The organism is Azospirillum sp. TSH64, assembly GCF_003116035.1.
Taxonomy (GTDB): domain Bacteria; phylum Pseudomonadota; class Alphaproteobacteria; order Azospirillales; family Azospirillaceae; genus Azospirillum.
Genome location: NZ_LGQW01000015.1, coordinates 7,237,980 through 7,295,650 on the forward strand (window position 1 = coordinate 7,237,980; position 57,671 = coordinate 7,295,650).

A 57,671-nucleotide genomic window follows, 5' to 3' on the forward strand; every position below is an offset into this window, starting at 1 on the left:
TGGGTCGGAAACGCTGACGATCACCATCAGCGGCATCCCGGCTGGAGCAACGCTCGCCAACACGCTGAACGGGACGCTGACGGTCAGCAACGGCTCGATCACGCTGAACCCCAATCAGCTTGCCGGCCTCAAGATCACGCCGCCGCTGAACAGCGACGATGACTTCACCCTGACCGTCACCGCGACGGCCAAGGATGGCGTCGCCGCTCCGGTCAGTGTCAACGCGCCGCTGGTGGTCACCGTCAATCCGGTGTCGGACACCCCGACCCTGTCCGTGTCCGCCGCCCGTGGCGACGAAGACACCGCCATTCCGCTGACGATCAACCCGGCGCTGACCGACACAGACGGGTCGGAGACGCTGACCATCCGGATTTCCGGCGTTCCGGCGGGAGCGACGCTCAGTGCCGGCAGCTCGGTCACGGAAAGCAACGGCACCACCACCTGGACGCTGACGCCCCAGCAGCTTGCCGGGTTGAAGATCACACCGCCGCACAATAGCGACGTCGATTTCGACCTGACGGTCACCGCGATTGCCAAGGATGGCACGGCACCGGTCGCGACGACGAGCCAGACGCTGCATGTCACGGTCGATCCGATCACCGACACGCCGACTCTGAGCGTCACGGCGGCGACGGGCAACGAAGACACGGCGATTGCGCTGGCGATCACTCCGGCGCTGACCGACACCGACGGGTCGGAGACGCTGACGATCACGATCAGCGGCATTCCGGCCGGTGCGATCCTCGCCAACACGCTGAACGGCACGCTCACCGTCACCAACGGGTCGATCACGCTGACCCCCAATCAGCTTGCCGGGCTGAAGATCACGCCGCCGTCGAACAGCGACGACGACTTCACCCTGACCGTCACCGCGACTGCCAAGGACGGCGTCGCCGACGCGGTCAGCGTGACCCAGACCCTGCCGGTTACCGTCAACCCGGTGTCCGACACGCCGACGCTGAGCGTCACCGCCGTCACCGGCAACGAAGACACCGCCATTCCGCTGACGATCAGCCCGGCGCTGACCGACACCGACGGGTCGGAGGTGCTGACGATCCGCATCACCGGCATTCCGGCCGGTGCGACGCTGGTCAACACGCTGAACGGCACGCTGACGGTCACCAACGGCTCGATCACGCTCAATCCCGACCAGTTGGCCGGGCTGAAGATCACACCGCCGCTGAACAGCGACGACGACTTCACCCTGTCGGTGACCGCGGTCTCCAAGGACCGCGGCGCGGCCGAGGCGACCACGACCCTGCCGCTGGTGGTCACCGTCAACCCGGTGACCGACACCCCGACGCTGTCGGTCACCGCGGCGAGCGGCAACGAAGACACCGCCATCGCGCTGGACATCAGGTCGGCCCTGACCGATCTCGACGGATCGGAGAGCTTGAGCATCAAGATCACCGGCGTTCCGGCCGGGGCGACGCTCAGCGCCGGCACTTTCGTCACGGAAAGCAACGGCACCACCAGCTGGACCCTGACCCAGGCGCAGCTGGCCAACCTGAAGATCACGCCCAAGGCCGACAGCGACGTCGATTTCACCCTGACCGTCACCGCCACGGCGACGGACCGCGGCCTGTCCCCGGTCTCGGTGCAGACGACCCTGGCCGTCACCGTCATCGCCGTGGCCGACAAGCCGACCGTTTCCGTCACGCCGATCACCTACGATCTGGCGGTCGGACAGAACGACACGCTGACCGGCACCGCCGGCAACGACACGCTGTCGGGCGGTGCGGGCAACGACACCATCCTGGGCGGCGCCGGCGACGACGTGATCTATGGCGACGGCAGCGGCACCTTCACCGTCGCCCTGTCGATCACCCCCGCCGTGACCGACCGAGACGGGTCGGAATCCATCTCCAAGGTGACGATCTCCGGCGTCCCGGCCGGGGCGACGCTCAGCGCCGGCACCCTCAACGCCGACGGCACCTGGACCCTGACCGAGGCCCAGCTGTCCGGGCTGAAGCTGACCGCGCAGGAAGGCGACACCAGCCATCCCATCACCCTCACCGTCGTCTCGACCTCCAGGGAGCAGGAGAACGGCAGCACCGCCGACAGCGACCCGCGGACGCTGACCATCAGCTTCGCCAACACGCCGAAGGGCAACGACAGCCTGGACGGCGGCGACGGCAACGACACCATCTTCGGCGGGGCCGGCAACGACACCCTGATCGGCGGGCTGGGCGACGACAGCCTGGACGGCGGCGCCGACAACGACCTGCTGGCCGGCGGCCCCGGCAACGACACCATCGACGGCGGTGCCGGCAACGACACCGTCACCTATGCCGGCTCGGCGACCGCGGTGAACGCCAACCTCGCGACCGGGGTCGGCACCGGCGAAGGCACCGACGTTCTGCGCAATCTGGAGAACGTCACCGGCTCGGCCTTCGACGACGTCATCACCGGCGACGGCGGCGCCAACATCCTGCTCGGCGGCGGCGGCAACGACACCATCACCGGCGGGGCCGGGACCGACACCATCCATGGCGGGGCGGGCGACGACCTGTCGATCTTCACCGTCGGAACCGACGGCGGAACCGCGTCGGTTCCGGAACTGCAGGATGGCGATGCCGGCATCGACACCTTCCGGGTGATGCTGACGTCCGCCCAGATGTCCAACCCGGCGATCCTGGCCGACCTGCGCACCCTGCGCGACCTGATCGAGGCGGCGGCGGCCGATCCCAACGCCGCGACCAAGGACACCGATGTCGCCAACGCCGTCACCCTGACGGCGCTGGGCATCAAGGTCGCGGATTTCGAGAAGCTCGAAATCTACGTCGACGGCCAGCCGGTCAATGTGCGCGAGGTGCTGAACTACACCCCGACGGCCACCGCCGCCGCCGCCACCACCTCCACCACCGAGGACAATGCGGTCAGCAGCCGCCTCGTCGCCACCGACCAGGACACCCTCAACGGCCGCACCGACGACAGCCTGACCTTCAAGGGGCCGGGCGCCGACGGCCAGCCGGTGCGGCTGGCGCACGGCACGCTGGTGGTGAACGCCGACGGCACCTTCATCTACACGCCGGACGCCGATTTCAGCGGCACGGAAACCTTCTCCTTCACCGTCACCGACGCCTATGGCGGCACCTCCACCGCCACGCAGACCATCAAGGTGGCGCCGGTCGCCGACTCCATCACGCTGACCACGCTGAACACGCGCGGCAACGAGGATGCGGCCGGCGGCATCGCCATTGCCCCCACCATCACGCTGAGCGACGTCGATGCCGCCAGCGCGGAGGCGGTGGAGACGGTCACGCTGACCATGTCGGCCTCGCAGCTGGATGTCGCCGGCGCCAAGCTGTACCTGAACGGCACGGAACTGACGCGCAGCGGCAGCGGGACCTACAGCTGGACGATCCCGACCAGCGCCCTGGTGGCCGGCGGAGCGGCCGGAACCTGGACGGTGTCCGGCCTGAAGATCGTCACCACCCGCAACTCCGATGCCGATCTGACCTACACCCTGACGGTCGGGACCATCGACAGCACCAGCGCCGGCACGGTGCGCGGCAGCAAGTCGGCGACCGGTACCATCACCGTCGATGCGGTGGCCGATGCGCCGACCGTGACCGCCGCCGCCGCGGCGACGGACGAGGACACCTCGGTCGCGCTGAAGATCACCCCGGCGCTGACCGACACCGACGGGTCGGAGAGCATCGGCTATGTCACCGTTTCCGGCGTGCCGGCCGGGGCGAGCCTCAATCTCGGCACGGTCCTGAGCACCCAGGGCGACGGCAGCACCAGCTGGAAGGTCAATGCGGCCGATCTGGCGAGCCTGCGCCTGACCCCGCCGCACGACTTCTCCGGCACCATCACCCTCCGGGTCGTCGCCACCTCGGTGGAGCGCGAGAACGGTTCGACCGCCGATTCCGCGCCGGCGACCTTGACGGTGACCGTCACCGGCGTGGCCGACGCCCCCATCGTCATCCCCGTGGCGGCGACGGGCAATGAGGATACCGCCATTCCGCTGTCCATCGACGCCCACCTGTCCGACGTGACGGGCGAGACGCTGGACCACATCACCATCACCAACCTGCCGGAAGGGGCGACGCTGTCCGCCGGCATCCACAACGCCGACGGCAGCTGGACACTGACCCCGGCGCAGCTGACCGGCCTGACCTTCACGCCGCCGCCGAACTATTCCGGCACGCTGACGCTGAAGATCACCGCCACCTCGGTGGAAGGGGCGACCACCGCAACCTCGGCACAGCAGTCGCTGACGGTGACCGTCACCGCCGTCGCCGACACGCCGGTCCTGTCGGCCTCCGATGCGGTGGGGCGCGAGGACACCGCCATCCCGCTGTCGGTGGTCGCAGCATTGACCGACCGCGACGGGTCGGAAAGCCTCAGCATCCTCGTCGGCGGCGTGCCGGCGGGCGCCACGCTGAACCACGGCCATTACGACGCGACGCTGGGCAAATGGGTGCTGACCCAGGCCGACCTGTCCGGCCTGACCATCACCCCGCCGGCCAACTCCAACACCGGCTTCAACCTGACCTTCACCGCGCGGGCGACGGAAGGCTCCAACGGCGCCTTCGCCGACGCGGCGGCGGTGTCCGTCCATGTCGAGGTGCAGGGCGTTGCCGACGTGGTGACGCCGAACGGCACGCTGACCGCGCGCGGCGACGAGGACACGGCGATCAACCTGAAGCTCGGCGATCTGGTGATGACCGACAATGACGGGTCGGAGCGCCTGTCGCTGGTCGTCAGCAACCTGCCGTCGGGCTCCTGGCTGTCGCTGGCGGCCGGGCACGACAGCGGCCTGGTCTATCTCGGCAACGGCCGCTGGTCGGTCGATGCGGAGTACCGCAACGAACTGACGCTGACGACGAAGAAGGACTTCTCCGGCACCATCACGCTGAAGGTGGACGTCATCACCACCGACAGCAACGGCGCGCCGATCATCACCGTGAACGGCGTGACCTCCGGCGGGATGCTGAAGGACACCCGCGACCTGACGGTCACCGTCGACCCCAAGGCGGACGAGCCGGTCGTCTCGATCGGCGCCAGCGGGCTGGAGGATGCCGTCGGCGGCATCCCGCTGACCATCTCCGCCCTGACCGGCGACAGCGACGGGTCGGAGCACATCTCCTCCATCGTCATCTCCGGCCTGCCGGCCGGGGTGACGCTGACCAGCTCGGACGCCGGCGCGCTGACCGCCAATGCCAACGGCAGCTGGACGGTCGATCCGGCGAAGCTCGGCAACCTGCGCCTGATCGTGCCGGCCAACAACGCCGACGACTTCACCATCACCGTCAAGGTGACGGCGATGGACGGCACCGACACGTTGACCAGGACCTACACCCCGACCGTCACCATCACCGCGGTGGCCGACGCGCCGGTGTCGCATGCTGCCGACGGTTCGGCGGTGCCCTACCATGTCGACGACCAGTCGACGACCGGCGTGCCGGATGGGCTGGTGCTGAACCTGAACGCCTTCCTGGCCGACACCGACGGGTCGGAAAAGCTGGCGGTCACCATCGGCGGCGTGCCGAAGGGCACGGTGCTGTCGCGCGGCATCGACAACGGCAACGGCACCTGGACGCTGACCGCGGAGGACTACACCGCGGCGCTGGCCGAGGGCGGCCTGAAGCTGACCGTCAAGGATGCCAACGCCACCGGCATCACCCACAGTGTGTCCGGCAGCGTCGACACCGCCAGCGTCACGCTGACGGTCAACCCCTACAGCATCGAGAGCGAGGGCGACCGCAACACCAGCGTGTCCGACAGCTTCGTGCTGAGCTGGACCACCACCGCCTCCTCGGGCGGCGGCTCGACCGATCCGGGCAACGGCGGCAACACTGGCGGCGGCACCAGCCCGCCTCCTCCTCCGCCGCCCCCTCCGCCCCCTCCGCCGCCGCCCCCGGTGCTGGATCCCAGCGTCGGCAGCGACCGGCCGCATGCCGTGACCACCGCCGAGGATACGTCGGTGGCACTCGGCCTGAAGGACGGGCTGGCGAACTGGCAGGACGTCTCCACGGTCACCCTGTCGGGCATCCCGACCGGCGCCAGCCTGAGCAACACGGCCGGCGACACGCTGACCGTCACCGGCGGTTCGATCACGCTGACCAAGGCGCAGCTGGACGGGTTGAGGCTGACGCCGCCATCGAACAGCGATGCCGATTTCACGCTTTCCATCGACGTGGTGTCGGGCAGCAGCAACGCCCACACCACGCTGACCCAGGCCGTGACCGTCACCGCCGTGGCCGACAGCCCGCTGCTGACCGTGCAGACGGCGTCCGGCAACGAGGACACCGCCATCGCGCTGGACATCACCGCCGCGCTGGCCGACACCGACGGGTCGGAAACGCTCGCCAGCATCGTCATCGACGGGGTACCGGCCGGTGCCTCGCTGTCTGCCGGCTATCTCGACTCCACCACCGGGCGCTGGGTGCTGACGCCGGGCCAGCTGGCCGGGCTGAAATTCACCCCGCCGCACGATGCCAGCGGCACCTTCCAACTGACGGTGACGGCGGTCTCGCGCGAGACCAGCAACGCCGACCGGGCGACCACGACCAGGACGCTGACCGTCGAGGTGGCGCCGGTCAGCGACGCCCCCGCCATTTCCGTCAGCGCCGCCACGGCGCTGGAGGATCATGCCGCCAACCTGTCCATCGACGCCGCGGTCACCGATCTGGTCGGCACCTCCGAGGTGATCACCGCCCTGCGGGTGACGGTGCCGGCCGGCTTCACCCTGTCGGGCGGCACGTCGCTCGGCAACGGCGTCTACGATCTGACCGGCCTGTCGGCCAGCGACCGCGCGGCCCTGAAGCTGACGCCGCCCGCCAACTATGCCGGCACGGTGACGCTGACGGTGGACGCTGCCGCCCAGGACGGCACGGCGGCCCCCGCCTGGTCGAGCAGGAGCTTCTCGGTCACCTACACCGCGGTCGCCGACGCGCCGAACGTCACGGTGCATGACACGACGGGGGCGGAGGACACCGCCATCGCCCTGAACCTGTCGGCCAGCCTTGTCGACACCGACGGGTCGGAGACGATGGCGGTCATCCTGTCGGGCCTGCCGGCCGGTGCCGTGCTGAACCATGGCTCCAACAACGGCGACGGGTCCTGGACCCTGAAGCCGTCGGAGCTGGCCGGCCTGACCGTCACGCCGCCGCGCAACTATTCGGGCGGCATGGACCTGACGCTGACCGCCACCAGCCTGGAAAGCTCCAACAAGGACACGGCGAGCACCACCGCCACCATCCATGTGACCGTCACTGCGGTCGCCGACGCGCCGACCGTCATCGTCGCCAACGCCTCGGGCAGCGAGGACACCGCCATCGCGCTGAACCTGACGGCGGCGCTGGTCGATACCGACGGGTCGGAGACGATGGCCCTGGTGCTGTCCGGCCTGCCGGCCGGTGCGGTGCTGATCGATGCCAACGGCACCATTCTGACGCCGACCGCCGGCTCGGTCGCGCTGACCGCCGCCCAGCTGTCCGGGCTGAAGCTGATGCCGCCGGCCAATGCCGGCACCGACTTCAACCTGACCCTGACCGCGACGACGACGGAGGCTTCCACCGGGGCCACCGCCACCACCAGCCAGCTGTTCCGGGTCAGCGTCGATCCGGTCGCCGACCAGCCGATCATCACCTGGGCACCGCTTTCCGGCACCGAGGACACGGCCGTGCCGCTGAACCTCTCGGTGGCGCTGTACGACACCGACGGGTCGGAGAGGCTGGGGCTGCTGACGATTGCCGGCGTGCCGACGGGCGCGCTGCTGTCGGCCGGGACGAAGAATGCCGACGGCAGCTGGACCCTGACGCCGGCCCAGCTGACCGGCCTGACCCTGACCCCGCCCGCCAACAGCGATGCGGCGATCGCCCTGACCGTCACCGCCGTCAGCATCGAGTCCAACGGCAGCACGGCGACCAGGACCGTCACCGTGCCGATCACCCTGGCCGCGGTGTCCGATACCCCGACGCTCAGCGTGTCCGCCGCGACCGGCAACGAGGACACGGCCATCGCGCTGACCATCAACCCGGCGCTGACCGACACCGACGGCTCGGAGACGCTGACGATCACCATCAGCGGCATCCCGGCCGGCGCCAGCCTGAGCAACAGCGCCGGCAATGTCCTGACGATCAGCAACGGGTCGATCACCCTGACCCCGGCCCAGCTTGCCGGGCTGAAGATCACGCCGCCGTCGAACAGCGATGCCGACTTCACCCTGACCGTCACGGCTATCTCCACTGACGGTACGGCGGCACCGGCCAGCACCAGCGCGCCGCTGCCGGTCACGGTCAACCCGGTCACCGACACGCCGACCCTGAGCGTCGCGCCCGCGACCGGCAATGAAGATACACCCATCGCGCTGACCATCACCCCGGCCCTGACCGATCTGGACGGTTCGGAGACGCTGACGATCACCATCAGCGGCATTCCCACCGGCGCCACCCTGAGCAACAGCGCCGGCAACACCCTGACGGTCAGCAACGGCTCGATCACGCTGACCCCGGACAAGCTCGCCGGGCTGGCGATCAAGCCGCCATCGAACAGCGATGCCGATTTCAACCTGACGGTGACCGCCACCGCCAAGGACGGCAGCGCCGCTGCGGTGTCGGTGTCCTCGACCCTTGCGGTGACGGTCAACCCGGTGTCCGACACCCCGACGCTCAGCGTGTCCGCCGCGACGGGCAACGAAGACACGGCGATTGCGCTGACGATCAATCCGGCGCTGACCGACACCGACGGGTCGGAAACGCTGACGGTCACCATCAGCGGCATCCCGGCCGGCGCCAGCTTGAGCAACACGGCCGGCAATGTCCTGACCATCAGCAACGGCTCGATCACCCTGACGCCGGCCCAGCTTGCCGGGCTGAAGATCACGCCGCCCTCGAACAGCGACGCCGACTTCACCCTGACCGTCACCGCCACCGCCACCGACGGCAGCGCCGCCCCGGCCAGCACCAGCGCGTCGCTGCCGGTCACGGTGAACCCGGTCTCCGACACGCCGACCCTGAGCGTGTCGCCAGCGACCGGCAACGAAGACACGGCGATTGCGTTGGCCATCACCCCGGCGCTGACCGACACGGATGGCTCGGAAACGCTGACGATCACCATCAGCGGCATCCCGACCGGCGCCACGCTGAGCAACAGCGCCGGCAACACGCTGACGGTCAGCAACGGCTCGATCACCCTGACGCCGGCCCAGCTGGCCGGGCTGGCGATCACGCCGCCGTCGAACAGCGATGCCGATTTCAACCTGACGGTGACCGCCACCGCCAAGGACGGCAGCGCCGCTGCGGTCTCGGTGTCCTCGACGCTCGCGGTGACGGTCAACCCGGTGTCGGATGCCCCGACCCTGACCGTGTCGGCGGCGAGCGGCAACGAGGACACGGCGATCCCGCTGTCCATCACCTCGGCCCTGACCGACACGTCGGAAGTGCTGAGCATCACCATCAGCGGCATCCCGGCCGGGTCCAAGCTGACCAACAGTGCCGGCAACACGCTGACGATCAGCAACGGCTCAATCACTCTGACCCCGGCCCAGTTGACCGGGCTGAAGATCAAGCCGCCGTCGAACGACGACGCCGACTTCACCCTGACCGTCACCGCGACCTCGACCGACGGCAGCGCCGCTCCGGCCTCCACCGTTGCGCAGCTGGCGGTCACGGTCCTGCCGGTTTCCGACACGCCCACCCTGGCGGTCAATCCGGCGACGGTCGCGGAGGATGGCACGGTCGCCCTGTCGATCACCCCGGCCCTGACCGACCCGTCGGAGACGCTGAGCGTCACCATCGCCAACATCCCGACCGGTGCCCACCTGTCGAACAGCGCGGGCGACACGCTGACCATCAGCAACGGCTCGATTACCCTGACGCCGGCCCAGCTGGCCGGCCTGTCGATCACGCCGCCCCATGACAGCGGCACCAGCTTCAGCCTGTCGGTCACCGCGACCTCGACCGACGGCACCGCAACGCCGGCCAGCCTGTCGCGCTCGCTCGCGGTGACGGTGACGCCGGTCGCCGACACCCCGACGCTGACCACCCCGGCCGTCCATGGGCCGGAGGACACCGCGATTCCGCTGACCATCACCGCCGCCTCCACCGACACCGACGGGTCGGAAACGGTGACGGTGCGGATCACCGGCATGCCGGCGGGCGCCAGCCTGAACCACGGCACCCACAACAGCGACGGCAGCTGGACCCTCAGCACCTCGGATCTGACCGGCCTGACCTATACCCCGCCGGCCGACGCCAACGGCACCGTCACCCTGTCGGTCACCGCGACCGCCCAGGACGGGGCCAGCACCGCGGCGGTCACCCAGACCCTGGCGGTGACCGTCGATCCGGTGAACGACAAGCCGGTGCTGGCCGCCGCCCACACCACCACCGTGATCGCCGCCGATGCGACCGACCACCCGGCCGTGATTTCCGACGCGACGATCACCGATGTGGACAGCAGCGTCATGTCCGGCATGTCGATCCGCATCGCCGCCGGCTCGCAGACCGGCGACACGCTGAATCTCGACAGCCTGACCATCGCGACCGATCCGTCGACCGGACGCAAGACGGTGGCCGGCACCGGGATCGAGGTCAGCTGGGACGATGCCAACCACCAGCTGTCGCTGTCCGGCACCGCCTCCACCGCGACCTACACCGACATCCTCCACCATCTGGCCCTGACGCCCAATGGCAGCGGCGCCCGGACGCTGGAGGTGATGGTCAGCGACGATCAAGGGCTGTCCAGCGACCCGATGGCCGTGCAGGTGCTGGTCTCGAACAGTGCGACGATGACCGGCAGCGCCGGTGCGGACATCCTGCATGCCGGCAGCACCACCACCAGCATGTCCGGCGGGGCCGGGGACGATCTGTTCATCTTCGCCCCGCGCGGTGGCGACCTGACCATCAATGGCGGGGCGGGCTGGACCGACGTGGTGGAGGTCGGCGCCTTCGTCGCCAATGCCGGCACCAACTGGATGCAGCAGCTGGACGGGCATGCCTACACGGTCGATCCGTCAGGTCACGGCCTGACCTTCACCCAGGAGACGACCGTCACGCTGGAGGACCAGAACCATCACCAGCTGGTGCTGCAGAACATCGAACGGCTGACGTTCTGACGGGGTGGGTGACGCGGTGGGGCAGAGGCAGAGGGGGGAGCGGCAGGCAGGGTCAGGCGTCCGGCGTGCCGTCCGCCTTCTCCCCTCCGGCTTCACCGTCGCCGCTGTCGGTCTGCATGTGGGTTATGATCCGCTTCATCAGCCGGCCCAGCATCGCCCGTTCGTTCGCCGCCATGGCGGCGATGGGCGGGCTGAGCGACTGGCGCAGGGGGTCGCGGTCCAGAAGGAGCCTGCCGTCGTCGGTCAGGTCGAACAGCCAGCCGCGCTTGAATCCCGGATGCTGCCGACGGGTCAGCAGCCCCTTGTCCACCAGGGTGGAGACGGTGCGCGACACCGGTGCCAGGTGGATTTTCTGAAATCGCGCCAGCGCGGTCAGGGTGCGCGCCGGCTCCGGCGCGTCATGGAAGTAACGCAACGCCACCCATTGGGCCGGGAAAAGCCCATCGGTGAAGCTGATGCCATAGACAAGCCGGCTGACCTGGTCCAGCAAGGTGACCAGATCGTCGTCGGTCGACGGGTTGTCGCCATCCTCCGGCCTTTCCGACACGCGCTTCTCTCCCTCCCGACACTGCACCGAACCAACCGGCGGCAAGCTTGGCGGTGGACTGTAGCGAAGTCAACGCGCCAGCGGAAGCGGCAGTCTTCGCGTCTGCGTGGTGAAAGTGCCGTCAGGATTCGCGTGGATTATCGTTGAGGGAAATCCATCGCTTCCGTACCAAAGCCTTGGCGAAAGCAGCCGGCCCGCCCCATTTGTGGTCCAACCATCACAAACCGCGGATACTGGACATGACCGGCACCCCCCGTCTGACCAACGCCTTTCTGTTCGACCTCGACGGCACGCTGACCGACACGGTCTACCAGCACGTGCTGGCCTGGAAGGAGGCATTGGACGAGGAGGGCATCGCCCTGTCGGTCTGGCGCATCCACCGCAAGATCGGCATGAGCGGCGGGCTGTTCACCAACATGCTGCTGCGCGAGACCGGTCTCGGCGCCGACCAGGCTCTTCTCGACCGGCTGCGCCAGCGCCATGCGCAGGCCTACAGGCGGCTGGCCCCCGGCGTGGTTCCGCTGCCGGGCGCCCGCGAGCTGCTGGACACGCTGACGGAGCTGAACATCCCCTGGGCCATCGCCACCAGCGGCCGGATGGAGACGGCGCGGCCGGCGCTGGAGAAGCTGGGCGTCGATCCTTCGAGGGCCGCCGTCATCACCCGCGACGAGGTCGAATATGCCAAGCCCGACCCCGACCTGTTCCTGGCCGCCGCCGCGCGCATCGGCGTGGACATCGCCAGCGCCTTCGTCGTCGGCGACAGCATCTGGGACATGATCGCCGCCAAGCGGGCACGGGCGCTGGGAATCGGCCTGCTGTCCGGCGGCTATGGCCGGGAGGAGCTGGAACGCTCCGGCGCGCTGCGCGTCTATGAGGACCCGGCCGACATGCTGGATCACCTGGACGAAGTCGGCGGGCGCCGCGGGCTGGCGCAGTAAAAGCGGGAGTGCCGGAAACCATCCGATCCGCCGTTTCGGTCGGAGCGGTGCGAGGTGCCGTCTCCGGTCTCCATGACTGCCATCGACAGCCAGTCCTTCCTGTTCAACTGAAGGCCGTCTCCAGACCAGCCAAAAAAAAGCCGCCGGAAACACCGGCGGCTTTTAAGTCCGAGAGGAACGTCCAACAAGTTGTGCCGGGTCAACCCACGGCGCATCCAGCGGTACGGGACTAATATATTAATATCTCATCCGTCTGGCAAGCGGCTTTCCTTCCTTCGGCCGGATTTTTTATCCAGTGGTGCCTGACCGCAGATATGACGGCGCCCAAACGCAGAACGCCCCCCGGCGGTGAGCCGGAGGGCGTCTCTATCACAGTTAAGCGGCGTTTCAGGGACGGGCGGGCCGTCAGTCGGCGCCGGCCGTGGCGTTCGGGACGGCGGCGGCGGATTTCGGACCGCGCTGGCCCAGCACCAGGGCGATGATGGCGAAGGCGGCGAGGTCGAACACGGTCAGGCAGGCGAACAGCGGCTCGTACCCGATGGTGGTGGCGAGCTGGCCGATCATCAGCGAGAAGATCATGCCGCCCATGTAGCCGGCCATGCCGCCGAAACCGGTCGCCGTGGCGACGTCCTGCTTTTCGAAGGTGTCGGTGACCAGGGCATAGAGCAGGCTCGACAGCATCTGGTGGGCGAAGGCGCCGAGGGAGAACAGGAAGATCGCGGTGATCGGGCTGGCGGCGAAGCTGATCAGCGCCGGGCCGACCATGCAGACCGCACCCACGCCGACGCCGGCGATGCGGGAGTTGACCAGCGACATCCGGAAGCGTTTCACGAAGAAGGGCGACAGGTAACCGCTGAGGATGCAGCCGATGTCACCGGCCAGGAACGGCAGCCAGGCGAACAGGGCGAACTGCTTGATGTCCATGCCGCGGGTGGAGACCATGTACAGCGGGATCCAGAAGCTGAAGGTCTGCCAGGCCGGCTCGGTCAGGAAACGGGCGGCGGCGATGCTCCAGAACTTGCCCTTGCCCAGCACGCGCTTCATCGACGGCTTCGGCAGCTCGACCTGCTCCTGGCCGTCCAGGATGTAGGCATGCTCTTCCTTGGTCAGGCGCGGATGGTTCTCCGGGTTGCGGTACAGCATGTACCACAGGGCCGACATGCCGACGCCCAGCAGACCGGTGACGAGGAAGGCTTCCTGCCAGCCATAGGTCAGCGACAGCCAGATGACGAAGGGCGGGGCGATCATCGCGCCGATGGAGCTGCCGGTGTTGAACCAGCCGGTGGCGATGGAGCGTTCCTTGGCCGGGAACCACAGGGTGGAGGTCTTGACGCCCGACGGCATGGCCGCCGCTTCGCTGATGCCCAGCAGGCCGCGGAAGAAGGCCATCGACTGCCAACTGCCGGCCAGCGCATGCATGGCGGCGGCGATGCCCCAGACGCCGGCGAACATCGCGTAGCCCAGCTTCAGCCCGATCAGGTCGGTGATGTAGCCGGCGACCGGCTGCATCAGGCTGTAGCAGAGCTGGAAGGCGCTGACGATGAAGGAATACTGCTCGGTCGTGAAGTGGAGCTGTTCCTTGAGCGTCGGCGCCAGGATGCCCAGGGTGTTGCGGTCGATGTAGTTGACCACGGTGCCCAGCATCATCAGGGCAAGGATTTGCCACCGCAAACCACGGATCTTGTTCATCTTTTCCTCACATGCCTGCCACGGCAGGCGCCGGTGCGCACGTACAGGCCCTTATGGCGGCGATCCTCGGGCGGGATGCCTGGCCGGCGGGTGTTCGGTGCCGGGCGAATGGGTCGCTTCCGCTCTGCTTCAAGAGGGGCGGGAGCATCGCTGACGGAGTTATATTAATATATCAGTGTTGGGTGCAAGCGGTTTTCCGGTGCCGCCTTCGGCTCTTGCGAAAATGTCGCAGTCCAATGATGCGATGCGCTGATTTCTTCGCAGTCGCAGCAAAAGCCAGCCCGTTTCCCGAGAGCGGTTACTTGCTGCGGTGCAATATCATTGAAAGTTGAAAGGCCTGTTTTGCTGTTCGGATTTTAATGGCGGGCCGGTCTGCCCGGTTCATCCGCCCGTAGGAAGCCACAGCGTCGGCTCGCCATAAATGACCTGGATCAATGGTCTACGCGCCGCTTCCGTCCCGCCGGCAATGGCAGGACGGCCGCCATGCCGCTGCCATCCCTGTGGAAACGCTCGGTTCTCGTTCGTTGCTGCACTGCGACAATCTGGGGCCTTCCTTGCAAAAGTAATATATCAGACAGTTGTGCAGCGCAGAGCAGCGGCACCCGGAAATCCCGCTCCGGACTGACCGACGTCAATGTGTCCGGCCCGCTTCGGACCGACCATTCGCCCTGGTCGACCGCCGTTTTCTGCCTCACCCCGCGCCGGCTTTTGAAAGACCCGCCGGCCCCGTCATCGAAGACGCCCCCCTCGGGAGACGACTGTCGCCAGCACAAAGGATTTTTCCGGCATGACCCAAAGCCCGACCTCCACCGCCCCCCTCAGGCCCGTCTCTTCCGTCCGCAACATGGCCCCCAAGATGGCCCGCATCATGGACGGCAACGAGGCGGCGGCCTCCGTGGCCTATCGCGCCAGCGACGTCATCGCGATCTACCCCATCACGCCATCCTCGCCGATGGGGGAATTCGCCGACGAATGGTCGGCGGCGCACCGCCCCAACCTGTGGGGCAGCGTGCCGCAGGTGGTGGAGATGCAGTCGGAGGGCGGGGCGGCCGGGGCGGTCCACGGCGCCTTGCAGGCCGGCGCGCTGGCGACGACCTTCACCGCGTCGCAGGGCCTGCTGCTGATGATCCCCAACATGTACAAGATCGCCGGAGAGCTGACGCCCTTCTGCATGCATGTGGCGGCGCGCACGCTGGCGACCCATGCGTTGTCGATCTTCGGCGACCATTCCGACGTGATGGCCTGCCGCCAGACCGGCTTCGCCATGCTGGCCTCGGCCAACGTGCAGGAGGCCCACGATCTGGCGCTCGTCGCCCATGTCGCCACCTTGCGGGCGCGGGTGCCCTTCCTGCATTTCTTCGACGGCTTCCGCACCTCGCACGAGTTCAACTGCATCAAGCCTCTCGCCGACGATGATCTGCGCGCCCTGATCGATGACGGTTGCGTCGATGCCCACCGCCGCCGCGGCCTGACGCCGGATCATCCGGTCGTGCGCGGCACGGCGCAGAATCCCGACGTGTTCTTCCAGGCGCGCGAGGCCGCCAACCCCTGGTACGACGCCTGCCCGGCCATCGTGCAGGAGATGATGGACCGGCTCACCGCCCGCACCGGCCGGGCCTACCGCCTGTTCGACTATCACGGCCATCCGCAGGCGGAGCGGGTGGTGGTGGTCATGGGGTCGGGGGCGGAGACCTGCAACGGCACGGTGGACCGGCTGGTCGGGCAGGGGGAGCGCGTCGGCTGCCTGACCGTCCGCCTGTTCCGCCCCTTCGCCATCGCCGATTTCGTGTCCGCCCTGCCGGCGACGGTGCGGCGCATTGCGGTCCTCGACCGCACCAAGGAGCCCGGCGCCGTTGCCGATCCGCTCTATCTCGACGTGGTCGCCGCTCTGGCGGAGGCCCGCGCGGCTGACTCGTCCGCCATCGACCCCATGGTGATCGGCGGCCGCTACGGCCTGTCGTCCAAGGAATTCACCCCCGCCATGGCGAAGGCGGTGTTCGACGAACTGGGCCGCGACCGTCCGAAGCGCCGCTTCACCGTCGGCATCACCGACGACGTCACCCACCACTCGATTCCCTGGGATCCGCGCTGGGCGGTGGAGGAGCCGGGCGTGTCCCGTGCCGTCTTCTTCGGCCTCGGCGCCGACGGCACGGTGGGCGCCAACAAGAACTCGCTCAAGATCATCCAGTCGCGCAGCGGCGGCCATGCCCAGGCCTATTTCGTCTATGACAGCCGCAAGTCCGGCTCGACCACCGTGTCGCACCTGCGTTTTTCCAAGGAGCCGATCCGCGCGCCCTACCTGATCGGGCAGGCCCAGTTCGTCGCCTGCCACCATCTGCCGCTGATGGAGCGGGTGGAGGTGGCGGAGATGGCCGCCCCCGGCGCCACCCTCCTGCTGAACGCCCCCGGCACGCCCGAGCAGGTGTGGGACGCCCTGCCGGCCGAGGTCCAGCGCCTCTGCATCGAGCGCAGGCTGTCCCTGCACGCCATCGACGCCGGCGCCGTCGCCCGCGAGGTCGGGCTCGGCCGCCGCGTCAACACCATCATGCAGACCTGCTTCTTCGCCCTCTCCAACGTCATGCCGGTCGCCGACGCCATCGCCGAGATCAAGGCGGCGATTGCCAAGACATACTCCCGCCGCGGCGAGGAGGTGGTGGCGCGCAACATCGCCGCTGTCGATCAGGCGCTGGCCCATTTGCATCCGGTCCCGGTGCCCGACCATGTCACCGCCGACCATGGCCGCCCGGCCCCGGTGCCGGAAACCGCCCCCGACTTCGTCAAGCGGGTCACCGGCATGATGATCGCCGGCCATGGCGACCGGCTGCCGGTGTCCGCCTTCCCGGTCGACGGCACATGGCCGACCGGCACCTCGAAATATGAGCACCGCAACATCGCGGCGGAGGCGCCGGGCTGGAACGCCGACCTCTGCATCGAGTGCAACAAGTGTGTGCTGGTCTGCCCGCATGCCGCCATCCGTGCCACGGTGGTGCCGGAGTCGGCACTGGCCGGCGCCCCGGCCGGTTTCGAGACCATCCCCTACAAGGGCCGCGAGTTCCCCGGCGGGCGCTACCGCCTGCAAGCCTCGCCGGCCGACTGCACCGGCTGCACGCTCTGCGTCGCCGCCTGCCCGGTGGAAGACAAACACGGCTCCGGCCGCAAGGCGCTGGAGATGCGCCCCATCCAGGCGCTGGCCGGCCAGCAGGAGGCCTTCGAGTTCTTCCGCGGCCTGCCCGCCATCCCGCGCGAGTCGGTGCCGGTCACCGTCAAGCACAGCCAGCTGCTGGAACCGCTGTTCGAGTTCTCCGGCGCCTGCGCCGGCTGCGGCGAGACCCCCTACATCAAGATGCTGACCCAGCTGTTCGGCGACCGCATGGTGATGGCGAACGCCACCGGCTGCTCGTCGATCTATGGCGGCAACCTGCCGACCACGCCCTACACCATCGACGCCAGCGGCCACGGCCCGGCCTGGGCCAACTCGCTGTTCGAGGACAATGCGGAGTTCGGACTCGGCCTGCGCGTCGCCATCGACGGCATGGCCGAACAGGCGCGCGACGCGCTGGCGCTGCTGTCCGCTCAACTGGAGCCCGGCCTTGTCACCGAACTGCTGGAGGCCGGCCAGACCGACGCCGCCGGCATCGCCGCCCAGCGCGCCCATGTCGTCACGCTGAGGACGCAGCTCGCCCCGCTGAAGGATCCGCTGGCCCGCCGGCTGGAGCAGATGGCCGACTATCTGGTCCGCAAATGCGTGTGGATCGTCGGCGGCGACGGCTGGGCCTACGACATCGGCTATGGCGGGCTCGACCATGCGCTGGCCTCGGGCCGCGACATCAACATCCTGGTGATGGACACGGAGGTCTATTCCAACACCGGCGGCCAGCAGTCCAAGGCGACGCCCATCGGCGCCTCGGCCAAGTTCGCCACCGCCGGCCGGTCGGCGGCCAAGAAGGATCTGGGGCTGATGGCGATGGCCTACGACCATGTCTATGTCGCCCGCACCGCCTTCGGCGCCCGCGACAGCCACACGCTGAACGCCCTGACGGAGGCCGAGGCCTATCGCGGCCCGTCGCTGGTGCTGGCCTACAGCCACTGCGTCGCCCACGGCTTCGAGCTGTCGCACGGGCTGGAGCATCAGAAGCTGGCGGTGGACAGCGGCCACTGGTCGCTCTACCGCCGCGACCCGCAGCGGCTGGCCGAGGGCAAGACTGCCCTGCAACTGGACAGCGGCGCCCCATCGGCTGGCCTCGCCGCCTTCATGGCTGGCGAGTCCCGCTTCAGCGCGGTGGAGCGGGCCAACCCGGAGCGCTTCCACGCCCTGCTGGACGAGGCTGAGGCGGAGATCCGCCGCAAGCGCCACCTGTTCGAGCATATGGCGGGGTTCAAGGAGTGATACCCCGCCCCCTTGCGCCAGTTTCTCCGCTTGCTTGAAGGGGGCGCTTCCAGTTGAACCGTGGACGGCCATGACGGTGGATCCCGAATGGCCGCGCGCGGTCAGAAGGCCGGTTCACCTGTCCGGTCCGCCGCAGGACCGCTCTGCCGCCATCCATCGGCAGCCTTTCCTTTGTTCCTGTCCACCGGTCCGCAGAGGCACCGAAGCCGAGCACGGGAACCTGCCACGCCATAGCCAGAATCCGGGCGATTTCCCGCAGTAACAATTGCCTGTCTGTGGTAACTGTCATTGCGAACATCGCATGGAGATTAAGATACATGACGGATAGGAAAACCCATATCCGCAATCGACCACTTTCCGTTTTCAGGGAATTTCTGGAGAGCGAAACCGCTGGTGGCTTGCTCCTGATGGGAGCCGCCGCTGCTGCTCTTGTTGTCGCGAATTCTCCGTTGTCCACCGTTTATTTCCAGGCGCTTCATTCCTATGTGCTTGGATTGAGCATCGGGCATTGGATCAATGACGGTCTGATGGCGGTCTTCTTCCTGCTCGTGGGCCTGGAGATCAAACGCGAGATGCTGGATGGCCAGCTCTCCACATGGTCGCGCCGCATCCTGCCCGGCCTGGCGGCGGCGGGCGGCATGCTGTTTCCCGCTCTCATCTATGTGGCATTCAACCGCGGCAATCCGGAAACCATGAGCGGCTGGGCCATTCCCACCGCGACGGACATTGCCTTCGCCTTGGGAGTGTTGTCCCTGCTGGGGCCCCGCGTTCCGACATCGCTGAAGATTTTCCTGACGGCTCTCGCCATCATCGACGACCTCGGCGCCGTCGTCATCATCGCGCTGTTCTACACGGCGGAGCTGTCGCTGACGGCGCTCGGCATCGCAGCGGCCATTCTGGCCGTGCTTGTTCTCCTGAACCGGGCCGGAGTCGAAAAGCTTTGGCCCTACCTGATCCTCGGTGCCGGGCTATGGGGGGCCGTGCTGGCCTCCGGCATCCACGCGACGCTGGCCGGTGTCGCCCTGGCGCTGACCATCCCGCTGCGCCCGGCCCCGGGCCGGCCGGATGACATGCACTCGCCGCTTCACCGGCTGGAGCACGGCATCCATGGCTGGGTTGCGTTCTTCATCGTGCCGCTCTTCGGTTTCGCCAACGCCGGCGTGTCCTTTGCCGGCATGGAGGCCTCGATCCTGACCGAGCCTCTGCCGTTGGGCATCGCCCTCGGCCTGTTCCTGGGCAAGATGGTCGGTGTGTTCGGTACCGCTTGGATCACCGTGAGACTGGGCTTTGCCGACATGCCGGCGGATGCCTCGACCGTCCAGCTCTTCGGCGTGGCTCTGCTGTGCGGCATTGGCTTCACCATGAGCCTGTTCATCGGCGCGCTTGCCTTTCCGACCTCGCCGGAGCTTGGGGATGCGGTCAAGGTCGGCGTATTCGCCGGCTCGCTCCTCTCGGCGACGGCCGGAGCCGTTCTGCTGCGCTTCGCTCACCGGGAAATCCGGCCGATGACGGGGGCCGCCTGATCCATCATGCCGTCCGCCCCTCCATCGCATGAGGTGGAGGGGCCCCGCTCCGCCCTGGAGTGTGATCGGTGGTCGCACCATGCCGTCGCCTCGGGCCTGCTGTGGCAGCCTGCCGCCGCCCCGATGACGTTCATGGCGCCGTTTGCGCGGAGCCGACCCATCCTCCGCCGGGCCGTTTCTTATCGTGAGGTGTTTGCAACCCCGGACATAGACGGCCTTGTCACGGGAGCGCCAATGAACGACAGGATTCGTCATTACTGGGAGATCGTTCGTACAAGCCTCTGGCTGGTGCCGGTCCTGATGGGGTGCGCCGGGTTCGGACTGGCCGTCCTCCTGTTGTCCTGGGGGCGGGGCATCATCAGCAATGCCGGCGAATATTGGCTGATCTATGCCGGAGACATTGATAGCGCCCGTCAATTGCTGTCCGCGCTGCTGTCCGGCATGATCACGATGACCTCTCTGGTGGTCTCGATCACCATGGTCGTGCTGACGCTGGCGGCCGGCCAGATCGGTCCGCGTTTGATCCGCACCTTCATTCAGGATCGTACGACGCAGGGCGTGCTTGGCCTCTTCCTTGCGGACATCGTTTACCTGCTGGTGGTGTTCCGTACCATGGACGGGGAGCGGATCGACAGCGTCCCGCATTTGGCGGTGAGCGTGGGGACCGGTCTCACCACCCTTTGCCTGTTCGTGCTCCTCTATTACGTCCACAGGCTTGCCCGGTCGATCATCTACGACAACGTGGTGCAGAACGTGGCGTCGGAACTGTGCAGGATGGTGGATGCCCTGCTTCCCGAAAAGCCCGAACCGCCGATCCCAGCCGAAAGCCCCGGAACGGATTTCACGTGGCTCGCCCTGCATCAGGACGGCTATATCCAAACGCTCGATGCGGAGGCGCTTGTTGCCGCGGCCCGACGGGCGGATGCCGTCGTTCGGATAGAGGTCCGACCCGGACATTTCATGATCGGCGGTGGCGAGCATATCGCCGTCTATCCGCCGGAAGCCTGCACGGACGACTTTTGCCGGGCCGTCCGCTCGGCCTTCATCGTCGGGCCGGAGCGCACACCCACCCAGGATGTGGAGTTCGGCATTCGTCAGTTGGTGGAGATCGCGACCCGGGCCTTGTCCCCGGGCATCAACGACGTGTTTACCGCTCTTGCCGTGATCGACAACCTGTCCGCCGCGCTCGCGCATATCTTCGGCCGCGGGCTCGAACCATCGGTGTTGCGCGACGGTGACGGGGTGGTCCGTGTCATCAGGAACATTCCGGACTATGACAGCTTCGTCGGCGCCGCTTTCGATCAGATCCGGCAGGGAGGCAGCGGCAGTCCGGCGATCTTGATCCGGCTGGCGGAGGCGCTCGGAGAGCTTGCGGCACGGGTTCATGCGGAGGAGATGCGGGGCCCGCTGCTTGAGCAGCTCGACTCCGTGCTGGCGACGGGCGAGCAGACAATCTCCATCGATCGGGATCTTAGGATTCTAAAAGAGCGCTGCCGACAGGCCCGCGACCGTCTTTCGTGCTGACTATGAAGCCGTACCCGCTCATCGAACGGTAGAGGCTCGGGCACTTCCTTCCGCGGAAACCTGTCTGGACCCAGGGAAGGCTGAAGCGGGAACGGTGAAGCGCAGCATGAGGGGCGCGGTGTAAATGCCGCACCCTTTTCCCCTTGCTCCGCCCATTAATATATTAGTATATTGAACTCATCGCCCGTGCTTGCCCTCCTGGCGCCGGGCCCGGATTTTCAGCTCCCCTCAAGGATGCCCAGTCATGCGTTTCCTGACCCGTGACCAGCTTGCCGGCGGCGCGTTCGACGTCGCCCACACCGACGGCGCCCCAACCCTGCCCGTGACCATTCTCCAGGTGGGGGACGGCAATTTCCTGCGCGGCTTCGTCGATTGGATGGTCGATGTCGCCAACGGGCAGGGGCTGACCAAGGCCGGCGTCGCCATCGCCCAGCCGCTGGACCAGGGCATCGCACCGCTGTTGAAGGCGCAGGACAACCTCTACACCGTCCTGCTGCGCGGCATCGAGAACGGGCAGGAGGTCGAATCCCGCCGCGTCGTCTCCTGCGTGTCGGAAGCGCTGAACCCCTATGCCGACTGGGCACGGATGGTCGAGCTGTCCGTGTCGCCGGCGCTGCGCTTCTTCGTCTCCAACACCACCGAGGCCGGCATCGCCGACCGTGAGGAAGCCTATGCGCCCGGCGCCTGCCCGGACAGCTTCCCGGCCAAGGTCGCGGCCCTGCTGCATGCCCGCTACACGGCGCTGGGCGGCAGCGCCGACAGCGGTCTGGTCTTCCTGCCCTGCGAGCTGATCGAGGCCAACGGCACCAACCTGAAGCGCATCGTCCTGGCGCACGCCAAGCGCTGGGGCCTGGAGGCTGGCTTCGCCGACTGGATCGAGACGCACAACCACTTCCTGAACACGCTGGTCGACCGCATCGTCCCCGGCTACCCAAAGGACGAGGCCGCGGCGCTCAGCGCCAAGTGGGGCTATGAGGACAAGCTGGCCGTCGCCGCCGAGCCCTTCCATGTCTGGGTGATCGAGGGGCCGGCCCATCTGTCGGACGAGTTGCCGCTGCACAAGGCCGGCCTGAACGTGGTGTGGACCGACGATCTCCAGCCCTACCGCACCCGCAAGGTCCGCATCCTGAACGGCGCCCACACCGCCAGCGCTCTGGCCGCCTATTGCGCCGGGCTCGACACCGTCAAGTCGATGATGGACGACCCGACCGTCTCGGCCTACCTGAACACAGTGATGTTCGAGGAGATCGTCCCCTACGTGCCTCTGCCGGAGGCCGAGCGGCAGGATTACGCCCGCACCATCATGGAGCGCTTCGGCAATCCCTATATCCGGCACGAGCTGATCTCGATCACGCTGAACTCGGTGTCGAAGTGGCAGGTGCGCGTCCTGCCCAGCCTGAAGGACGCGGTGGCCCGCAACGGCTCGGCTCCGGCCGGCCTGTCCTTCTCGCTGGCGGCGCTGCTGCGCTTCTACCGCGGCGAGCTGGCCGGCGGCGCCTATGCCGGCACGCGCGAGGCCGGGTCCTACCCGATCAGCGACAATGCGGAGGTGATCGCCGCCATGAGCGCCGCCTGGGCGGCCAACGGCAGCGATCCGAAGGCGCTGGTTGCCGCCGTCCTGTCCGACGTCCGCCTGTGGAAGGAGGATCTGACCGCCGTCCCCGGCCTCGCCGCGCGGGTGGCCGACAGCCTCGCCGCCATCGAGGCGAAGGGCATGAAGGCCGCCATGGCCGATCTGGTCGCCGGCTGATCCGGCAGCTTTATTGTGGGAAAGCGGGGCGCGTCCATCGGGGCGCGCCCCGAAGGCATGACATCGATGACACCCCTTCTCAGCCGGCGTATCGCCGAACTGGAGCTTGACGCGGCCGTGCTGCGCCATCGCCTGTTGCATATCCCGCTCGCACTGCAAGAGGATTGCGGTCTGTGGGCAAGCCATAGGATCATCGGGCGTGAGGCGTTGAGCCTGTTCCGGGCGGTGCGCCAGGAGACGCGTGACAGCGGGGAGGATTGCGATCCGGCGCTCGGCCGGATCGAGGCCGCCTATCAGCTCGTTCACGACGCGATCCTGGCGCTGTCCGAACTGGCTCTTGCCGACCCGCCGACGCGGCACTGAAACGCCGCACTCCGATGCGTGAGGAAGACCGACGATGCAGACGACCGAAACCAGGAAGCGGACACGCCGCGGCACCCAGCGGGTGACGATGACCGACGTGGCCACCGCCGCCGATGTGTCGGCCAGCACCGTCTCGCTCTATCTCCGCCGGCCGGAGGCGGTGTCCCGCCACCTCGCCGAACGCATCGCGCGGGTGATCGACGAGATGGGCTATGTGCCCAATCTGGTCGCCGGCAGCCTTGCCGCCGCGCGCAGCCGCACCGTCGGCGTCATCCTGCCGTCCATCCTGAATTCCTTCTTCGCCGAGACCTACAACACGCTCCAGGGCATGTTCCAGGCGGCGCATTACCAGACCCTGCTGGGCGTCAGCGAGTTCAGCCCGGAGGAGGAGGAAAGCCTGATCCGCGCCTTCCTCGCCTGGTCGCCGGCGGCGATGGTGGTGACCGGCTTCCACCACACCGAACGGACGCGCGCCATGCTGGCCTCCTGCGGCGTGCCGGTGGTGGAGATGTGGGACATGCCGGGCCACCCCGGCGAGGCGGTCAACATCAGCGTCGGCTTCTCGCATTTCGAGGTCGGCCGCATGCAGACCAGCCACCTCTACGACCAGGGCAGCCGCAAGGTCGCCTACATCGGCGCCGCCGCCCACCAGGATCTGCGCGTCCGCAGCCGCACCGACGGCTACGAGGCGGAGGTGATGCGCCGCGGCCTGCACGATCCCATCGACTTCACCGTTCCCGACGCCGCGACGACGGAGGTCGGCCGCTGGCTGATCGACGAGATCCTGACCCGCCATCCCGACATCGACGGCGTGGTCTGCTCCAACGACGCGCTGGCTCTGGGCGTGCTGTTCGAGGTCACCCGCCGCGACCTGAAGGTGCCGGACGATCTGGCGGTGGTGGGATTCGGCGACCTTCCCTTCAGCAGTTCCTGCCCGCCGCCGCTGACCACCGTCCGCCCGCCCCAGCGTGAGATCGGCAGACTCAGCGCCACGCAGATCCTGGCGGCGCTTGACGGTGTCCGCGTCACGCCGAAGCACCACAATCTCGACTGCGAACTGGTGGTCCGCGGCAGCACCCGGCCGGTGGTGGATGGGCCGGCAGCGAAGCGCTGACGTCCGCGCCTTGCCGTTTCCCGATTGCGAGTCATACCCTCGATTCCAGCTATGGCTTTCGGCGTAATCCCGCCGGGCCGCTCACTGGACGGGGGCAGGGTGCATGCGGACGCAAGGACGGGACGATACCGGCGGCTTTTCCAGCCGCACCGGGCGGTTGCGCCGGCTGATGCCGGGATTGGCGCTGTTGCTGGCCCTGGCGATCCCATTCTCCGAAGCCGCAGCCGCCAAGCCCGACCGGCTGCAACGGCTGCTCGACCGTTTCCTGGCCGACGAGGAGTTGGACGGCGGCATCCTTCTGGTGTCGGGTCCGGACGGGCGGCGGCTGGTGGTGTCCGGCATCGCCGACCGCAAGGGCGGACGGCCGGTGACGGAAGACACCCGCTTCTATGTCGCCTCCGTCGGCAAGATGGCGACCGCCGCCGCCGTGCTGCAACAGGTGGAGGAGGGGCTGCTCTCGCTCGACCAGCCGGTGCGGGAACTGGCTTCCGACCTGCCGCTCGACAGGATCGCCAACGCCAACCGGGCGCGTCTGGTCCATCTGCTCGACCACAGCTCGGGCATTCCCGATTACATCACCGACGCCTATCAGGAGGATGAGGCGGCCAGGCCGGAACGGCTGCCGCGCGACGGCACCCTGCTCGCCTATGCGGCGGGGGAGAAGGCGACCGGTCCGGTCGGCGGGCATTACGAATACTCCAACAGCAACTATGTCCTGCTCGGCCACATCGCGTCGCGGCGCGACGGCGTTCCCTTCGCGCAGGTTCTGCGGACCCGTGTGCTGGAGCGGGCCGGAATGGCCTCGACCAGCGTCGGGGCCGATCCGCGTGACCGCAGCCTCGCCCATGGCTACACCGAGGAGGGCGACGTCAGCCGGCGGTCCTGGGCGGCGACCACCGGCGACGGGCCGCTGGTCACCACCGCCGGCGATCTGGAACGCTTCGTCTTCGCCCTGTTCCGCGACAACCGGCTGCTGGGGGCGGCGACCGTCCGCCGCATGCTGACCCCGTCGGAGAATGAGGAGGGGCAGGGGCTGGGGGTGGCGCTGTGGAAGGACAGCTGGGGACGCGGCGCCGGCCATGACGGGCGCTATGACGGGTTCGAGGCCGATGTCCGCTATTACCCCGACCGCCGCACCGCGCTGATCTTCCTGACGAACGGCAACCAGCAGAGCGACGATGCCCTGCTGGATGCGGTGGCCGAGGAGGTGTTCGGCCCCTGAGCCGGCTGCGGTTGACGATTATTATTATCAATAGGATAGTAAATATAGAAAAACACAACTTATTAAGCAGGGTGGACAGGCCCATGGCGCTCGGACTGCATGCTTCCCGTCGCAATTTTCTCGTCGGAGCCGGCCGGTTCGCCGGTGCCGCCGCCGCGGTCCGGCTCATGCCGGGTTCCGCTTTCGCTGCGGAGGCGGGCGCGGCCTATTGCCCGCCGCCGTCCGCTTGGTCAGATCTGGCGAAGGGGGTGAAGGGCGGGGTGCTGCGGCCGGAGGATCCGTTCTTCGCCGATATCTGCCGGCCCAACAACCTGCGCTATGGCGCCACCCTGCCGGCCGGCATCGCCCGCTGCTCGCGGCCGGAGGATGTCCAGGCCTGCATCGCCTGGGTGAAGCAGCAGGCCATGCCCTTCGCCGTGCGGTCCGGCGGCCACAATTACGCCGGCTTTTCCACCACGCCCGGCCTGCTGATCGACATGACGCTGATGGCCGGGGCGGAGCCGGTGAAGGGCTCCGACGGGCTGGTCAGGGTGCTGGGCGGCACGCTGAATTCCTACGTCTACAAGCAGATGGAGCGGCTGGGCCGCACCATCACCCATGGGCGCTGCGATTCGGTCGGTGCGGCCGGCTTCCTGCTCGGCGGCGGCATCGGCTTCAACATGCGCAAGTTCGGCATGGCGTCCGATCTGCTGCGGGGAACGGAGCTGGTCAAGGCCGACGGCAGCCATGTGAACGCCAATGCGGACAGCGAGTCCGCCCTCTATTGGGCCTGCCGCGGCGGTGCCGGCGGGAATTTCGGCATCAACACCTCCTTCACCCTGGAGACCCGCCCGGCGGAGCCGGTGACGGTGTTCAATCTGGTCTGGACCAACAAGGATCTGCCGAAAATCCTGAAGCTCCTGCTGACCGAACTGGCGGCGGCGCCCGACGAGTTCGGCAGCAAGATCAACGTCACCATCCCGAGCTGGCAGGAGCGCTGCGCCAACGTGCCGCTGAAGCTGTCGATCCTCGGCCAGCTGCACAAATCCAAGACGACGCTGAAGGAAATCTTCAAATCCACCTGGGAGTCGATCGACTGGAGCCAGTCCAAGCTTGAGGAGAATGTGCCCTACTGGACGGGGCAGGATTTCCTGACCGAGACGACCTTCCCCTATTATTACCAGGAAAAATCCAGCTACATGAAGGCGGCGGACATCGGCGACGAGGCCATCGCCGCAATGTTCGACTGGGCGGCCAGGATGCCCGCCACCTCGATGCCGGTCGCCTTCAAGTTCTTCCAAGTCGGCGGCGCCATCAACCGCGTCGGCCCGACCGAGACCGCCTATGTCCACCGCGGCTATGACTGGCTGTTCTCGGTCGAGGCCAACTGGTGGCGGCCGACGGATTCGGTGCTGCTTGTCGAGCAGGCACTGGAGTGGCAGCAGCGCTTTTATGACGACGTGAACCGCCGGACCAGGGCGCAAGGGGCGTTCCAGAACTTCCCCGATCCGTCGCTGGCCGACTGGCAGCGGGCCTATTACGGCGAGAATCTCGCCAAGCTGGCCGAGGTGAAGAAGGCGGTCGACCCGAACATGCTGTTCACCTTCGCCCAGGCGATCCGCCCGGCGTAACGTTCCGGGCCGGGGTTGCGGTTCAGTCGGCCCGCAGCCCCTGCGCCTGGAACTGTTTGCGCACCCGTTCCACCAGCTCGCGCGACGGCGGCTCGGTGTCGGTCAGCATGTATTTGCGTCCCAACGCCTTCCATTTGTGCTCGCCCATCTTGTGGAAGGGCAGCACGTCGACCCGGTCGACCACGCCCAGCCCGGCGACGAACTCCGCCAGCCCATCGATCTCGGCCGCGTCGTCGGTCAGGTTGGGGACCAGCACATAGCGCAGCCAGATGCGCTTGTTCAGCCCGGCCAGCCGTTCGGCGAACTCCAGCGTCGGGCGAAGCGGAACGCCGGTCAGATGGCGGTAGGTCTTCTCGGAAAAGGCCTTGATGTCGAGCAGGACGAGGTCGACGTCCTCCAGCAGATGGTCGTCGGCATGGTTGCCGAGGAAGCCGGAGGTGTCGAGCGCGGTGTGCAGCCCCAGCGCCTTCGCCCCGCGCAGGATGGCGGCGGTGAATTCCGGCTGCACCAGCGGCTCGCCGCCGCTCAGCGTCAATCCGCCATGGGCGCGTTGCAGGAAGGTGGCGTAGAGCGCGATGTCGTCGAGGACTTCGGTCGAGGTCGTCCGCGTCCCGTCATGCATGTGCTGGGTGTCGGGGTTGTGGCAGTAGAGGCAGCGCAGCGGGCACCCCGACATGAACAGCACATAGCGGATCCCCGGCCCGTCCACCGTGCCGCCGGTCTCGACCGAATGGATCCAGCCGGAAACGGAGCCGGGGCGGGCTTGGGGGAGGGGGGGTGTCATAACCGATCCAATGTTAAAACTTTGCGCTCCGCGGTGTGCCCTCTCCCGTCCCGGGAGAGGGAGGGGACCCACGAAGTGGGGAGGGTGAGGGGTAGCACAAGGATCGGAAATCCATGTCTGGATAACCCCTCACCCTTCCCACCGCTCCGCGGCGGGCCCCTTCCCTCTCCCAGGGCGGGAGAGGGAGTTACGCCGCCCTCACACTCAATGCTTGTCGTGGAACGTCCGGCTGATGACGTCGAGCTGCTGCTCGCGCGTCAGCTTGATGAAGTTCACGGCATAGCCGGACACCCGGATGGTCAGCTGCGGATACAGCTCCGGATGGTCCATGGCGTGCAGCAGCGTCTCGCGGTCGAAGACGTTGACGTTGATGTGGTGACCACCCTGGGCGGCATAGCCGTCCAGCATGCCGACCAGATTGCTCACCCGCTCGTCTTCGGTCCGGCCGAGAGCGCCGGGGACGATGGTGAAGGTGTAGCTGATGCCGTCCTGCGCATGGGCGTAGGGCAGCTTCGCCACGCTGGCCATCGACGCGATGGCGCCCTTCTTGTCCCGCCCGTGCATCGGGTTGGCGCCCGGCGCGAAGGGCTGACCGGCCTTGCGGCCGTCCGGCGTGTTGCCGGTCTTCTTGCCATAGACCACGTTGGAGGTGATCGTCAGCACCGACTGGGTCGGCATGGCGTTGCGGTAGGGCTTCTGCTTGCGCAGCGCCGTCATGAAGCGCTCGACCGCCCACACCGCGATGTCGTCGACCCGGGCGTCGTTGTTGCCGAAGGCCGGATAGTCGCCGTCGATCTCGAAATCGGAGGCGAGGCCGTTGGCGTCGCGGATCACCTTCACCTTGGCATGCTTGATCGCCGACAGGCTGTCGGCCACCACGCTGAGGCCGGCGATGCCGCAGGCCATGGTGCGCAGGATGTCGCGGTCGTGGAACGCCATCTCCATCCGCTCGTACATGTACTTGTCGTGCATGTAGTGGATGGCGTTCAGCGCGTTCATGTAGACCTTGGCCAGCCACTCCATCATCGGTTCGAAGCGGGCCATGACCTCGTCATAGTCCAGCACGTCGCCGGTGATGGGCGCGTAGGCCGGGGCGATCTGCTCGCCCGAAACCTCGTCCTTGCCGCCGTTGATGGCATACATCAGCGTCTTGGCCAGATTGGCGCGGGCGCCGAAGAACTGCATCTGCTTGCCGATGCGCATGGCCGACACGCAGCAGGCGATGCCGTAATCGTCGCCCCAATAGCCGCGCATCAAATCGTCGCTCTCGTACTGGACCGAGCAGGTCTTGATCGAGGTGTCGGCGCAGAAGCGCTTGAAGCCGTCCGGCAGCTTCTCCGACCACAGCACCGTCAGGTTCGGTTCCGGCGCCGGGCCCAGGTTGTGCAGGGTCTGCAGCATGCGGAAGTTGGTCTTGCTGACCAGCGTCCGGCCGTCCAGCCCCATGCCGCCCAGGCATTCCGTCACCCAGGTCGGGTCGCCCGAGAACAGCTGGTCGTATTCCGGCGTGCGCAGGAAGCGGACCAGACGCAGCTTCATGACGAAATGGTCGATCATCTCCTGGGCTTCCGCCTCGGTGATGACGCCGTCCTTGAGGTCGCGCTCGACGTAGATGTCGAGGAAGCTGGACACCCGGCCCAGCGACATGGCGGCACCGTTGGCTTCCTTGACCGCCGCCAGATAGGCCAGATAGGTCCACTGCACGGCTTCCCGCGCGGAGGCGGCCGGGCGCTTGACGTCGAAGCCGTAGGAGGCGGCCATCTCGACCAGCTCCTTCAGCGCGCGGATCTGCTCGGAGATCTCCTCGCGCAGGTGCAGCACGTCCTCGTCGATCCGGCTGACTTCCAGCGAGGCCAGCTGGGCCTTCTTGTCCTTGATCAGGAAATCGGCGCCGTACAGCGCCAGCCGGCGATAGTCGCCGATGATGCGGCCACGGCCATAGGCGTCGGGCAGGCCGGTGATGACGCCGGACTTGCGGCAGCGCAGCATCTCGGGCGTGTAGACATCGAACACGCCGTCATTGTGCGTCTTGCGCAGGACCGGGAATACCTCCTCCAGCTTCGGCGACGGGGTGTAGCCATAGGCCTCCAGCCCGGTCTTGACCATGCGCCAGCCGCCGAACGGCATGATGGCGCGCTTCAGCGGCTTGTCGGTCTGCAGGCCGACGATCACTTCCAGCTCGCGGTCGATATAGCCGGCGGCGTGCGAGGTGATCGAAGCGAAGACTTCGGTGTCGGCGTCCAGAACGCCGCCCTTGGCGGCGCGTTCCTGCTTCAGCAGGTCGGTGACCTTGGCGAACAGCGCGGTGGTGCGGGCGGTGGGACCGGCGACGAAGCCCGCGTCCCCTTCATAGGGGGTCAGGTTGCGCTGGATGAAATCGCGGACGTCGACCGAGCGGCGCCAGACGCCCGGGGCGAAGCCGCGCCAGGGGTCGGCGGCGGACTGCTGCTCCGTGGCCTGGGCAAGTCCGTCCATCAGCAGGGTGTCCATGATGACTCCTCAGAGATATAGCCGTCGGCGCGGGTCAATGGCCGTGTCGGCGGTCTCGTGGTGCCCGCGAACCGCGCGGGACGATTGGAAGCATAGGCGCAATCGGCGCCGGATTCGTTGATACACGTCATATTTTCAGACCGGGCGCGGGGCGGTCGATGCGATGACCGATGCCGTGCGTTGCGCCCGCTCTGTAGTTTTACTACATACTCCCGGACGGGCTTCCGGACAAGGCGGACAGGCCCGGCATTTTGTCGCAGGGCAGGGCTGGAGCGGTTGGAAACGCTCGGAAGGGAGAGGCCGCGCCCGCGACGGAATCGGTCGTTCGCAGCGCTGTATATGTAGTTTTGCTACATGTGCTAGGCTGACCCGAAATCAGAAGGGAGCGTCCCCCACATGCTGGCGAGAATCGCCGCCGTCCGCGACCAGATCCGGCCTTCGGAACGCAAGCTGGCCGACTATGCGATAGCCCATCCGGGCGACGTCATCAACCTGTCCATGGCCGAACTGGCCGACCGGGTCGGGGTGAGCGAGCCGACGGTGGCGCGCTTCTGCGCGGCGCTGGGCTGCCGCGGCTTCCGGGAATTCAAGATCAAGCTGGCGCAGGACATCGCCGGCGGCATGCCGTTCCTGCACCAGGACCTGTCGGTGGGCGGGGATCTCGATGCGGATGGGGGCGTGCCGGGGGCCGTGCTGGCCGGCAAGCTGTTCGACCGCACCATCGCCACGCTGATGCAGGTGCGCAACAACCTGCCGGCCGACGCGGTGGACCGCGCCGCCGACGTGCTGGCCTCGGCCCGGCGGATCGAGTTCTACGGCTCCGGCAACTCTGGCACGGTGGCGGAGGACATCCAGCGCAAGTTCTTCCGGCTGGGCATGCCGACCGTCGCCTACTCCGACTCCCACGTCTATTTCGCCTCGGCCCTGACCCTGGCGAAGGGCGATGCCGTGGTTGCGGTGTCCAGCACCGGCCGCACCCGCGACATCCTCGATGCCGTGCAGAACGCCCGCAAGGCCGGGGCCGACGTGGTGGCCCTGACCCGCTCCGGGTCGCCGCTCGCCGACATGGCGACGGTCAGCCTCGTCGCCGACGTGGCCGACGATTTCGACATCCACTCGCCGATGACCGTGCGCATCGCCCATCTGGTGCTGGGCGACATCCTGTCCATCGCCGTCGCCCTGCGCATGGGCGACACGCTTCAAGAGCGGCTGAAGCGCCACGACCGTGCCGTGGATGCCCATGTGTCGGAGCGTTAGGCGGCAACGCAGTCCAAGCGGCAGGGGGATAGTTAAGACAGGTCAGAGGTTTTTGCGGACCGGAGCCGCAAGCCGGGCAATTCGACAAAAACCCCGAAAAAGGATGGAAGTCCTATAAGCTGTGGCAGGTCGAACCCGTTCACGGAGGCCCGCCATGCCGCTCGACAGTCAGGCCGCCGCCGATTGGGCCGGTTCGCCCGAACGGATGGAACGACAGCCGGGGAACTGTCTCACGCCGTTCCACCGTCCCGGCGAGGCCCTGTCGCAACCGGGGGCAGAGCCCGATAGGACGCGGTGCGACATGGAACGACAGGCGGGGTCCTGTTCCACGCTGTTCCACCGTCCCGGCTGGAGTCTGTCCCGGGCGGGCAACGGCCCGGGTATGGAACGGACGCCGGAAACCTGTTTCACACCGTTCCATCCCCAGGCCTGGACGGCCATCGCATCACCTGCCCGGCAGCTTCGCCCCTTCGCGGGCATAGACCTGGATCGGCCGGCAATCCTCGTCGAGCGTCACCACCAGCGAGCCCGGCTGGTCCTTCAGATACACCCAGGCATCCCAGCGGACGATCTTGTCGCGGTATTCGTCGCGATAGATGCCGTAATTCACGCCGCGGACGTTGCTCGCGGGCAGGCCAATGCCGGTCAGCACCGCGGCGGTCTGCGGGTTGCAGTCGTTGGTCACGTTGCTGTTGATGACCGAAAGCAGCGCCGGATCGGGCTGCGCCACCGGCGGCGGCGAGAGGGTGGAGGCGCAGGCGGAGACCAGCATCGTCAGCGCACCGGCTGCGGCGAAAGCCACGAAGTTCGGCGTTTTCATCGGGAAGGCACCATCCGTTTTCTTCGTCTTATCGGAAATATGGGTGCGGTTGCGCCGGCGTCGATTGCACGTTCGGCAAGTCTCCTGCGTCACGTTCGCCGACCTGCCGCCATCGCGGCGCGCGGCTCTTGCCTCTCGCCTGCCTTTGGCGCAAGAGGGACGCGAGAATGTCCCTGCACCGTTCACGCTGTGGAGTGCGAAGCCCCATGACGATTGACCAGAGCGCCGCCATCCAGACCGCCGCCCCCTTCACCCCCACCTGCGACCTGTTCGACCGCTTCAAGGACGACGCCCGCTATGTCCTGCCGGGCTTCCGCGACTTCGGCGCCGTCACCCGCTTCACCGGTGCGGTCGTCACCGTGAAGTGCCTGGAGGACAATTCCCGCGTCAAGGAACTGCTGGCAACCCCCGGCGCCGGCCGTGTTCTGGTGGTGGACGGCGCCGGCAGCCTGCGCTGCGCCCTGATGGGCGACATGATCGCCGCGTCGGCGGTGAAGAACGGCTGGGCCGGCGTGGTGATCTGGGGCTGCGTCCGCGACGTGGCCGAACTGGCGTCCCTGCCGCTCGGCATCAAGGCGCTGGCGTCGATCCCGCGGGCCTCCACCCGCCGCGACCAGGGGCTGGTCGACGTGGCCGTAGACCTGCCGGGCGCCGCCGTCCGGCCGGGCGACATCCTGTTTGCCGACGAGGACGGCATCGTGCTGCTGACGCCGGAGCAGGCGGCCGCGCTGAAGTAAAGCGGGGAAGACGAAGTGGTCATACCAAGCGCCGGTAATACCAGTGCAAAAAGAATGGCAGCTTCGTCCTGTCCGCTTCACGTAAGCGGGGCGCCCCCTTGCACTTTCATTTAAGCAGGCATATAAACCCGACCTGAGTTCAAGCGGGCCGTCTCACGGTTCCCATCCAAGGGCCGGCCTTTCATTTATGAGGAACCCTGCCGTGCTCGAAGCCTACCGCCAGCACGCGGCCGAACGCGCCGCCCTCGGAATCCCGGCCCTGCCCCTGACCGCGAAGCAGACGTCGGAGCTGATCGACCTGCTGAAGGCCCCGCCGGCTGGTGAGGAGGCCTTCCTTCTCGACCTCATCACCCACCGCGTTCCGGCCGGCGTCGACGATGCCGCCCGCGTCAAGGCCGGCTTCCTGGCCGCCGTCGCCAAGGGCGCCGACAGCTCGCCGCTGATCTCCAAGGTCAAGGCCACCGAACTGCTGGGCACCATGCTCGGCGGCTTCAACGTCCAGCCGATGATCGACCTGCTGTCGGACGCCGAGTGCGGCAGCGCCGCGGCGGAAGGCCTGAAGAAGACCCTGCTGGTCTTCGACTTCTTCCACGACGTCAAGGAACTGGCCGACAAGGGCAACGCCAACGCCAAGTTGGTGCTGCAGTCCTGGGCCGATGCCGAGTGGTTCACCTCGCGTCCGGAAGTCCCGGCGTCGATGACGCTGACCGTCTTCAAGGTGTCGGGCGAGACCAACACCGACGACCTGTCGCCGGCCCCCGACGCCTGGAGCCGCCCGGACATCCCGCTGCACGCGCTCGCCATGCTGAAGAACCCGCGCCCAGGCATCGAGGCCGACGAGGCGGGCCAGCGCGGTCCGACCAAGCAGCTGGCCGAGCTGCAGAAGAAGGGCAACCTGATCGCCTATGTCGGCGACGTGGTCGGCACCGGCTCCTCGCGCAAATCCGCCACCAACTCGGTGCTGTGGTTCACCGGCGAGGACATCCCGTTTGTCCCGAACAAGCGGTTCGGCGGCGTCTGCCTCGGCACCAAGATCGCCCCGATCTTCTTCAACACCATGGAAGACGCCGGCGCCCTGCCCATCGAACTCGACGTCAACAAGATGGAGATGGGCGACGTCATCGAGCTGCGCCCCTATGAAGGCAAGGCGCTGAAGAACGGCGAGGTCATCGCCGAATTCACCGTGCGCTCCGAGGTGATCTTCGACGAGGTGCGTGCCGGCGGCCGCATCCCGCTGATCATCGGCCGCGGCCTGACCGCGCGGGCCCGCGAGGCGCTCGGCCTGCCGGCGTCGGAGCTGTTCCGCCAGCCGGCCTCCCCGGCCGACACCGGCAAGGGCTATACCCTGGCCCAGAAGATGGTCGGCCGCGCCTGCGGTCTGCCGGAAGGCAAGGGCGTCCGTCCGGGCACCTATTGCGAGCCGAAGATGACGACGGTGGGGTCGCAGGACACCACCGGCCCGATGACCCGCGACGAGCTGAAGGACTTGGCCTGCCTGGGCTTTTCGGCCGATCTGGTCATGCAGTCCTTCTGCCACACCGCCGCCTATCCGAAGCTGGTGGACGTCAAGACCCACCACGAGCTTCCGGACTTCATCTCCACCCGCGGCGGTGTGGCCCTGCGTCCGGGCGACGGCGTCATCCACTCCTGGCTGAACCGCCTGCTGCTGCCGGACACCGTCGGCACCGGCGGCGACAGCCACACCCGCTTCCCGATCGGCATCAGCTTCCCGGCCGGTTCCGGTCTGGTCGCCTTCGCCGCCGCCACCGGCGTCATGCCGCTGGACATGCCGGAATCGGTGCTGGTCCGCTTCAAGGGCGAGATGCAGCCGGGCGTCACCCTGCGTGACCTCGTCAACGCCATCCCGCTCTACGCGATCAAGGCCGGCCTGCTGACGGTCGAAAAGAAGGGCAAGAAGAACATCTTCTCCGGCCGCGTGCTGGAGATCGAAGGTCTGCCGGACCTGAAGGTCGAGCAGGCGTTCGAGCTGACCGACGCCTCGGCCGAGCGTTCGGCGGCGGGCTGCACCGTGCTCCTGAACAAGGAGCCGATCATCGAGTACATGACCTCCAACATCACGCTGATGAAGTGGATGATCGCCAACGGGTACGCCGATGCGCGCACCCTGGAGCGCCGCATCAAGGCGATGGAGGCGTGGATCGCCGATCCGCAACTGCTGCGTCCCGACGCCGACGCCGACTATGCCGCGGTGATCGAGATCGATCTGGCCGACATCAAGGAGCCGATCCTGGCCTGCCCGAACGATCCGGACGACGTGAAGACGCTGTCCGAGGTCGCCGGCGACAAGATCGACGAGGTGTTCATCGGCTCCTGCATGACCAACATCGGCCACTTCCGCGCCGCCGGTAAGATCCTCAACGGGAACTCGGACATCCCGACCCGCCTGTGGATCGCCCCGCCGACGAAGATGGACGCGATGATGCTGACCGAGGAGGGCTACTACGCCACCCTCGGCAAGGCCGGCGCCCGCATGGAGATGCCCGGCTGCAGCTTGTGCATGGGCAACCAGGCGCAGGTCCGCAAGGGCTCGACCGCCGTCTCGACTTCGACCCGCAACTTCCCGAACCGTCTGGGCATCGACACCCGAGTCTACCTGTCGTCGGCCGAACTGGCCGCCGTCGCGGCGCTGCTGGGCAAGATCCCGACCACCGAGGAGTATCTGGCGCAGGTCGGCGTGGTGAACAAGTCGGCTGGCGACATCTACCGCTACATGAACTTCGACCAGATCCCGGCCTTCCAGGAAGTTGCGGACAAGGTCGCCGTTCCGGCCTGATGGCCGCAAGCAGCAGTCGGTAAAGGAAACCCCCGCCGGAGCGATCCGGCGGGGGTTTTTCTTGCCGGCATTGAAGAAAGTAGAGGTTAGGGCGCGCGATAGGCGCTTCGGTCCTCTGCGCGGGCCGGCTTTTCCAGATAAATGCCCTGCCGTGGGATGGCGATGTTGTCGAACTCGTCGGCGAGGCGATGGAGGGCGGCGCGCATCTCGGCTCCCTGCATCGGCTCGCCGTGTCCGGTGATGACCAGTTCGGGGTCCAAGGCCGCCAGCCGGGCGACCGACTCCCGGGCCTTATCCCATTCGACGGTGAAGTACATTGGCGGGCCGTGCATCTCCGCCCGCTGCACCGCGACGGCATAGGCCGATTCCTGCCCCGTGGTGACAAAGGCGTCGCCGACGATCATCGAGCGGTCCCGCTCCCGCCAGAAGGAGACATGGCCGACGCTGTGCCCCGGCGTGTGGATCCAGCGCCAGCCCGGCATTTCCGGCACCGACCCGTCCTCAGGCAAGGCACGCAGGCGCGACCCGACATCCACCGGCTTGCGCGGGTAGAAGCGGGCCAGCGCCGCCATCGCGCCGCCGCCGACCGACGGGTCGCCGGGCGGGTAGGCGGCCCGACCGTTCAAATAGGGGTGCTCCAGCGGGTGGGCGTAGACCGGAGCGTCCCATTCCTCCGCCAGATCCTCCAAAACCCCGACATGGTCGAAATGGCCATGGGTCAGGACGATGGCGGCGGGTCTGGCATCACGGCCGAACCGTTCCGTCGCGGCGGCGCGGATGAAGCCCTTGGTGCCCGGCAACCCCGCATCGATCAGCACCCAGCCGCGGTCGCCGGCTCCCGGCGGTCCCCAGAACACCACATTGACGATGCCGAGCCGCCGATAGGCGAGGTCGGGTGCGATCTCGTGCGTGTGGTCGTTGCGCAGCGCGTCGAGCGCCGGATCGATTGCGCTGCTGTCCTCCGACAAGGGAATCTGCGAGGCCATGGCTGTCACTCTCCCACCTATGTCCTTGGACAACAGCAGGGGGCTGCAGTTGTCCTGTTTTCCGGCTTCACATTGCCCAATCTGGCGATGGCGGCGAACGGTCGCGGTTCTTGTCGGAGCGCTGCGAAACCCATGATCGCGCTTTCAAAATCCTGTCGTATCGGTCAGAAAAGGAAACATGCCGTGGCCGGCGGAGATGGTCCGGCACAAAATGGTCATCCTGGGAGAACCAATCATGCGTCTCACCGTCCTTTCCTTCGTCAGCGCGACGGCACTGCTGGCCGGCTTCGGCACGGCGCAGGCCGACATCGTGATCGGCCTGGGCACGGCAACGACCGGCCCGGTCGCGGCGCTGGGCGAGCAGTCGGTGTACGGAGCCAAGCAGGCGGTCGCGGACATCAACGCCAAGGGCGGCGTGCTGGGGCAGAAGCTGGTGCTGAAGGTGGGCGACGATGCCTGCGACCCGCGTCAGGCGGTGGCCGTCGCCAACCAGTTCGTGCGCGAGAAGGTGACGGCGGTGGTCGGCCATCTCTGCTCCGGCGCCAGCATCCCGGCGGCCGACGTCTACCAGGAGGAAGGCGTGGTGATGGTCACCCCGACCGCCACCAACCCGCTGCTGACCGCCAAGGGCCATCCCAACATCTTCCGCGTCTGCGGCCGCGACGACCAGCAGGGCGTGGTTGCCGGCACCTATCTGGCCCAGACCTTCAAGGGCAAGAACGTCGCGGTGCTGGACGACAAGCAGGCCTACGGCAAGGGGTTGGCCGACGTCGTGGTGGAAACGCTGGAGAAGGCCGGCGGCAAGGTGGCCTATCGCGGGTCGGTCACGGCGGGTGAAAAGGACTTCTCGGCGCTGATCACCAGCCTGAAGGACAAGAACATCGATGCCGTCTACTATGGCGGCTACCATCCGGAACTGGGCCTGATCGTCCGTCAGGCGCAGGAACAGGGGATGAAGCCGCAGTTCATCGCCGGCGACGGGCTCAACAACCAGGAATACTGGTCGATCACCGGCCCGGCCGGCGAGGGCACGCTCTACACCGACAGCGCCTCGGCGGCCAGCGATCCGAAGGCGCAGGAGCTGATCGCCTCCTTCAAGAAGGCCGGCCTGCCGGAACCGGGCAACTTCGCCTTCTACAGCTATGCCGCGGTCCAGGTGATCGCCGAAGGGCTCCAGAAGGCCGGCAGCACGGACAGCGGGAAGCTGGCGAAGACCCTGCATTCCGGCAGCTATGACACCGTCGTCGGTTCGGTGGAGTTCGACAAGAAGGGCGACATTACCAAGCCGAACTACGTCATGTATGTCTGGAACAACGGTCAGCCCAAGATGGTGGCCCAGAAGTAACCAGGGCAGGGAGCCGGCCCGCCATCATGCGTGGGCCGGCTCTTCTATTTCCAAAATGTCCGAAGATATCATGTATTTTTTGATGAAGTCTTGGACGGGCATCGGGCGTCCGAAGTAATAGCCCTGGAAAACCGCGCAGCCGCGATCCTCCAGAAAGTCCCGCTCGGCCGCGGTTTCCACCCCTTCCGCCACAACCTTCAGGCCAAGGCGGCTGGCAATCGACAGCATCGTTTCCACCAGAACCGCATTGTGGCTGTTGCTGTCGACATCCTGGACGAAGGAGCGGTCGATCTTGATTTCCCGCACCGGCAACTGCTTCAGGTAGGACAGCGACGAAAAGCCGGTGCCGAAATCGTCCAGCGAGAAGGAGATGCCGAGAGCGGCAAGCTCCGACATCTTGGCGACGGTGTCGGCGCAGTCGCCGACCGCGATGCCTTCGGTGATCTCCAGCATAAGGCGGCGCGGGTCGGTCCGGGTGGCGCGCAGAGCGGCGATGACGCCGGCGCTAAAATTCGGCTGACGGAACTGGCGCGGGCTGATGTTGACCGACAGGTGGCAGTCGCTGCCGGCATCGGCCAGACGGCGAAGCACATGGCAGGCCTCCATCAGGACCCAATCGCCGATCGGCAGGATCAGGCCGGACTCCTCCGCCGCCGCGATGAAGGCGCCCGGGGCGACGAAGCCGCGTTGTGGATGCCGCCAGCGGATCAGCGCTTCCGCCGCCACCAGCATGCCGTCGGCGCGGGTCTGCGGTTGCAGGAACAGGGCGAATTCCCCGGCATCGACCGCCTTGCGCAGATCCTGCAACAGCAGCAGGCGGGCCTGGGCCTCGACCAGCATGGCGGGATCATAGTCGCGGATTGTGTTCCGACCGCCATCCTTGGCGGCATACATGGCGGTGTCCGCCTGTTTCAGCAGATCCTCCACCGACTCGTCCGGCGTCTTGGGGAAGACGGTCAGGCCGATGCTGGCGAAGATGCTGTGCTCGCAGCAGTCGAGTTGGAAGGGCTGGGCCACCGCCAGCCGGAGCTTTTCCGCGACCCGCGAAGCGATGGCCGTCGCCTCTTCCAGCGTGGCGCCGAGGTCGGCCAGCAGGATGACGAATTCGTCGCCGCTCAGCCGGCAGACCAGATCGCCCTTGCGCAGGGTGGCGTTGAGCCGCGCCGCCAGTTCGCGCAGCAGCATGTCGCCGACGATGTGGCCGCGGGCGTCGTTCAGCCCCTTGAAGTCGTCCAGATCGAGGAACATCAGCGCACCGCAGCGTGCGCCCAGCCGGGCCGCCCGCAGATGGACGTCGAGATGCTCCATCAGCAGGCGCCGGTTCGGCAGGTTGGTCAGCGGGTCGTAGAAGGCAAGATTTTCGATCTGCCGCTCCGCCTGCTTCCGCTCGGTGACGTCCATCACCACGGTCAGATAGCCGCGGACCGCGCCGCCGCTGTCGCGCAGCACGCTGGTGACGGTGGAAATCGAGATGCGGGCGCCGCCCTTGCGCACTCCGGTCCATTCGCCGGCCTCGGGCCGGCCGCTGCACCGGGTGTGGGCGACCAGCGCCGCGAAATCCGCCTTGACCGGACGGTCGAGTTCGATGGACAGCCCGTCGGCGTGGACGCGCAGTTCGTCCGGGTCATAGAGGCGCGGCAGGTCGGGGCTGCCGATCATCTCCGCCGCGGGGTAGCCGAAGATACGTTCCGCCTCGCGGTTGAAGACACGGACGACGCCGTCCAGCGTGGTGGCGATGATGCCGCAGGCGGCGCTTTCGAGGATGCCGGTGTTCAGCGACAGGCTGTCCTTCAGCGCCTCGCGGCTGGCATAGGTCTCTGTCACATCCTGGAAGACCATGACGACGCCGTGCAGCGTGCCGTCCCGGTCGCGGATGGGCGAGGCCATGTCGGCGATGTGGCTGCGGGTTCCATCGCACGCCACCAGAACGGTGTGGTTGGCAAGGCCGACCATGTCGCCGTTCTTCAGCACCTGCTCGACCGGCACCGGCACCCGCTGCCCCGTCTCCGCATTCTCGATGTCGAACACCTCGGTCACCGGCCGGCCGGCGGCCTCGCCCAAGGTCCAGCCGGTCAGCCGCTCCGCCACCGGGTTCATCAGGCTGACGCGGCCGGCGGTGTCGGTCGCGATCAGCCCGTCGCCGATGGACAGCAGGGTGACGCGGGCCTGCTCCTTTTCCCGCCAGAGGTCGCGCTCCGACTGGTGCAGGGCGTCATAGGGGTGATGCACCGCAGTCACGAACACCGCGCGGTACAGATACCAGTAGCCGATGACCTTGTAGACGTGGCCTGCCATGTTCGCGAGATCGTAGACGCTGAGGTAAAGCGTAAAGCACAGCTCGCTGATCGCGATGGCGATGGCGGCGATCACCATGCGGTGGACGTCGAGGGTGAGCGCGGTGCGCCGGCGACGGTAGAAGATCACTGCGGTCCCGGCATAGAGAAGGACCAGCAGATATTCGGCCGCAACCTTCAGCGGTGTCAGCCCTTCCCCGTCCACATAGGTGCGCGGCAACAGGTCGGGGTGCCACAGCACCGCCCAGAAGATCGCGGCGCACGACAGCAGCACCCCGACGACCAGCGGATAGCGCAAGGCCGCCGAGTTCCCCGCTTCAGCCGTCCAGGGAAGGACGGCCGCCATCAGCAGGGCCAGCGCCGCCATCAGCCGGGCGCCGAGCCAGAAGGCGATGGCCTTTTCCGGGCCGGCCGGCGTCACGAAGTCGGGCATGCCGGTAAAGGACAACAGATGCCCGAAATCGAGCAGCGCCACGCCGAGGAAGCAGGTGGAAAGAACCAGCAGGGCCCGCGGGGTGTCATCGTTCCGGGAGTGCCAGCCGATGGCGAAGATCAGGGTGGCGACTGAGATGGCGAAGGTTTCAAAGAAGGTGTGCAGCGGCAGGTAATGGGCCAACTTCACAGAGCCCGGTACACGGGCGCCCTGAAGCACGAGCAGAAAGGGAACGGAGAGGGTAACGAGCATGCCGATGGCACCGGGTGGCCTGGCACGGCCTTGCACCGTCCCCGTCTGTTTTGGGACTGTTGCGGTCATTTCGCTCCCCCCGGCCACTGGATCGGTCACTCGCCCCCGCCGACCTTGTACCTCTTTTGCGTATATTAGAGCTTAACGGCATTAGGGGTCCATACGCGGACAACCCCTACCGAACCGGACGCTTGGAACACCGTGAAACAGATTTCGGGTGCTGTTCCACTGTTCAACGCATCCGGGCCGCGTGGAGATGGGCCGCGTGGAGATGGGCCGTGTGGAGATAGGGCGGGTGGGGATCGCGAAGAGCTTGCGGAGAACGTGCATGGCGGCTTCTCCGGAAAAGGGGAGGCGTGCGCATTGTATCCCATTGGTCGGAGCGCATGTCGGCACTTACAAAAAACGGGCAGCAAGACTCTGATCTGATTGAGAAATTTCCGGACTCGGCGCCCAGGGTTTGACGCCTCAGGTCCGACGCGGCGCAATCAAGAGGGACGGCGCGTCAGGTCGATTGCCCCGCGGTGCCGCCAACCTCTATCCTCGACCGGGTCGAGCCTGTCGACCACGCTTGATAAGGAATGCCGCATGTTCATCGCGATGAACCGTTTCAAGGTCCGCCATGGGGCCGAGCAGGAATTCGAGGAGGTCTGGCTGAACCGCGAGGTGCATCTGCACAAGGTGCCGGGCTTCGTCGAATTCCACATGCTGCGCGGGCCCGACCGGGACGATCACCGACTCTACTCCTCTCACACGGTTTGGGAGTCCGAAGGCGCTTTCCAAGGCTGGACGCGGTCGGAGGCGTTCCGCAACGCCCATGGCAATGCCGGCGCCCGCAAGCCGCTTTATGTCGGGCCGCCGGAATTCGAAGGGTTCGAGGTCATCCAGACCGTGCCGCGCGATCCGAACGCCTGAACGAAACAAGCCTCAATTGTCGGGAGGAAGACCCATGCTGGATTTGGTGATCGAGCAGCGCCGCAAAAGCCTTGGCGGTTTCGAGGTGGGGCGGGTTCTGCCCTTCGTCCAACGGCGGATGGTCGGCCCCTTCGTCTTCTTCGACCATATGGGGCCGGTCGGTTTCCAGCCGGGCCTTCCCCGCGACGTCGATGTGCGTCCCCACCCGCACATCGGCCTGTCCACCGTGACCTACCTGTTCGAGGGCGAGATCATGCACCGCGACAGCGTGGGCTCCGAACAGCCGATCCGGCCGGGCGAGGTGAACTGGATGACCGCCGGGCGCGGCATCACCCATTCCGAACGCTTCGAGCGTGCCCGGAAGGAAGGCGGGACGATGCACGGCATCCAGGCCTGGGTCGCGCTGCCCGAAGCCGATGAGGAGACCGACCCGGCCTTTGCCCATTACGGCACCGGCGACCTGCCGCTGTTCGAGGAGGGCGGCGTGCGCGGCCGGCTGGTGGCGGGCGAGGCGTTCGGCGCCAGGGCTGGGGTGAAGACCCATTCGCCGCTGTTCTACATCCATTGGGATCTCACCCCCGGCGCCCGCGTCGCCTTGCCGGAGGACGGATGGCAGCGCGCGGCCTATGTGGTGGCGGGCGCTGTGGAGGCGGAGGGGCAGCGGTTCGAGGCTGGGCGGATGATCGTCTTCGCGCCTGGCCATCCGGCGGAACTGACCGCCGCGACGCCGGCCATCGTGATGGCGGTCGGCGGCGAGCCGCTGGGGCAGCGCTTCATCGACTGGAACTTCGTGTCCTCGTCGAAGGAGCGGATCGAGCAGGCAAAGGCGGACTGGCGGGCCGGGCGGATGAAGCTGCCGGACCTCGACAACGGCGAGTTCATCCCGCTGCCGGAGATGCCGAAGCAGCCGGCGAATCCGATGTCGTGAGGGGGAACCCAATTCTCCCTCGCCCCCTGGGGAGAGGGGCGGGGTGAGGGGGAGGCATGGGGAGGATTCTCGGGTACGGCACGCAGTGCGCCCCCCTCACCCTAACCCTCTCCCCGGGGGGAAGAGGGGACTAAGGGGCGGGAGAGGGCGATCTGGGGTCAGACGTGGAAGCTCTCGCCGCAGCCGCAGCGGCCCTTCTCGTTCGGATTCTTGAAGACGAAGCCGGTCTGGAACTTGTCGTCGACATAGTCCATCTCGCTGCCGATCAGGAACATGACGGCGGCGGGGTCGATCAGGATGGTGACGCCCTTGTCCTCCACCACCTCGTCGAACTTCATCTTTTCCTTGGCATACTGAACGTCGTAGCTGAGGCCGGAGCAGCCGCGCGCCTTCACGCCGATGCGCAGGCCGACCATGTCGTCGGTGGCCTTGGACATCAGCGCCTTGACGCGCTCCGCGGCGGCGTCGGTGATCGTGAGCGCCTTGGGCAGGGGGCGGGCCATGGTGACGGTCTCCTAATGCGGCTCAGAACATATCCAGTTGCAGGCGGGCTTCCTCGGACATCATGCCCTGGTGCCACGGGGGCTCCCACACCAGCTCGATCTTGACCTCGTTGACGTCCTCGACGCCCAGCACGGCCTGACGGACCTGTTCGGGCAGTTCGCCGGCCACCGGACACATGGGGCTGGTCAGCGTCATATCAATCTCGACATTGCGCTGACCATCCATGTCCACACGGTAGATCAGCCCCAGTTCCCAGATGTCGACCGGGATTTCCGGGTCGTAGCAGGTCTTGATGGCCGCCACGACGCGATCCATGATCTCCTCCCGCGGGTCGTAGCCCTCGGGCGGCTGGGGCATCGGGGCGAAGTCCTTGGATTCCGGAGCCTCGCTTGCAGCGTCGGCCTTCAACTGCGCCTCGGCTTCGGCCGGATTGGGAGCCATCGGGCGCTGGGTCAGGGCTTCATCGGGCATGTCGATCCCCTTCCGTCAAAACTGGTCGCTGGAGGCCGAAGCCTCGCCGTGGAGTGCCGCGTTCATGGCGTGCCAGGCCAGGGTCGCGCACTTCACCCGCACCGGGAACTGGCGCACGCCGGACATCACCATCAGCTTTTCCATCGTCTCGTCGTCGACACCCTCGGGGATGTCGGGCTCGTCCTGGGTGCACAGCTCGTGGAAGGCGTGGAACAGCTTTTCCGCTTCCGCCGCCGTCTTGCCATGCACCAGCTCCGTCATCATCGAGGCGCTGGCGGTGGAGATGGCGCAGCCGCGGCCCTGGAAGGCCACGTCGTCGACCACCCCGTCCTTCAAGGTCAGATAGACCATGAAGCGGTCGCCGCACATCGGGTTCTCGCCCTTCGCCTCGCGGTTGGCGTCGTCGGGATGGCGGAAGTTGCGGGGATGCTTGCCATGGTCCAGGATCACTTCCTGATACAGCTCGCGCAGATCGTCCATCATGCTCCGAAGAACTCCTTGACCGCCTGGAGGGATTGGACGAGGGCGTCGGCTTCCTCCCGGGTGTTGTAGAGGCCGAAGGAGGCGCGGACGGTCGGTCCGACGCCGAACCGCTCGGCCAGCGGCTCGGCGCAATGGCGGCCGACGCGCACGGCGACGCCATACTGGTCGACGATGGTGCCGACGTCGTGCGGGTGCACACCCTCCAGCGCGAAGGAGACGATCGGCCCCTTGCCGGGCGCGGTGCCGACGATGCGCAGCCCGTCGATCTGCGACAGCTGCTGGGTGGCGTATTGCAGCAGGTCGTGCTCGTGCGCGGCGATGGCGTCGCGGCCGAGAGCCTCGACATAATCGATGGCGGCGCCCAGCCCGATCACCTCGGTGATCGGCGGCGTGCCGGCCTCGAAGCGCGACGGCGGCGCCTTGAAGGTGGTGCCGTCGAAGCTGACGCTCTCGATCATGTCGCCGCCGCCCTGGTAGGGCGGCATCTTCTTCAGGAGGTCGTACTTGCCGTAGAGCACGCCGAGGCCGGTCGGGCCGTAGAGCTTGTGCGCGGTGAAGACATAGAAGTCGGCATCGATGTCCTGCACGTCGACCGTGCCATGGACCACCGCCTGGCTGCCGTCGAACAGCACGGGCACGCCGCGCTCATGCGCCAGCCTGGCGATGGCCTTGGCCGGGGTGACGGTGCCCAGCACGTTGGAGCAGTGGGTGATCGCCACCAGCTTCGTGCGGTCGGACAGCAGGCTGCGGTAGGCGTCCATGTCGAGGACGCCGTCCTCGTCGCAGGGCACGACCTTGATGACGATCTTCTTCTCGGCCTGGAGCAGCTGCCACGGAACGATGTTCGCGTGATGCTCCATGATCGACAGGATGACCTCGTCGCCTTCGGTCAGGAAGGTGCGGCCATAGCTGGAGGCCACGAGGTTGATCGCCTCGGTCGAGCTGCGGGTGAAGACGATGCAGCGGTCGTTCGGCGCATTCAGGAAGCGCGCGACCTTGGTGCGCACCGCCTCGAACTGGTCGGTCGCGGTCTGCGACAGGAAATGGACGCCGCGGTGGATGTTGGAATAATCCTCCTCCAGGAAGCGGGTCATGGCCTGGATGACCTGACGCGGCTTCTGGGCGGACGCCCCGCTGTCCAGATAGACCAGCGGCTTGCCGGGCTTTCCCTTCCTGGCGTGGACGCTGCGGGCGAGGATGGGGAAATCCTCCCGCACCCGCTGCACGTCGTAGGCTTGGTTCAGGATGGCATCGGACATGGTTACTTCTGCTCCTCCAGCCAGCCGGCCACGATCCCCTGGAAGGCGTCGCGGATCGACTCTTCGGCGATTTCCCCAAGGGATTCCGACAGGAAGGCGCCGATCAGAAGGCCCTGGGCGGTGTCGCGGTCGATGCCGCGGGCGCGCAGGTAGAACAGCGCGTCGTCGTCCAGCTCACCCGCGGTGCAGCCATGGCTGCACTTCACGTCGTCGGCATGGATTTCCAGTTCCGGCTTGCTGTCGATCTCGGCCCCGTCGGACAGCAGCAGGGCGCGGTTCAACTGGTAGCCGTCGGTCTTCTGCGCGCCGGGGCAGACGGTGATCTTGCCCTGGAACACCGCACGGGCGGTGTCGTCGATGACGCCCTTGTAGACCTCGCGGCTGGTGCCGTTGGGCTGGGCGTGGACGATCAGCGTGGTGGTGTCGGCATGCTGGGTGCCGCGGACCAGATAGCCGCCGCTGACATGGGTGCGGGCGTCGGTGCCGTCGAGGCGGCTGACCACCTCGTTGCGCGACAGCTTCGCGCCCGTGGTCAGGATGAAGTTGTCGTAGCAGCCGCCGGTCGCCACCGTCGCCGCGATGTGCGACAGGTGGATGGCGCCGCCGCCGTCACGCTGCGACTTGTAATGGTGCAGGGTGGCGCCCTCGCCGACGAAGACCTCGGTGACGTGATTGGCCAGCGTGGTGCCGGTGCCGCGGCCGACATGATGTTCGACCACCACCGCCTTGGAGCCCGCTTCCGCGATCAGCAGGCTGCGCGGGTGGCAGGAGGTCGCCTGCACCTCCGACCCGACCGAGACGAAGACCAGCTCGATGGGGCGTTCGACCTGGACGCCGGCCGGCACATGCAGGACGGGACCGTCGGCGAGATAGGCGCTGTTCAGCGCCACCAGCGGACGGTCGTCCGCCGCGGCGAGACGGCCGATATGGTCGGCCAGCAGGTCGGTGTGGCTGGTCAGGGCAGCGGCGATGCTCAGCAGTTCCACGCCCGGCGGCAGGCCCTCGACCGACGACAGGTCGCCGCGGAAACGGCCGTCGACGAAGACCAGACGCGGACCGTCCTGCCCCTCGGCCCTCACGGTCGGCAGCAGGTCAATGGCCGCCGCCGCCGGGGCGGCCGGCTGGAAGCTGGTCTTGGCGAGGTCGCGCAGGTTGGTGTAGCGCCAGCTCTCGTTTTTGATCGTCGGCAGGCCGACGGCGGCGAAGCGCTCGCGGCCGACGGCGCGCAGATCGGTCAGCCAGGACAGGCCGCTGCCGGGCAGGCCGGCGCCGACCTGATCGAGCGGTGCCAGGAGGGCCGGCGCCGTCGCCGGATCGGCGCCGCGCGTCGAGTAGGTCATCGGATGGAGAGGAGAGTGGTTGGCCGTCATCACGCCGCCTCGCTCGCGCCGAAGTCGCGGTAGCCGTTCTTCTCCAACTCCAGCGCCAGTTCCTTGCCGCCCGACTTGACGATGCGGCCGGCGGCCAGCACATGGACATGATCGGGAACGATGTAGTCGAGCAGGCGCTGGTAGTGCGTGATGACCAGCATCGAGCGCTCCGGCGAGCGCAGGGCGTTGACGCCCTCGGCGACGATCTTCAGCGCGTCGATGTCGAGGCCGCTGTCGGTCTCGTCGAGGATGGCGAATTTCGGTTCCAGCACCGCCATCTGCAGCGTCTCGTTGCGCTTCTTCTCACCGCCGGAGAAGCCGACATTGACCGCGCGCTTCAGCATCTCGTCCGACATGCCGAGCGCCTTGGTCTTCTCGCGGATCAGCTTCAGGAACTGCATGGCGTCGAGTTCCTTCTCGCCGCGATGCTTGCGGATGGCGTTGATCGCGGTCTTCAGGAAGGTGGTGTTGCCGACGCCGGGGATTTCGACCGGATACTGGAAAGCCAGGAAGACGCCCTCGGCCGCCCGCTCTTCCGGCTCCATCGCCAGCAGGTCCTTGCCGTAATAGGTGACCGAGCCCTCAGTGACCTCGTAGCCGTCGCGGCCGGCCAGCACGTAGGACATGGTGCTCTTGCCGGCGCCGTTCGGCCCCATGATGGCATGGACCTCGCCCGGGCGGATGGTCAGGTCGACGCCCTTGAGGATTTCCTTGCCGTCCACGGTGGCGTGCAGGTTCTTGATTTCGATCATCGTCTTTGCCTCTTTGTCTTCTTCAGGCCGCCGGCACGCCGTCCGGTCTTCACGTTCTCTTCGGTGGGTGGGACGCGCCCTTAGCCCACGCTGCCTTCCAGGCTGATGCCCACCAGCTTCTGCGCCTCCACGGCGAATTCCATGGGGAGTTCCTTCAGGACCTCCTTGCAGAAGCCGTTGACGATCAGCGACACCGCGTCCTCTTCCGAGATGCCGCGCTGGCGGCAGTAGAACAGCTGGTCCTCGCTGATCTTGGCCGTCGTCGCCTCATGCTCGATGCGGGCGGAGCGGTTGCGGCTCTCGATGTAGGGAACCGTGTGGGCGCCGCACTGGTCGCCGATCAGCAGGCTGTCGCACTGGGTGTGGTTGCGCGCACCCTCCGCCTTCGGCAGGATCTTCACGAGGCCGCGGTAGGTCTGCTGCGCCTTGCCGGCCGAGATGCCCTTCGACACGATCGTCGAGCGGGTGTTCTTGCCGATGTGGATCATCTTGGTGCCGGTGTCGGCCTGCTGGAAGTTGTTGGTGATGGCGACCGAATAGAACTCGCCCACCGAATTGTCGCCCTGCAGGATGCAGCTCGGATACTTCCAGGTGATCGCCGAGCCGGTCTCGACCTGCGTCCAGGAGATCTTGGAGTTCTTGCCGCGGCAGGCGCCGCGCTTGGTGACGAAGTTGTAGATGCCGCCGACGCCTTCGGCATTGCCGGGGTACCAGTTCTGGACGGTCGAGTACTTGATCGTCGCGTCGTCCATCGCCACCAGCTCGACCACCGCGGCATGCAACTGGTTCTCGTCGCGCTGGGGCGCCGTGCAGCCTTCCAGATAGCTGACATAGGCGCCTTCGTCGGCGATGATCAGCGTCCGCTCGAACTGGCCGGTGTTGGCCTGGTTGATGCGGAAATATGTGGATAGCTCCATCGGGCAGCGCACGCCCTTGGGGATGTAGACGAAGCTGCCGTCGGTGAAGACCGCGCAGTTCAGCGTCGCATAGTAGTTGTCGGTGTAGGGCACCACCGAGCCGAGATACTTCTTCACCAGCTCCGGGTGCTTCTGCACCGCCTCGGAGATCGCGCAGAAGATGATGCCCATCTCCTCCAGCTTCGCCTTGAAGGTGGTGGCGACCGACACGCTGTCGAACACGGCGTCCACGGCGATGGCCGGGCTCTTGCCCTCCGACCCTTCGACGCCGGCCAGGATCTCCTGCTCACGCAGCGGGATGCCCAGCTTCTCGTAGGTCTTCAGCAGTTCGGGATCGACCTCGTCCAGCGATTTCGGCCCAGCCTTCTTCTTCGGCGCCGCATAGTAATGCGCGTCCTGATAGTCGATGGGCGGGAAGCTGACGGCGGCCCACTGCGGCTCCTCCATCGTCTGCCAGACGCGGAACGCCTTCAAGCGCCAGTCCAGCAGCCACTCCGGCTCCTCCTTCTTGGCGGAGATGAAGCGGACGATGTCCTCGTTCAGGCCCTTCGGCGCGACGTCGGCCTCGATGTCGGTCGTGAAGCCGTACTTGTACTTCTGCTCCGTGACGGCGCGGACCTGCTCGACGGTTTCCGGTTGGGCGGCCATGGCTTTGCCTCGTCCTTCTCAAGAATGCTGTTCGGTGCGCGCCGTTCAGTGCGCAGGGCGGGCCGGCTGGGCGGCTGTGGAATTCGTTGCGGCTGCCGGGGCCGGGAAGGTGATCGGGACCATCATGTCGGCCAGCGACACCTCCTCCAGCGCGTTGCGGATGGCGCGGTTCACCTTTTCCCAACCGCCGCGCATGGGGCAAAGTTGCTCCACCCCGCACTGGCTGTCGGCGCCGTCGACGCAGGCGGTCAGCGCGATGGGACCGTCGAGCGCCGTGATGATTTCCGCGATGGAGATTGCATCGGCCGGCCGGCTCAGCGCATAACCGCCGGCGGCACCGCGCTGCGAGGTGGTGAGCCCGGCCGGCGTCATCGCCTTCATCAGCTTGGCGACGGTGGGAGCGGGAACGCCGGTGCGGTCGGCAAGATGGGCGACGGTATGGACCGTGCCGACCTGGCGCGCCATCTCGCTCAGCACGACGATGGCATAGTCGGTCAGCTTGCTCAGCCGGATCATGCCCACACCCCGTTTCACCCCGGTTTCCAATACAGGACCAATTTAGTCCTGATTGCTCCGGGGAGCAAGGGGCGTTTGTCGATAAAAGTGCAGGATTTCCGCGGCTTTCGCGGGTTTGCATGGCTGATGTGCCGGCAATACCCGTCAACACCGCTTGGTTATAGCGTGGCGCTCGTCCCCAGGCTACAGCGAAGCCGCAGGTCGGGGGACGCGATGCGGCGGTTTGCCGCAGGGTGGCAAAAGACCCCCCAATGCGGAAAACCCCGCGCCGTGGGCGGCGCGGGGTCGGTCCGGGCGGCGATGGAAGCGGGGATCAGCCCGGCTTCTTCACCTCTTCGCGGGCGGCGTTGGTGGCTTCGGTGACGACGTCACGGACGTCCTCCTTGGCCGACTCGACCACCGTATTGGCGGCCGCCTGGGCGGCGCGGGTGCCGCGGTCCAGCGCATCCATGGCGATGGCCTTGGCCCGCTCGGTCGCCTCGTCGGCATAGTCGCCGACCCACTGCTTCTCATAGCGGGTGCCGGGCAGGGCGGCGCCGATGGCCGCACCCAGCGCCACGCCCATGGCGCCGGCGACGATGGGATGGTCCTCGACCAGATCCCAGAAGCCGGTCGACATGTCGTGCGCGCGGTGGCGCAGATGGTCGGTCGACGGTGCCATGGAGGACAGGCGCGACACGCCGCGGCTGACATAGCCCTGCGACTGGCGCTGGGTGTGGAGGTCGCCCCGGCCGGATACGTGGCCCGACACAGGGTCGTTGTCCGAACCGCCCATCATGCCGCTGACGGTCCCGGACGCGCTGTCGTAGGCGGAGCTGACCGCACCCGAGGCGCTGTCATAGGCCGAGCTGGCGGCATTGCGGACGCTCTCGCCGGCATCGCTCAGCGTTTCGCGGGCATAGTCCACGGCGTCGCCCACGCGGTGTCGGGCGTTGCGGACCGTGCTGGAGCGGGCGATGCGGCGGTCGTAGCCGGTGCTGGACAGGGCCAGCCAGCCCAGACCGATGCCGACCAGCGCCAGCGGGATCGGGTTGCTGGTGACGCTGTCCAGCACAGACCCGGAGGACTGGGACTGCCGGCGATTGTAATGGACGGTCTGGCCGCTTTCGTAACGGTCGGTCCGGTGCAGGTTGGCGCGCTGGGACGGGGTGTCCGGCGTCGACGGCGAATAGGTGTGCTTCATGGAATTCTCCATCAGGGTTTGGGGAGACCACCGCGTCAGACTGTCGCGCAGACGGGATGTCCGGTCGCGCAGCGCATCGACGGTGCCGCCGATGCGCGCGCGGCTGGCGCGGATGTCGCCCTCCAGGGCGTCGAGATCCTTCGATTGACGTTCGTCGTCCGTCATCGGCCGGCCCCTCAGCGGGCAAGCTGGGATTTCGCCCAGCGCTTGTCCTCGTCCAGCGTGTTCATGGTGCGGCGGGGGCGGAGGTTGGCGGGGCTCAGCCGGTTCTTGCCGACGTAAGCCAGGATGCCGCCCACCGCCAGAACCACCACGCCCACGATCAGCGCGGACAGCCACGGGGCCAGGACGTTGGACAGGCCGAGAACCGCGGAGGCAAGCAGGACCAGGACGCCGGCGAAGGCGACCAGTCCGCCGACGGCGATGAAGGCCACGCCACCGGCGGCCTCTGTGGCCTTGTCGGTCAGCTCGGCCTTCGCCAACGCGATCTCGGATCGGGCGAGGTTGGCGGATTCGCGGGCGAGATCGGCGAACAGGCCGGCAAGCGGCCGGTCCTGCCGCGGATCCCGCGGCTCGTCATAGCGGTTCTCGGCGGCGCTCATGGACGCTGACCCTGCGGCTTGGAGGTGGAGGAGGAGGCTCCGGCAGGGCCGCCGTGGCTGCCGCCCTGGACACCGCCGCCCTGGACGCCGCCAATGCCGGCGGTGCCGGAGTTGACGGTGCTGGCGGCGGCACCCGACACGCCGGCCGGCGTGCCGATGGTGCTGGTGCCGAGAGCGGTGTCAGCCGACGGCGCGGCGCCGTGGCCGGTGACCGAGGCCGGAGCGGTGGACAGCGGCATGCCGATGCGGCCGGCGGCCGGCTTCGGCTCACCCAGGCGCTCCGACCCGCGTTCGGAGTCCATGCGGCCGGCGAGGTGTCCGGTGTTCACGCTGGACGAGCCCGTCGTCGGGGTGTCGGCGCTGTGGGACGGGGTGCTGCGGCTGACGGGCTCGCCGATGCCGCCGGCCATGCCGCGGCTGGGCGTCGTGTCGCGGCCCGTGTCGCGATTGCGGTCGCGGCCGGTATCGCGACCGGCGTCGTAGGAGGCGCCGCGGGCGGTGCGCACGGTCTGCGACGGGTGCGCGTTGCCGCGAAGCGAGGTCGAGGCGCGGTGCATGCGGCGGTCGCTGGAGCTTTTCAGGAAGCGCGCGGCGAGGAAGCCGACGGCGAAGGCGGCGCCGATGAACACCTCGGGCTGGCGGCGGGCGAAGCCTTCGACCTCGCCGACGATGTCGTCGACCGAGGCGTCGCGCAGCATGTCGGCGACACGTTCGACGCGGCTGGCCGCCTGCTCGGCGTAATCGGCGACCACGCCGCCATTTTCCTCGTTCAGCTGCTCGGCGGCCTTGTGCAGGGCGTTGGCGACGCCACCCAGCTGATCGGCGGCGCGGCCGGTCTGCTGTTCCAGCAGCGAGCGGATGCGGCCCTGGGCGTTGCCCAGCGTCTCGCGCCCGGTGGACATCACGTCGTCGGCCGCGCGGTTGACGGTCTTCTTCATCTCATCGACGCTGCCGCCGATGTGGGAGCTGCCGGCAGCGAAATTTCCGGTCGACGAGCTTCCAGCGGTAGAACTTCCGGTGGTGGAGCCGGTCGGGGTCGGTCCGCCGGTGCCGGTCATGTCGCGGTTCGGCATCTTGTCTTTCCTCCTCGGGGATTCCGGTATTCCGTGGCTCCGCGCCTGCGGTATCGAACCGCCCGTTGCGGAAGCGGGTGTCGGGAAGTGAAACACCGCCCAAGCCTTCGGGGTTCCACGCACGCACCGCGCGAAATGGACAGTTTCTGCGATTGTGCTAAACTTTGCCGCGAACAAGTTGGTTCGGCCGGACCGGGGGGTGGCGGCATGAGCGTTTTCAGCGTGGTGGCCGACGGTCAGGCCGGCCTTTTCCGCCTGCAGCAGGCCAGGAAACCCTGGGAGAAGGAACTGCAGGCCAAGGACGCCCACGGCCAGCTCGCCCAGAAGGCGGAGCGTGCGCAGGCGCTGACCCAGGCCGCGACCAAATGGCAGAGCGACCATGCCAGCGCCCAGGCGGCTCTGGAGGAGGCGAGGCGGGTCGGCGGGCCCAAGCAGGCGGCTGCCGCGCGGCTTGAGCAGGTCGAACGCAAGATCGAACAGTTGAAACTGGCGATGCGCTTTGCCCAGGGCGATCCGCAGAAGCTGGCGACGCTGGCGCGGGAAGCGGCGCTGCTGGCGCGCGAGGCCGGGCGCGCCGCCAAGGAGTATGGGGCCGGCATCAAGGCCGCGGCGGAGTTGGGGTTGCCCGGCGATGCCACCGGCGGCGCCACGATGCTGTCGTCGGAGACGACGTTCACCCGCACGACCACCAGCCTGACCCTGCAACAGACCGAGGTGACGCTGACCATCGGCATCTCGACGGGGGACGGGGCGTCGGCCGCCGCCGGTTCCGCGGAAAGCACCGCCGACCTGATGGCGGCCGATGCCGGCGCCGATGCGAATGCGCAGTCCGCGGGGGCGGCGGAGATGCGGGACGGCAAGTTGCCTGCCGACATCGCCCGCCTGGTGGAGGATGTGCTGTCGGGCCTGGGCAATGGCGGGATGACCGGCGCCGGCCCGTCCGACACCGATCAGTCCGACACCGATCCATCAGGGGCCGATCAGTCCGACACCGATCCGGCCGCTCCTGGCCAGCCTGCCGGCAGTCACCCAGCCGCGGCGTCGGCCGGCACCGGCGGGCGAAGCGCGATGATTCAGCAGCTGATGTCCGACAACGCCTTGAAGATGTCGCGCTACCGCGAGGCGGACACCTTCGGCCAGCGGGTTGAGGGGGTGCTCGCCACCTCCAAGCGCATCATCGGCGAGGCGAAGGCCGCCAACATGCTGGACGAGTCGGAAAGGCGTCGGCGCGAGCGGCGGGAAGGCTTCAAGGCCGACGACAAGATGGTCGAAGCCGCCCAGAAGGAGGTCAACGCCCTGCGCGCCGCGGCGCTCGGGTCGGCCAAGGAGCTTGGGCAGGCGGTCGGGGCCAGCGGGGCGCCCGATAACGCTGCCGATGGAGCAGGTGGCGCGGCCCTGTCGACGGCCGGCGCTTCGGCCAACCAGCCGGCAGCGGTGCTTAATCTATTGGCGTGAGCGCGACCGGTCCGGTGCCGGCCGCCTGCTACCATTTCTCCATACGCTGCGGTGCGACATTGTGTTGACCGGGTCAATCGGAAGACGCGATAACCGATGACAAAGACTCCCGGAGAGGAGTCTGCGAACCGAGCGCAAGAGAATGGGACACGCAACGAGATGAGCAACTGGATCCGCCGTGGCGGCCTCGAAATCGCCCGCCCGCTGTACGACTTCATCAATGACGAGGCGCTGCCGGGAACCGGTGTCGACGCCGACCGTCTCTGGACCGGCCTCGACCAGCTCCTGCACGAGCTGGCGCCGCGCAACAAGGCTCTGCTGGACAAGCGCGACAGCCTGCAGGCGCAGATCGACGGGTGGCACACCGCCCGCCGCGGCAAGCTCTTCAATCAGGCCGAGTACGAGTCCTTCCTGCGCGAGATCGGCTATCTGGTGCCGGAGGGCGGCGACTTCGCGGTCGGCACCGGCAATGTCGATCCGGAGATCGCCTATCTCGCCGGCCCGCAGCTGGTGGTGCCGATCACCAACGCCCGCTATGCCCTGAACGCCGCCAACGCGCGCTGGGGCAGCCTGTACGACGCGCTGTACGGCACCGACGCCATCCCCGGCACCCCGGCCGCCGGCGGCTATGACGCCGCCCGCGGCGCGCAGGTGATCGCCTGGGCCCGCAAGTTCCTGGACGACAGCGTTCCGCTGGCCGACGGCAGCCATGCCGACGCCGCCGGCTATGCGGTCGAGGGCGATGCGCTGGCGGTGACGCTGAAGGACGGGCGCAAGACCGGCCTGAAGGACAAGGCCGCCTTCGTCGGCTGGCAGGGCGAGGCCTCGGCGCCGTCGGCGGTGCTGCTGGTCCAGAACGGCACCCACATCGAGATCCGCATCGACCGCAGCAGCGTGATCGGCAAGGACGATGCCGCCGGCGTCTCCGACGTCGTGCTGGAAGCGGCGCTGTCGACCATCCAGGACTGCGAGGATTCCGTCGCCGCCGTGGATGCGGAGGACAAGGTCGTCGCTTACCGCAACTGGCTGGGCCTGATGAAGGGCACGCTGGAGGCCAGCTTCCCCAAGGGCGACAGGACCGTCGTCCGCAAGCTGAACCCGGATCGCACCTACACCACGCCGACCGGCAGCGTCACCCTGCATGGCCGCAGCCTGCTGCTGGTCCGCAACGTCGGCCATCTGATGACCATCGACATGGTCAAGTTGGCCGACGGCAGCGAGGCGCCGGAAGGCATCCTCGACGGCGTCTTCACCTCGCTGATCGCCCTGCACGATCTGAAGGCTGAGGGGGGCTTGCGCAACAGCCGCGCCGGCTCGGTCTACATCGTGAAGCCGAAGATGCACGGGCCGGAAGAGGTCGCCTTCGCCGACGAGCTGTTCGGCCGCGTCGAGGATCTGCTGGGCATGGCCCGCAACACCCTCAAGGTCGGCATCATGGACGAGGAGCGCCGCACCAGCGTCAACCTCAAGGAGTGCATCCGCGCCGCCAAGGACCGGGTGGTGTTCATCAACACCGGCTTCCTCGACCGCACCGGCGACGAGATCCACACCTCGATGGAGGCCGGCCCGGTTGTCCGCAAGGCGGCGATGAAGGCCACCAAGTGGATCTCCGCCTATGAGGACAACAATGTCGATGTCGGGCTGCGCGCCGGTCTGAAGGGCCGCGCCCAGATCGGCAAGGGCATGTGGGCGATGCCCGACCTGATGGCCGACATGCTGGTCGCCAAGATCGGCCATCCGAAGGCCGGCGCCAACACCGCCTGGGTGCCGTCGCCGACCGCCGCCACCCTGCACGCCACCCACTATCACGCGGTGAATGTGGCCGAGGTGCAGGACCAGCTGGCCAAGCGGCAGGCCGCAGCATTGTCCGACATCCTGACCATCCCGCTGGCCGACCGCCCCAACTGGTCGGAGGACGAGGTCCGGCAGGAGTTGGAGAACAACGCCCAGGGCATCCTCGGCTATGTGGTGCGCTGGATCGACCAGGGCGTCGGCTGCTCCAAGGTGCCGGACATCCATGACGTCGGGCTGATGGAAGACCGCGCCACCCTGCGCATCTCCAGTCAGCATATCGCCAACTGGCTGCACCACGGCATCTGCACCGAGGCCCAGGTGATGGAGGTCATGAAGCGCATGGCCGCCGTCGTCGACAAGCAGAATGCCGGCGACCCGCTGTACAAGCCGATGGCCGGCAACTTCGACGGCAGCATTGCCTTCCAGGCCGCCTGCGATCTGGTGTTCAAGGGCCGCGTCCAGCCGAACGGCTACACCGAGCCGGTGCTGCATGCGCGCCGCCGTCAGGTGAAGGCGGCCGGTTGAGGCCGGTCTTCGCTGCGGGGGGCGTCGCTCCCCGCAGCACTTATTTCGAGTGGCCGATTTCCAGAACCCGCACCGCCACCTGCTTGGTGTAGGGGCTGGCGGCGAAATACTCGTAGCGGACCGCATTCTCCGCGACGAATTCCTGGAACGCCCGGTACTCGTCGTCGCGCCAGCTGCGGTTGCCGATATACTCGTCGAAGACGATGATCGTTCCCGGCCGCACCCGGTCCGCCAGCGCGGTCAGCACGGTGCGGGCCGAGGCGTAGATGTCGCTGTCGACATTGACCAAGCGCACCGGTCCCGGATGGGCGGCGAGGAAGGGCGGCAGGCTGTCCTCGAACCACCC

37 protein-coding genes (1 of these 37 only partly in view) are annotated in these 57,671 nt (G+C 67.4%); 18 read left to right on the forward strand and 19 right to left on the reverse strand.

Features of this window, described 5'->3' with window-relative positions; genetic code table 11:
- On the forward strand, positions 1 to 11,071 hold an 11,071-nt coding region (locus TSH64_RS33840; protein ID WP_146208152.1), incomplete at its 5' end, for an Ig-like domain-containing protein.
- A 52-nt stretch (positions 11,072 to 11,123) separates the two neighbouring features.
- Here TSH64_RS33840 and TSH64_RS33845 read toward each other — a convergent pair.
- A complete protein-coding gene (locus TSH64_RS33845) occupies positions 11,124 to 11,618 on the reverse strand; it encodes a MarR family transcriptional regulator (protein WP_109451806.1) in 495 nt (164 codons plus the stop codon).
- 239 nt (positions 11,619 to 11,857) lie between these two features.
- On the opposite strand from TSH64_RS33845, the gene TSH64_RS33850 reads away from it, so the two are divergent.
- Positions 11,858 to 12,556 (forward strand): HAD family hydrolase, encoded by a 699-nt coding sequence (locus TSH64_RS33850; RefSeq protein WP_109451808.1) that lies wholly within the window; start codon positions 11,858 to 11,860, stop codon positions 12,554 to 12,556.
- A 405-nt stretch (positions 12,557 to 12,961) separates the two neighbouring features.
- Here the strand turns inward: TSH64_RS33850 and TSH64_RS33855 are convergent, their stop codons facing one another.
- Positions 12,962 to 14,245 carry an MFS transporter gene (locus TSH64_RS33855; protein WP_109451810.1) on the reverse strand — a complete coding sequence of 428 codons (1,284 nt, stop codon included), beginning with the start codon at positions 14,243 to 14,245 and terminating at the stop codon, positions 12,962 to 12,964.
- 868 nt (positions 14,246 to 15,113) lie between these two features.
- On the opposite strand from TSH64_RS33855, the gene nifJ reads away from it, so the two are divergent.
- The 8 genes from nifJ to TSH64_RS33895 all read left to right on the forward strand — a co-directional run bounded on the left by nifJ (position 15,114) and on the right by TSH64_RS33895 (position 27,738).
- On the forward strand, positions 15,114 to 18,632 hold the full coding sequence (gene nifJ, locus TSH64_RS33860) for a pyruvate:ferredoxin (flavodoxin) oxidoreductase (RefSeq protein WP_109453312.1): 3,519 nt from the start codon (positions 15,114 to 15,116) through the stop codon (positions 18,630 to 18,632).
- 317 nt (positions 18,633 to 18,949) lie between these two features.
- Positions 18,950 to 20,155: a Na+/H+ antiporter NhaA gene (gene nhaA / locus TSH64_RS33865; protein WP_109451812.1), complete on the forward strand. Its 1,206-nt coding sequence runs from the start codon at positions 18,950 to 18,952 to the stop codon at positions 20,153 to 20,155.
- A gap of 234 nt (positions 20,156 to 20,389) precedes the next feature.
- A complete protein-coding gene (locus TSH64_RS33870) occupies positions 20,390 to 21,679 on the forward strand; it encodes a DUF2254 domain-containing protein (RefSeq protein WP_109453313.1) in 1,290 nt (429 codons plus the stop codon).
- A 244-nt stretch (positions 21,680 to 21,923) separates the two neighbouring features.
- A complete protein-coding gene (locus TSH64_RS33875) occupies positions 21,924 to 23,429 on the forward strand; it encodes a tagaturonate reductase (RefSeq protein ID WP_109451814.1) in 1,506 nt (501 codons plus the stop codon).
- 66 nt (positions 23,430 to 23,495) lie between these two features.
- Positions 23,496 to 23,792: a hypothetical protein gene (locus TSH64_RS33880; RefSeq protein WP_109453314.1), complete on the forward strand. Its 297-nt coding sequence runs from the start codon at positions 23,496 to 23,498 to the stop codon at positions 23,790 to 23,792.
- Between the two features lie 34 nt (positions 23,793 to 23,826).
- Entirely contained in the window at positions 23,827 to 24,906 is a 1,080-nt protein-coding gene (locus TSH64_RS33885; protein WP_109451816.1) for a LacI family DNA-binding transcriptional regulator, read from the forward strand.
- A 103-nt stretch (positions 24,907 to 25,009) separates the two neighbouring features.
- Positions 25,010 to 26,128: a serine hydrolase domain-containing protein gene (locus TSH64_RS33890; protein WP_247873319.1), complete on the forward strand. Its 1,119-nt coding sequence runs from the start codon at positions 25,010 to 25,012 to the stop codon at positions 26,126 to 26,128.
- A 167-nt stretch (positions 26,129 to 26,295) separates the two neighbouring features.
- Positions 26,296 to 27,738 carry an FAD-binding oxidoreductase gene (locus TSH64_RS33895; RefSeq protein ID WP_247873320.1) on the forward strand — a complete coding sequence of 481 codons (1,443 nt, stop codon included), beginning with the start codon at positions 26,296 to 26,298 and terminating at the stop codon, positions 27,736 to 27,738.
- Between the two features lie 22 nt (positions 27,739 to 27,760).
- On the opposite strand, the gene pflA is transcribed toward TSH64_RS33895, so the two are convergent.
- Together pflA and pflB are read right to left on the reverse strand one after the other, a co-directional pair.
- Positions 27,761 to 28,522: a pyruvate formate-lyase-activating protein gene (gene pflA, locus TSH64_RS33900; RefSeq protein ID WP_109451820.1), complete on the reverse strand. Its 762-nt coding sequence runs from the start codon at positions 28,520 to 28,522 to the stop codon at positions 27,761 to 27,763.
- A gap of 204 nt (positions 28,523 to 28,726) precedes the next feature.
- Positions 28,727 to 31,012 carry a formate C-acetyltransferase gene (gene pflB, locus TSH64_RS33905; RefSeq protein WP_109451823.1) on the reverse strand — a complete coding sequence of 762 codons (2,286 nt, stop codon included), beginning with the start codon at positions 31,010 to 31,012 and terminating at the stop codon, positions 28,727 to 28,729.
- A gap of 396 nt (positions 31,013 to 31,408) precedes the next feature.
- On the opposite strand from pflB, the gene TSH64_RS33910 reads away from it, so the two are divergent.
- Complete coding sequence (locus tag TSH64_RS33910) at positions 31,409 to 32,269, forward strand: MurR/RpiR family transcriptional regulator (protein WP_109451825.1); 861 nt, start codon at positions 31,409 to 31,411, stop codon at positions 32,267 to 32,269.
- A 445-nt stretch (positions 32,270 to 32,714) separates the two neighbouring features.
- Here the strand turns inward: TSH64_RS33910 and TSH64_RS33915 are convergent, their stop codons facing one another.
- A complete protein-coding gene (locus tag TSH64_RS33915) occupies positions 32,715 to 33,089 on the reverse strand; it encodes a hypothetical protein (RefSeq protein WP_109451827.1) in 375 nt (124 codons plus the stop codon).
- 206 nt (positions 33,090 to 33,295) lie between these two features.
- Between TSH64_RS33915 and rraA the strand changes: the two genes are divergently transcribed.
- Both rraA and acnB read left to right on the forward strand, forming a co-directional pair.
- A complete protein-coding gene (gene rraA / locus TSH64_RS33920) occupies positions 33,296 to 33,826 on the forward strand; it encodes a ribonuclease E activity regulator RraA (RefSeq protein ID WP_109451829.1) in 531 nt (176 codons plus the stop codon).
- A 202-nt stretch (positions 33,827 to 34,028) separates the two neighbouring features.
- Complete coding sequence (gene acnB / locus TSH64_RS33925; protein WP_109451831.1) at positions 34,029 to 36,620, forward strand: bifunctional aconitate hydratase 2/2-methylisocitrate dehydratase; 2,592 nt, start codon at positions 34,029 to 34,031, stop codon at positions 36,618 to 36,620.
- A gap of 86 nt (positions 36,621 to 36,706) precedes the next feature.
- Here the strand turns inward: acnB and TSH64_RS33930 are convergent, their stop codons facing one another.
- On the reverse strand, positions 36,707 to 37,606 hold the full coding sequence (locus tag TSH64_RS33930) for an MBL fold metallo-hydrolase (RefSeq protein ID WP_109451833.1): 900 nt from the start codon (positions 37,604 to 37,606) through the stop codon (positions 36,707 to 36,709).
- Between the two features lie 235 nt (positions 37,607 to 37,841).
- Here TSH64_RS33930 and TSH64_RS33935 point away from each other — a divergent pair, with 235 nt between their 5' ends.
- Positions 37,842 to 38,951, forward strand: coding sequence for a branched-chain amino acid ABC transporter substrate-binding protein (locus TSH64_RS33935; protein ID WP_109453316.1), 1,110 nt, complete (start codon positions 37,842 to 37,844; stop codon positions 38,949 to 38,951).
- 24 nt (positions 38,952 to 38,975) lie between these two features.
- Here the strand turns inward: TSH64_RS33935 and TSH64_RS33940 are convergent, their stop codons facing one another.
- A complete protein-coding gene (locus TSH64_RS33940; RefSeq protein ID WP_247873321.1) occupies positions 38,976 to 41,930 on the reverse strand; it encodes an EAL domain-containing protein in 2,955 nt (984 codons plus the stop codon).
- 588 nt (positions 41,931 to 42,518) lie between these two features.
- On the opposite strand from TSH64_RS33940, the gene TSH64_RS33945 reads away from it, so the two are divergent.
- Together TSH64_RS33945 and TSH64_RS33950 are read left to right on the forward strand one after the other, a co-directional pair.
- Positions 42,519 to 42,845 (forward strand): antibiotic biosynthesis monooxygenase, encoded by a 327-nt coding sequence (locus TSH64_RS33945; RefSeq protein ID WP_098738183.1) that lies wholly within the window; start codon positions 42,519 to 42,521, stop codon positions 42,843 to 42,845.
- 34 nt (positions 42,846 to 42,879) lie between these two features.
- Positions 42,880 to 43,773 (forward strand): pirin family protein, encoded by an 894-nt coding sequence (locus TSH64_RS33950; protein ID WP_109451837.1) that lies wholly within the window; start codon positions 42,880 to 42,882, stop codon positions 43,771 to 43,773.
- A gap of 158 nt (positions 43,774 to 43,931) precedes the next feature.
- On the opposite strand, the gene TSH64_RS33960 is transcribed toward TSH64_RS33950, so the two are convergent.
- The 11 genes from TSH64_RS33960 to TSH64_RS34010 all read right to left on the reverse strand — a co-directional run bounded on the left by TSH64_RS33960 (position 43,932) and on the right by TSH64_RS34010 (position 53,551).
- Complete coding sequence (locus TSH64_RS33960) at positions 43,932 to 44,276, reverse strand: iron-sulfur cluster assembly accessory protein (protein WP_098738185.1); 345 nt, start codon at positions 44,274 to 44,276, stop codon at positions 43,932 to 43,934.
- Between the two features lie 22 nt (positions 44,277 to 44,298).
- On the reverse strand, positions 44,299 to 44,748 hold the full coding sequence (locus TSH64_RS33965) for an iron-sulfur cluster assembly protein (protein ID WP_109451839.1): 450 nt from the start codon (positions 44,746 to 44,748) through the stop codon (positions 44,299 to 44,301).
- A 15-nt stretch (positions 44,749 to 44,763) separates the two neighbouring features.
- Positions 44,764 to 45,231, reverse strand: coding sequence for a Fe-S cluster assembly sulfur transfer protein SufU (gene sufU, locus TSH64_RS33970; RefSeq protein ID WP_098738187.1), 468 nt, complete (start codon positions 45,229 to 45,231; stop codon positions 44,764 to 44,766).
- A complete protein-coding gene (locus tag TSH64_RS33975) occupies positions 45,228 to 46,490 on the reverse strand; it encodes a cysteine desulfurase (protein ID WP_109451841.1) in 1,263 nt (420 codons plus the stop codon). The genes sufU and TSH64_RS33975 overlap by 4 nt, the downstream gene beginning before the upstream one ends.
- Positions 46,491 to 46,492: 2 nt before the next feature.
- Entirely contained in the window at positions 46,493 to 47,860 is a 1,368-nt protein-coding gene (gene sufD, locus TSH64_RS33980; RefSeq protein WP_247873322.1) for a Fe-S cluster assembly protein SufD, read from the reverse strand.
- Positions 47,860 to 48,612, reverse strand: coding sequence for a Fe-S cluster assembly ATPase SufC (gene sufC / locus TSH64_RS33985; protein ID WP_098738189.1), 753 nt, complete (start codon positions 48,610 to 48,612; stop codon positions 47,860 to 47,862). The genes sufD and sufC overlap by 1 nt, the downstream gene beginning before the upstream one ends.
- Positions 48,613 to 48,692: 80 nt before the next feature.
- Entirely contained in the window at positions 48,693 to 50,177 is a 1,485-nt protein-coding gene (gene sufB, locus TSH64_RS33990; RefSeq protein WP_109451843.1) for a Fe-S cluster assembly protein SufB, read from the reverse strand.
- Between the two features lie 45 nt (positions 50,178 to 50,222).
- Positions 50,223 to 50,693, reverse strand: coding sequence for an SUF system Fe-S cluster assembly regulator (locus tag TSH64_RS33995; RefSeq protein WP_109451845.1), 471 nt, complete (start codon positions 50,691 to 50,693; stop codon positions 50,223 to 50,225).
- A gap of 313 nt (positions 50,694 to 51,006) precedes the next feature.
- Positions 51,007 to 52,041 carry a hypothetical protein gene (locus TSH64_RS34000; protein WP_109451847.1) on the reverse strand — a complete coding sequence of 345 codons (1,035 nt, stop codon included), beginning with the start codon at positions 52,039 to 52,041 and terminating at the stop codon, positions 51,007 to 51,009.
- Between the two features lie 11 nt (positions 52,042 to 52,052).
- Positions 52,053 to 52,478, reverse strand: coding sequence for a phage holin family protein (locus tag TSH64_RS34005; RefSeq protein ID WP_109451849.1), 426 nt, complete (start codon positions 52,476 to 52,478; stop codon positions 52,053 to 52,055).
- Complete coding sequence (locus TSH64_RS34010; protein ID WP_109451851.1) at positions 52,475 to 53,551, reverse strand: hypothetical protein; 1,077 nt, start codon at positions 53,549 to 53,551, stop codon at positions 52,475 to 52,477. Before TSH64_RS34010 ends, TSH64_RS34005 begins: the two co-directional genes overlap by 4 nt.
- Positions 53,552 to 53,758: 207 nt before the next feature.
- Here TSH64_RS34010 and TSH64_RS34015 point away from each other — a divergent pair, with 207 nt between their 5' ends.
- On the forward strand, positions 53,759 to 55,006 hold the full coding sequence (locus TSH64_RS34015; RefSeq protein WP_109451853.1) for a hypothetical protein: 1,248 nt from the start codon (positions 53,759 to 53,761) through the stop codon (positions 55,004 to 55,006).
- Between the two features lie 159 nt (positions 55,007 to 55,165).
- Entirely contained in the window at positions 55,166 to 57,325 is a 2,160-nt protein-coding gene (locus tag TSH64_RS34020; protein ID WP_109451855.1) for a malate synthase G, read from the forward strand.
- Between the two features lie 40 nt (positions 57,326 to 57,365).
- Here TSH64_RS34020 and TSH64_RS34025 read toward each other — a convergent pair whose 3' ends face one another.
- Positions 57,366 to 57,671, reverse strand: partial view of a class I SAM-dependent methyltransferase gene (locus TSH64_RS34025; RefSeq protein WP_247873323.1) — the end only. Its footprint extends 1,017 nt past the window's final position; the window shows 306 of its 1,323 coding nt (coding positions 1,018-1,323); its start codon lies off the right edge, out of view — the gene reads right to left on this strand; its stop codon occupies positions 57,366 to 57,368.

Coding starts and splice junctions, on each gene's coding strand:
- TSH64_RS33850 (WP_109451808.1), top strand. CDS start 11,858: ATGACCGGCACCCCCCGTCTGACCAACGCCTTTCTGTTCGACCTCGAC.
- TSH64_RS33855 (WP_109451810.1), bottom strand. CDS start 14,245: ATGAACAAGATCCGTGGTTTGCGGTGGCAAATCCTTGCCCTGATGATG.
- nifJ (WP_109453312.1), top strand. CDS start 15,114: ATGGACGGCAACGAGGCGGCGGCCTCCGTGGCCTATCGCGCCAGCGAC.
- nhaA (WP_109451812.1), top strand. CDS start 18,950: ATGACGGATAGGAAAACCCATATCCGCAATCGACCACTTTCCGTTTTC.
- TSH64_RS33870 (WP_109453313.1), top strand. CDS start 20,390: ATGAACGACAGGATTCGTCATTACTGGGAGATCGTTCGTACAAGCCTC.
- TSH64_RS33875 (WP_109451814.1), top strand. CDS start 21,924: ATGCGTTTCCTGACCCGTGACCAGCTTGCCGGCGGCGCGTTCGACGTC.
- TSH64_RS33880 (WP_109453314.1), top strand. CDS start 23,496: ATGACACCCCTTCTCAGCCGGCGTATCGCCGAACTGGAGCTTGACGCG.
- TSH64_RS33885 (WP_109451816.1), top strand. CDS start 23,827: ATGCAGACGACCGAAACCAGGAAGCGGACACGCCGCGGCACCCAGCGG.
- TSH64_RS33890 (WP_247873319.1), top strand. CDS start 25,010: ATGCGGACGCAAGGACGGGACGATACCGGCGGCTTTTCCAGCCGCACC.
- TSH64_RS33895 (WP_247873320.1), top strand. CDS start 26,296: ATGCCGGGTTCCGCTTTCGCTGCGGAGGCGGGCGCGGCCTATTGCCCG.
- pflA (WP_109451820.1), bottom strand. CDS start 28,522: ATGACACCCCCCCTCCCCCAAGCCCGCCCCGGCTCCGTTTCCGGCTGG.
- pflB (WP_109451823.1), bottom strand. CDS start 31,012: ATGGACACCCTGCTGATGGACGGACTTGCCCAGGCCACGGAGCAGCAG.
- TSH64_RS33910 (WP_109451825.1), top strand. CDS start 31,409: ATGCTGGCGAGAATCGCCGCCGTCCGCGACCAGATCCGGCCTTCGGAA.
- TSH64_RS33915 (WP_109451827.1), bottom strand. CDS start 33,089: ATGAAAACGCCGAACTTCGTGGCTTTCGCCGCAGCCGGTGCGCTGACG.
- rraA (WP_109451829.1), top strand. CDS start 33,296: ATGACGATTGACCAGAGCGCCGCCATCCAGACCGCCGCCCCCTTCACC.
- TSH64_RS33930 (WP_109451833.1), bottom strand. CDS start 37,606: ATGGCCTCGCAGATTCCCTTGTCGGAGGACAGCAGCGCAATCGATCCG.
- TSH64_RS33935 (WP_109453316.1), top strand. CDS start 37,842: ATGCGTCTCACCGTCCTTTCCTTCGTCAGCGCGACGGCACTGCTGGCC.
- TSH64_RS33940 (WP_247873321.1), bottom strand. CDS start 41,930: ATGCTCGTTACCCTCTCCGTTCCCTTTCTGCTCGTGCTTCAGGGCGCC.
- TSH64_RS33945 (WP_098738183.1), top strand. CDS start 42,519: ATGTTCATCGCGATGAACCGTTTCAAGGTCCGCCATGGGGCCGAGCAG.
- TSH64_RS33950 (WP_109451837.1), top strand. CDS start 42,880: ATGCTGGATTTGGTGATCGAGCAGCGCCGCAAAAGCCTTGGCGGTTTC.
- TSH64_RS33960 (WP_098738185.1), bottom strand. CDS start 44,276: ATGGCCCGCCCCCTGCCCAAGGCGCTCACGATCACCGACGCCGCCGCG.
- TSH64_RS33965 (WP_109451839.1), bottom strand. CDS start 44,748: ATGCCCGATGAAGCCCTGACCCAGCGCCCGATGGCTCCCAATCCGGCC.
- sufU (WP_098738187.1), bottom strand. CDS start 45,231: ATGATGGACGATCTGCGCGAGCTGTATCAGGAAGTGATCCTGGACCAT.
- TSH64_RS33975 (WP_109451841.1), bottom strand. CDS start 46,490: ATGTCCGATGCCATCCTGAACCAAGCCTACGACGTGCAGCGGGTGCGG.
- sufD (WP_247873322.1), bottom strand. CDS start 47,860: ATGACGGCCAACCACTCTCCTCTCCATCCGATGACCTACTCGACGCGC.
- sufC (WP_098738189.1), bottom strand. CDS start 48,612: ATGATCGAAATCAAGAACCTGCACGCCACCGTGGACGGCAAGGAAATC.
- sufB (WP_109451843.1), bottom strand. CDS start 50,177: ATGGCCGCCCAACCGGAAACCGTCGAGCAGGTCCGCGCCGTCACGGAG.
- TSH64_RS33995 (WP_109451845.1), bottom strand. CDS start 50,693: ATGATCCGGCTGAGCAAGCTGACCGACTATGCCATCGTCGTGCTGAGC.
- TSH64_RS34000 (WP_109451847.1), bottom strand. CDS start 52,041: ATGACGGACGACGAACGTCAATCGAAGGATCTCGACGCCCTGGAGGGC.
- TSH64_RS34005 (WP_109451849.1), bottom strand. CDS start 52,478: ATGAGCGCCGCCGAGAACCGCTATGACGAGCCGCGGGATCCGCGGCAG.
- TSH64_RS34010 (WP_109451851.1), bottom strand. CDS start 53,551: ATGCCGAACCGCGACATGACCGGCACCGGCGGACCGACCCCGACCGGC.
- TSH64_RS34015 (WP_109451853.1), top strand. CDS start 53,759: ATGAGCGTTTTCAGCGTGGTGGCCGACGGTCAGGCCGGCCTTTTCCGC.
- TSH64_RS34020 (WP_109451855.1), top strand. CDS start 55,166: ATGAGCAACTGGATCCGCCGTGGCGGCCTCGAAATCGCCCGCCCGCTG.